At 66.6% G+C, this 55,958-nt stretch carries 50 protein-coding genes (1 of these 50 cut by a window edge); 32 read left to right on the forward strand and 18 right to left on the reverse strand.

The genetic code is table 11. From position 1 onward, the window contains the following. Positions 1-615, reverse strand: partial view of a bifunctional [glutamate--ammonia ligase]-adenylyl-L-tyrosine phosphorylase/[glutamate--ammonia-ligase] adenylyltransferase gene (gene glnE / locus OIN59_RS02695; protein WP_274106885.1) — the beginning only. Its footprint begins 2,142 nt before the window's first position; only the first 615 of its 2,757 coding nucleotides appear in the window; it begins with the start codon at positions 613-615; its stop codon lies beyond the left edge, outside the window. 143 nt (positions 616-758) lie between these two features. Here glnE and OIN59_RS02700 point away from each other — a divergent pair, with 143 nt between their 5' ends. The 4 genes from OIN59_RS02700 to OIN59_RS02715 all read left to right on the forward strand — a co-directional run bounded on the left by OIN59_RS02700 (position 759) and on the right by OIN59_RS02715 (position 8,507). Beyond that, positions 759-4,934: a YhdP family protein gene (locus OIN59_RS02700; RefSeq protein WP_274106887.1), complete on the forward strand. Its 4,176-nt coding sequence runs from the start codon at positions 759-761 to the stop codon at positions 4,932-4,934. Further along, positions 4,931-5,746, forward strand: a complete 816-nt coding sequence (locus OIN59_RS02705) for a carbon-nitrogen hydrolase family protein (RefSeq protein ID WP_274106889.1) — start codon at positions 4,931-4,933, stop codon at positions 5,744-5,746. The genes OIN59_RS02700 and OIN59_RS02705 overlap by 4 nt, the downstream gene beginning before the upstream one ends. Then, positions 5,743-7,791 (forward strand): two-component system sensor histidine kinase NtrB, encoded by a 2,049-nt coding sequence (locus OIN59_RS02710; RefSeq protein ID WP_274106891.1) that lies wholly within the window; start codon positions 5,743-5,745, stop codon positions 7,789-7,791. Before OIN59_RS02705 ends, OIN59_RS02710 begins: the two co-directional genes overlap by 4 nt. Before the next feature lie 86 nt (positions 7,792-7,877). Then, positions 7,878-8,507 (forward strand): response regulator transcription factor, encoded by a 630-nt coding sequence (locus OIN59_RS02715; RefSeq protein WP_274106893.1) that lies wholly within the window; start codon positions 7,878-7,880, stop codon positions 8,505-8,507. Positions 8,508-8,544: 37 nt separating this feature from the next. Here OIN59_RS02715 and OIN59_RS02720 read toward each other — a convergent pair whose 3' ends face one another. Further along, on the reverse strand, positions 8,545-9,195 hold the full coding sequence (locus tag OIN59_RS02720) for an OmpA family protein (protein ID WP_274106895.1): 651 nt from the start codon (positions 9,193-9,195) through the stop codon (positions 8,545-8,547). 196 nt (positions 9,196-9,391) lie between these two features. Next, the gene (locus tag OIN59_RS02725) at positions 9,392-9,535 is read right to left on the reverse strand and encodes a hypothetical protein (protein ID WP_192419165.1); all 144 of its coding nucleotides are present in this window, start codon (positions 9,533-9,535) and stop codon (positions 9,392-9,394) included. Between OIN59_RS02725 and mltA the strand changes: the two genes are divergently transcribed. Next, positions 9,468-10,691 (forward strand): murein transglycosylase A, encoded by a 1,224-nt coding sequence (gene mltA / locus OIN59_RS02730; protein WP_274106898.1) that lies wholly within the window; start codon positions 9,468-9,470, stop codon positions 10,689-10,691. The two genes, OIN59_RS02725 and mltA, sit on opposite strands and share 68 nt — an antisense overlap. A 68-nt stretch (positions 10,692-10,759) precedes the next feature. Here the strand turns inward: mltA and OIN59_RS02735 are convergent, their stop codons facing one another. Next, on the reverse strand, positions 10,760-11,245 hold the full coding sequence (locus OIN59_RS02735) for an Lrp/AsnC family transcriptional regulator (RefSeq protein WP_274106900.1): 486 nt from the start codon (positions 11,243-11,245) through the stop codon (positions 10,760-10,762). A 189-nt stretch (positions 11,246-11,434) separates the two neighbouring features. On the opposite strand from OIN59_RS02735, the gene OIN59_RS02740 reads away from it, so the two are divergent. The 5 genes from OIN59_RS02740 to OIN59_RS02760 all read left to right on the forward strand — a co-directional run bounded on the left by OIN59_RS02740 (position 11,435) and on the right by OIN59_RS02760 (position 21,005). Beyond that, positions 11,435-15,004: an indolepyruvate ferredoxin oxidoreductase family protein gene (locus OIN59_RS02740; RefSeq protein WP_274106902.1), complete on the forward strand. Its 3,570-nt coding sequence runs from the start codon at positions 11,435-11,437 to the stop codon at positions 15,002-15,004. 298 nt (positions 15,005-15,302) lie between these two features. After that, the gene (gene yajC, locus OIN59_RS02745) at positions 15,303-15,638 is read left to right on the forward strand and encodes a preprotein translocase subunit YajC (protein ID WP_015016243.1); all 336 of its coding nucleotides are present in this window, start codon (positions 15,303-15,305) and stop codon (positions 15,636-15,638) included. A 102-nt stretch (positions 15,639-15,740) separates the two neighbouring features. Next, the gene (secD, locus tag OIN59_RS02750; protein WP_274106906.1) at positions 15,741-17,627 is read left to right on the forward strand and encodes a protein translocase subunit SecD; all 1,887 of its coding nucleotides are present in this window, start codon (positions 15,741-15,743) and stop codon (positions 17,625-17,627) included. Positions 17,628-17,640: 13 nt separating this feature from the next. Continuing rightward, complete coding sequence (secF, locus tag OIN59_RS02755) at positions 17,641-18,591, forward strand: protein translocase subunit SecF (RefSeq protein WP_274106908.1); 951 nt, start codon at positions 17,641-17,643, stop codon at positions 18,589-18,591. A 17-nt stretch (positions 18,592-18,608) separates the two neighbouring features. Further along, the gene (locus tag OIN59_RS02760; RefSeq protein ID WP_274106910.1) at positions 18,609-21,005 is read left to right on the forward strand and encodes a DUF1631 domain-containing protein; all 2,397 of its coding nucleotides are present in this window, start codon (positions 18,609-18,611) and stop codon (positions 21,003-21,005) included. An 86-nt stretch (positions 21,006-21,091) separates the two neighbouring features. Here the strand turns inward: OIN59_RS02760 and dprA are convergent, their stop codons facing one another. Together dprA and OIN59_RS02770 are read right to left on the reverse strand one after the other, a co-directional pair. Then, a complete protein-coding gene (gene dprA, locus OIN59_RS02765; RefSeq protein WP_274106912.1) occupies positions 21,092-22,255 on the reverse strand; it encodes a DNA-processing protein DprA in 1,164 nt (387 codons plus the stop codon). An 82-nt stretch (positions 22,256-22,337) separates the two neighbouring features. Further along, positions 22,338-23,540: a LysM peptidoglycan-binding domain-containing protein gene (locus OIN59_RS02770; protein ID WP_274106914.1), complete on the reverse strand. Its 1,203-nt coding sequence runs from the start codon at positions 23,538-23,540 to the stop codon at positions 22,338-22,340. A 199-nt stretch (positions 23,541-23,739) separates the two neighbouring features. Between OIN59_RS02770 and def the strand changes: the two genes are divergently transcribed. The 12 genes from def to OIN59_RS02830 all read left to right on the forward strand — a co-directional run bounded on the left by def (position 23,740) and on the right by OIN59_RS02830 (position 33,833). Further along, on the forward strand, positions 23,740-24,249 hold the full coding sequence (gene def / locus OIN59_RS02775; protein WP_274106916.1) for a peptide deformylase: 510 nt from the start codon (positions 23,740-23,742) through the stop codon (positions 24,247-24,249). A gap of 35 nt (positions 24,250-24,284) precedes the next feature. Continuing rightward, positions 24,285-24,755, forward strand: coding sequence for a hypothetical protein (locus OIN59_RS02780; protein WP_274106918.1), 471 nt, complete (start codon positions 24,285-24,287; stop codon positions 24,753-24,755). A gap of 68 nt (positions 24,756-24,823) precedes the next feature. Next, entirely contained in the window at positions 24,824-25,798 is a 975-nt protein-coding gene (gene fmt, locus OIN59_RS02785) for a methionyl-tRNA formyltransferase (RefSeq protein WP_274106920.1), read from the forward strand. 47 nt (positions 25,799-25,845) lie between these two features. After that, positions 25,846-26,619 (forward strand): AzlC family ABC transporter permease, encoded by a 774-nt coding sequence (locus tag OIN59_RS02790; protein ID WP_369817443.1) that lies wholly within the window; start codon positions 25,846-25,848, stop codon positions 26,617-26,619. Further along, positions 26,616-26,951, forward strand: a complete 336-nt coding sequence (locus OIN59_RS02795; protein WP_056742894.1) for an AzlD domain-containing protein — start codon at positions 26,616-26,618, stop codon at positions 26,949-26,951. The genes OIN59_RS02790 and OIN59_RS02795 overlap by 4 nt, the downstream gene beginning before the upstream one ends. Before the next feature lie 83 nt (positions 26,952-27,034). Next, positions 27,035-28,234 carry a phosphoglycerate kinase gene (locus OIN59_RS02800; RefSeq protein WP_274106924.1) on the forward strand — a complete coding sequence of 400 codons (1,200 nt, stop codon included), beginning with the start codon at positions 27,035-27,037 and terminating at the stop codon, positions 28,232-28,234. A gap of 216 nt (positions 28,235-28,450) precedes the next feature. Next, positions 28,451-29,137 carry a hypothetical protein gene (locus OIN59_RS02805; protein WP_274106926.1) on the forward strand — a complete coding sequence of 229 codons (687 nt, stop codon included), beginning with the start codon at positions 28,451-28,453 and terminating at the stop codon, positions 29,135-29,137. Then, entirely contained in the window at positions 29,134-29,691 is a 558-nt protein-coding gene (locus OIN59_RS02810; RefSeq protein ID WP_274106928.1) for a FlgO family outer membrane protein, read from the forward strand. The genes OIN59_RS02805 and OIN59_RS02810 overlap by 4 nt, the downstream gene beginning before the upstream one ends. A 185-nt stretch (positions 29,692-29,876) precedes the next feature. Next, positions 29,877-30,701 (forward strand): orotidine-5'-phosphate decarboxylase, encoded by an 825-nt coding sequence (pyrF, locus tag OIN59_RS02815; RefSeq protein WP_274106930.1) that lies wholly within the window; start codon positions 29,877-29,879, stop codon positions 30,699-30,701. Between the two features lie 97 nt (positions 30,702-30,798). Beyond that, positions 30,799-31,698, forward strand: coding sequence for a LysR family transcriptional regulator (locus OIN59_RS02820; protein ID WP_274106932.1), 900 nt, complete (start codon positions 30,799-30,801; stop codon positions 31,696-31,698). 171 nt (positions 31,699-31,869) lie between these two features. Beyond that, on the forward strand, positions 31,870-32,844 hold the full coding sequence (locus OIN59_RS02825; protein ID WP_274106934.1) for a Bug family tripartite tricarboxylate transporter substrate binding protein: 975 nt from the start codon (positions 31,870-31,872) through the stop codon (positions 32,842-32,844). After that, positions 32,841-33,833 (forward strand): M14 family metallopeptidase, encoded by a 993-nt coding sequence (locus OIN59_RS02830; protein ID WP_274106936.1) that lies wholly within the window; start codon positions 32,841-32,843, stop codon positions 33,831-33,833. Before OIN59_RS02825 ends, OIN59_RS02830 begins: the two co-directional genes overlap by 4 nt. Positions 33,834-33,905: 72 nt before the next feature. Here OIN59_RS02830 and OIN59_RS02835 read toward each other — a convergent pair whose 3' ends face one another. Then, on the reverse strand, positions 33,906-34,877 hold the full coding sequence (locus OIN59_RS02835) for an EamA family transporter (protein ID WP_274106938.1): 972 nt from the start codon (positions 34,875-34,877) through the stop codon (positions 33,906-33,908). Then, positions 34,874-35,314 carry an acyl-CoA thioesterase gene (locus OIN59_RS02840; RefSeq protein WP_274106940.1) on the reverse strand — a complete coding sequence of 147 codons (441 nt, stop codon included), beginning with the start codon at positions 35,312-35,314 and terminating at the stop codon, positions 34,874-34,876. The genes OIN59_RS02835 and OIN59_RS02840 overlap by 4 nt, the downstream gene beginning before the upstream one ends. Before the next feature lie 279 nt (positions 35,315-35,593). Between OIN59_RS02840 and OIN59_RS02845 the strand changes: the two genes are divergently transcribed. After that, a complete protein-coding gene (locus OIN59_RS02845) occupies positions 35,594-37,555 on the forward strand; it encodes a methyl-accepting chemotaxis protein (RefSeq protein WP_274106942.1) in 1,962 nt (653 codons plus the stop codon). Positions 37,556-37,633: 78 nt separating this feature from the next. On the opposite strand, the gene OIN59_RS02850 is transcribed toward OIN59_RS02845, so the two are convergent. Beyond that, positions 37,634-38,008, reverse strand: a complete 375-nt coding sequence (locus tag OIN59_RS02850) for a DUF779 domain-containing protein (RefSeq protein WP_274106944.1) — start codon at positions 38,006-38,008, stop codon at positions 37,634-37,636. 181 nt (positions 38,009-38,189) lie between these two features. After that, positions 38,190-39,713: an acetaldehyde dehydrogenase ExaC gene (exaC, locus tag OIN59_RS02855; protein WP_274106945.1), complete on the reverse strand. Its 1,524-nt coding sequence runs from the start codon at positions 39,711-39,713 to the stop codon at positions 38,190-38,192. Positions 39,714-40,025: 312 nt separating this feature from the next. On the opposite strand from exaC, the gene OIN59_RS02860 reads away from it, so the two are divergent. Further along, positions 40,026-41,984, forward strand: a complete 1,959-nt coding sequence (locus tag OIN59_RS02860; RefSeq protein WP_274106946.1) for a sigma-54-dependent Fis family transcriptional regulator — start codon at positions 40,026-40,028, stop codon at positions 41,982-41,984. A gap of 132 nt (positions 41,985-42,116) precedes the next feature. On the opposite strand, the gene OIN59_RS02865 is transcribed toward OIN59_RS02860, so the two are convergent. Together OIN59_RS02865 and ompR are read right to left on the reverse strand one after the other, a co-directional pair. After that, complete coding sequence (locus OIN59_RS02865) at positions 42,117-43,493, reverse strand: ATP-binding protein (RefSeq protein ID WP_274106947.1); 1,377 nt, start codon at positions 43,491-43,493, stop codon at positions 42,117-42,119. Beyond that, a complete protein-coding gene (gene ompR / locus OIN59_RS02870) occupies positions 43,490-44,254 on the reverse strand; it encodes an osmolarity response regulator transcription factor OmpR (RefSeq protein ID WP_274106948.1) in 765 nt (254 codons plus the stop codon). The genes OIN59_RS02865 and ompR overlap by 4 nt, the downstream gene beginning before the upstream one ends. Before the next feature lie 258 nt (positions 44,255-44,512). Between ompR and OIN59_RS02875 the strand changes: the two genes are divergently transcribed. Together OIN59_RS02875 and OIN59_RS02880 are read left to right on the forward strand one after the other, a co-directional pair. Then, positions 44,513-44,992 carry a hypothetical protein gene (locus OIN59_RS02875; RefSeq protein WP_274106949.1) on the forward strand — a complete coding sequence of 160 codons (480 nt, stop codon included), beginning with the start codon at positions 44,513-44,515 and terminating at the stop codon, positions 44,990-44,992. A gap of 37 nt (positions 44,993-45,029) precedes the next feature. Continuing rightward, on the forward strand, positions 45,030-46,010 hold the full coding sequence (locus OIN59_RS02880; protein ID WP_274106950.1) for an alpha/beta hydrolase: 981 nt from the start codon (positions 45,030-45,032) through the stop codon (positions 46,008-46,010). Between the two features lie 20 nt (positions 46,011-46,030). Here OIN59_RS02880 and OIN59_RS02885 read toward each other — a convergent pair whose 3' ends face one another. Next, complete coding sequence (locus OIN59_RS02885; RefSeq protein ID WP_274106951.1) at positions 46,031-46,957, reverse strand: LysR family transcriptional regulator; 927 nt, start codon at positions 46,955-46,957, stop codon at positions 46,031-46,033. A gap of 152 nt (positions 46,958-47,109) precedes the next feature. On the opposite strand from OIN59_RS02885, the gene OIN59_RS02890 reads away from it, so the two are divergent. Continuing rightward, the gene (locus tag OIN59_RS02890; protein ID WP_274106952.1) at positions 47,110-47,901 is read left to right on the forward strand and encodes an SDR family oxidoreductase; all 792 of its coding nucleotides are present in this window, start codon (positions 47,110-47,112) and stop codon (positions 47,899-47,901) included. Positions 47,902-47,916: 15 nt separating this feature from the next. Here the strand turns inward: OIN59_RS02890 and OIN59_RS02895 are convergent, their stop codons facing one another. Next, on the reverse strand, positions 47,917-48,660 hold the full coding sequence (locus OIN59_RS02895; protein ID WP_274107165.1) for an SDR family oxidoreductase: 744 nt from the start codon (positions 48,658-48,660) through the stop codon (positions 47,917-47,919). 282 nt (positions 48,661-48,942) lie between these two features. Between OIN59_RS02895 and OIN59_RS02900 the strand changes: the two genes are divergently transcribed. Next, positions 48,943-49,839 carry a LysR family transcriptional regulator gene (locus OIN59_RS02900; protein WP_274106953.1) on the forward strand — a complete coding sequence of 299 codons (897 nt, stop codon included), beginning with the start codon at positions 48,943-48,945 and terminating at the stop codon, positions 49,837-49,839. A gap of 14 nt (positions 49,840-49,853) precedes the next feature. Here the strand turns inward: OIN59_RS02900 and OIN59_RS02905 are convergent, their stop codons facing one another. The 3 genes from OIN59_RS02905 to OIN59_RS02915 are packed head-to-tail and all read right to left on the reverse strand — an operon-like array spanning position 49,854 to position 51,796. Beyond that, on the reverse strand, positions 49,854-50,381 hold the full coding sequence (locus OIN59_RS02905) for a hypothetical protein (protein ID WP_274106954.1): 528 nt from the start codon (positions 50,379-50,381) through the stop codon (positions 49,854-49,856). A 37-nt stretch (positions 50,382-50,418) separates the two neighbouring features. Beyond that, complete coding sequence (locus OIN59_RS02910; RefSeq protein ID WP_274106955.1) at positions 50,419-51,048, reverse strand: glutathione S-transferase family protein; 630 nt, start codon at positions 51,046-51,048, stop codon at positions 50,419-50,421. Positions 51,049-51,067: 19 nt separating this feature from the next. Beyond that, positions 51,068-51,796 (reverse strand): NIPSNAP family protein, encoded by a 729-nt coding sequence (locus tag OIN59_RS02915; protein WP_274106957.1) that lies wholly within the window; start codon positions 51,794-51,796, stop codon positions 51,068-51,070. Positions 51,797-51,945: 149 nt separating this feature from the next. Between OIN59_RS02915 and OIN59_RS02920 the strand changes: the two genes are divergently transcribed. Then, positions 51,946-52,932 (forward strand): helix-turn-helix transcriptional regulator, encoded by a 987-nt coding sequence (locus OIN59_RS02920; RefSeq protein ID WP_274106958.1) that lies wholly within the window; start codon positions 51,946-51,948, stop codon positions 52,930-52,932. A gap of 503 nt (positions 52,933-53,435) precedes the next feature. On the opposite strand, the gene OIN59_RS02925 is transcribed toward OIN59_RS02920, so the two are convergent. Beyond that, positions 53,436-54,101, reverse strand: coding sequence for a TetR/AcrR family transcriptional regulator (locus tag OIN59_RS02925; protein WP_274106959.1), 666 nt, complete (start codon positions 54,099-54,101; stop codon positions 53,436-53,438). A 112-nt stretch (positions 54,102-54,213) separates the two neighbouring features. Between OIN59_RS02925 and OIN59_RS02930 the strand changes: the two genes are divergently transcribed. The 3 genes from OIN59_RS02930 to OIN59_RS02940 all read left to right on the forward strand — a co-directional run bounded on the left by OIN59_RS02930 (position 54,214) and on the right by OIN59_RS02940 (position 55,896). Further along, the gene (locus OIN59_RS02930; protein WP_274106960.1) at positions 54,214-54,642 is read left to right on the forward strand and encodes a VOC family protein; all 429 of its coding nucleotides are present in this window, start codon (positions 54,214-54,216) and stop codon (positions 54,640-54,642) included. Next, positions 54,639-55,340: a glutathione S-transferase family protein gene (locus tag OIN59_RS02935; protein ID WP_274106961.1), complete on the forward strand. Its 702-nt coding sequence runs from the start codon at positions 54,639-54,641 to the stop codon at positions 55,338-55,340. The genes OIN59_RS02930 and OIN59_RS02935 overlap by 4 nt, the downstream gene beginning before the upstream one ends. 67 nt (positions 55,341-55,407) lie before the next feature. Continuing rightward, positions 55,408-55,896, forward strand: coding sequence for a DUF1579 domain-containing protein (locus OIN59_RS02940; RefSeq protein ID WP_274106962.1), 489 nt, complete (start codon positions 55,408-55,410; stop codon positions 55,894-55,896). The last annotated feature ends 62 nt before the right edge of the window (positions 55,897-55,958 follow it).

Here is a 55,958-nt window from a genome sequence, read left to right on the forward strand (position 1 = left end):
AAGGTCCACCCGGAAGACAAAGCCATGCTCGGTGGTGTCGCCCACCAGGCTGTAGATTGCCTTGACGGCGCGTGCAAAGTATTCGTGGTTGGAGATGCGGCCCCGGCCATCGGGCATGCCCGCGGTTTCGCCATCGTGCTCATAGACATAGATGAGGTCGATGTCGCTGGAGACATTGAGCTCGCGGGCCCCAAGCTTGCCCATGCCGATGATCCACAGCTGCACGGGCTGGCCCTGAGGGCCGCACGGGGCACCATGGCGCTCGTCCAATTCGCGGCGCGCCTGGTGGCAGGCACGGTCCAGGGCCAGCTCGGCCAGTTCGGTCACTGCCCGGGTGATGTCGGCCAGTGGTGTCTGCGCTTCGCAGTCGAGCTGGATGAGTCGCTCCATGACCAGCTGGCGCAGCACACGCAGCGCGGTGCCCGTGTCGCAGCCGCGCGCGCGCAGTGCGTCGTAGGCCTGCTCCATGGTGGCCAGCACCGGCACGCCCGGTGGCAGCAGGGGCAGGTCGTTGGCATAGCGGCGGTGCAGGCGCTGGTAAAAACGGGAGTGTTCCGCCAGGGGCCCCTCGGGCAGGGGCTGGTGGCAGCGGGGGTCAGACAAAGAAGGGTGCATGGCAGCCACAGCCGGATGTTGGACGGGAAGCGGGGGGCTGGGCCGGGTGCCCTGCCGTGTACAAAAGGTCACTGGGCGCGCGGGTCGCGAGTGAACCCACGCCAGGACTGCGGGTCATAATTCCTGCCACTTTCCATCTCACCATGATCGATCCCACTTCGCACCCCTCACGCCTGCTGAAAATAGTCGCAGGTTTTGCGCGGTGGTCGCTGGGCTTGTTGCTCGCCTTCTGGCTGTTGCTGACCATCGCATGGGGGGCTCTTCATGGCTGGATTGTGCCGCGAATCGGTGATTTCCGCCCACAGTTGCAGGCGCAGGCCGCACGGGTATTGGGGGTTCCCGTGCAGATCGGCGCCATCGTGGCCCGCACCGAGGGGTTGATCCCATCCATTGAACTCTCCGATGTGGCGCTGCTGGATGCTTCGGGCCGCACTGCGTTGCACCTGCCCCGGGTGGTGGTGGCGCTGTCGCCCCGCTCGCTGCTGCAGTGGGGCTTTGAGCAGCTTTACATCGAAGGCCCCGACCTGGATGTGCGCCGGGCGAGCGACGGGCGCATCTATGTGGCGGGCCTGGAGTTTGCCCAGAACCAGGGCGACAGCAGTGCGGCGGCCGACTGGTTGTTCTCGCAGGGCGAGGTGTACATCAAGGATGGGACGGTGCGCTGGACCGATGAGCAGCGCGGCGCCCCCGAGCTGGCGCTGGAAAAGGTGGACCTGGTTTTGCGCAACGGCAACTGGCGCCACAACCTTCGGGTGGATGCCACCCCGCCGCCGGAATGGGGTGACCGCTTCACCCTGGTGGGCCTGTTTCGCGCGCCGCTGCTGCGCGCCCGCGATGGCAACTGGAAGCACTGGAGCGGCCAGGTGTTTGCCGATTTCTCGCGGGTGGATGTCTCGCACCTGCGGCACCACGCCGACGTGGGCATCGAAGTGGCGCGGGGCCGGGGCGCGCTGCGGGCCTGGGCCGATGTGCGCAGCGGGCAGGTGGTGGGTGGCACTGCCGACCTAGCGCTGGCTGATGTCAATACCACCCTGGCCTCTGATTTGCGTCCGCTGGTGTTGCCCTCCATCCAGGGCCGCCTGGGAGGGCGCCGTTTGAGTGGTGGCTTTGAGTTTTCGACGCAGGCGCTGCAGTTCCAGACCGATGATGGCCTGACCTGGCCGGGCGGCAACCTGCGGCTGGTGCATACCGATGCCAACGGCAAGGCCCCGGCGCAGGGCGAGCTGCGTGCCGACCGGCTGGACTTGGCGGCCCTGGCACAAGTGGCCAGCCGTCTGCCGCTGGGGCCGGTCGCCCATGATGCCTTGCGCACCTACACGCCCCAGGGCCTGGTGGACGAGATCCAGGCCAACTGGAAAGGTCCACTGGACGCGTTGCAGCAGTACCAGGTCAAAGGGCGCATCCAGGGGCTGGCGCTGGCAGGTGCTACCGATGGCGAGGCCCCCGCCCACCTGGGCTTGCGCGGCGCCAATCTGAACATCGACATGACCCAGGCGGGTGGCAAGGCGGCGCTGACCATGGCGTCGGGCGCGCTGGTGCTGCCGGGGGTGTTCGAGGAGCCCGTCCTGCCGCTGGACCGGCTCAGCGCCGATGTGCGCTGGCAGCTGGACGGCGGCCGCATCGCCGTGCAGGCCAATGACGTGCAGTTTGCCAACGCAGATGCCCAGGGCGAGGCCCGCGCCACCTGGCACACCAGCGATGCAGCCAAGGTGCCCCACCGGTCACGCTTTCCGGGTGTGCTGGACCTCACGGGCACGCTGCACCGCGCTGACGGCACCCAGGTGCACCGCTACCTTCCGCTGTCCATCCCCGCCGATTCGCGCCACTATGTGCGTGATGCGGTGGTGGCCGGTAGCGCCAGCAATGTGCAGTTCCGCGTCAAGGGTGATCTGAACGACCTGCCCTTCAACGACCCCAAGCAAGGCGAATTCCGGATTGCTGCGCGTGTCAAGGATGTCACCTATGCCTACGTACCCACCGCGCTACAGCCTGCGGGTACCCTGCCCTGGCCTGCGCTGACCGACCTGGGGGGCGAACTGATCTTTGAGCGCTCCTCCATGCAGGTGCGCGGCGCTAGCGGTGGCTTTGCGGGCAGCAAGGGCCTGCGGCTGTCCAAGGTCGAAGCGCGTATTCCAGACCTGGCGCACACCGTGGTCGGTGTCAGCGCCGACGCGCGCGGCCCGCTGGCAGAGCTGCTCACGCTCATGGCCACCTCGCCACTCGGGCGCATGACGGGCAACGCACTGGAGCAGGCCAGCGGCACGGGCAACGCTGACTTCCAGCTGCGGCTGAGTCTGCCCATCAGCGACATCAACAAATCCAAGGTGCAGGGTAGCGTCACGCTGGCAGGCAATGAGCTGCGCATCACGCCTGACACCCCCGCGCTCACGCGTGTGCGGGGCGCCGTCCAGTTCAGCGAGACCGGTTTTTCGCTGTCCAACGTGCAGGCCCAGGCGCTGGGCGGCCCGGTCCGGCTGGAGGGGGGCATGCGCGCGCTGGCGGCCAATGCCCCGGCCACCGAGTCGGCAGTGCAGATCCGTGCACAGGGCACCGCCACGGCCGAAGGGCTGCAGCAAACCCCGCAGCTGGGCATGTTGTCGCAACTGGCGCACCGGGCTACAGGCAGCGCACCGTACACGCTGGCCCTGTCCTTCCGCCGGGGGGTGCCCGAGTTGCAGGTCAACACCAGCCTGCAGGGCCTGGCATTGGCCTTGCCGCCCCCGCTGGGCAAGGCTGCGGACAGCAGTCTGGCCCTGCGTTTCGACAATCAGGTGGCGCGCGAATCGCTGGTGGGCCTGGCGAGCAACAGCGGCGGTGGGAACGGCAACACCAACGGCACTAATGCCCCTCCGCTGCGGGACCAGATCACGCTGGACCTGGGCCCACTCGGCTCGGCCACTTACCTGCGCGACCTGAGCGGCCCCCAGCCCCTTGTGTTGCGGGGCGCGATCGGGGTAGGCCTGAGCAATGGCGAGTCGGCCCCCATGCCTGCGCAGGGCGTGGCCGCCAACATCAACCAGGGCAAGCTGGATGTGGACGCCTGGGATGAGGTGCTGACGCGGGCCACGGCGGTCGAGCCCGCCGCCCGCAGCCCCGCAGCGGCGACGGCGCCTGCCGGGCAGGCCGTGGCCCAGAACTATCTGCCCACCACGCTGGCGCTGCGCGCGCGTGAACTCACTTTGCAAGGGCGCACCCTGCACAACGTGGTGGCGGGGGCCCTGCGCGACGGCACGACCTGGCGCGCCAACCTTGACGCCACCGAACTCAACGGGTACCTCGAATACCGCCAGCCCGGATCAACCGAGTTCAGCGACGGCCGCTTGTATGCCCGCCTGTCGCGTGTGAACATGCCGCAAAGCGACGTGACTCAGGTCGAACAACTGCTCAACGAGCAACCGGGCAACCTGCCCGCGCTGGACATCGTGGTGGAAGATTTCGAGCTGCGGGGCAAGCGGCTGGGGCGGGTGGAGGTGGAGGCCCAGAACCGGGGCGGCGAGGGGCCGCAGCGCGAATGGCGCCTGTCCAAGTTCAATATCACCGCGCCCGAGGCCACGTTGACCGCCAGCGGCAACTGGGCGGTGCTCAATGCCGCAGCCGCGGACCCCCGCTCTACCGAGCGGCGCACCGTGCTCAGCTTCAAGCTCGATATCCGCGACTCGGGCGACCTGCTGGCCCGCTTGGGCACGGCCAACGTGGTGCGGCGCGGCAAAGGCCGCATGGAAGGGCAGGTGGGCTGGATTGGCGCACCGTTCAGTCCTGACTACCGCAGCATGACCGGGCAGATCAACCTGAATGTCGAATCCGGCCAGTTTCTGAAGGCCGACCCCGGCCTGGCCAAACTGCTGGGCGTGCTCAGTCTGCAATCGCTGCCGCGCCGCCTGACGTTGGATTTTCGCGATGTGTTCAGCGAAGGTTTTGCGTTTGATTTTGTGCGGGGTGATGTGCGTATTGAGCGTGGCGTGGCCACCACCAACAACCTGCAGATGAAGGGCGTCAATGCGGCCGTGTTGATGGAAGGCAGCGCCAACGTTGACCAGGAGACACAGGACTTGCGTGTGGTGGTGGTGCCAGAGATCAATGCCATGACCGCCTCGCTCGTGGCCACGGCCATCAACCCTGTGATTGGCCTGGGCAGCTTTTTGGCCCAGGTGTTTTTGCGTGGCCCGCTCATCGAGGCTGCCACCCAGGAGTTCCGCATCGATGGCACCTGGGCCGACCCGCGGGTGGTGCGCGTGGCCCGCCGGGGGCGCGAATCGAGCCCCGCCACCGAGGCGACGCCGCGCGCCAGTCCGTCCACCAAGACCGGAGAACCCTCATGAAAGTTGCCGCCATCCAGATGGTGTCTGGCACCGCGCTGGACGATAACCTGCGCGCCGCACGCGAGCTGCTGGAGCAAGCTGCGCAGGGCGGCGCCGAGCTGGCCGTGCTGCCCGAGTATTTTTGCCTGATGGGGCACAAGGACACCGATAAGCTGGCGCTGCGTGAGACCGCCGGTTCCGGCGTGATCCAGCAATTTCTGGCCGACACCGCACGCGCGCTGCAGATGTGGATCGTGGGCGGCACGCTGCCGATGGCTACTGATGCGCCGGACCGGGTGCGCAACACCACGCTGGTCTTCGACCCGAAGGGGGCCTGCGTTGCGCGCTACGACAAGATCCACCTCTTTCGCTTTCACAACGGCGCAGAGCAGTACGACGAAGGCCGGATCATCGATGCCGGTGACACCCTCGTGCACTTTGATCTGCAAGCGCGGGACGGACGGCGCTGGCGTGTGGGGCTGTCTGTGTGCTACGACTTGCGCTTTCCGGAGCTGTACCGTGCGCATGCCCGCGCGGGGGCGGACCTGATGCTGGTGCCCAGCGCCTTCACCTACACCACAGGCCAGGCGCACTGGGAGGTGCTGCTGCGTGCCCGCGCGGTGGAAAATCTGGCCTACGTGCTGGCCCCTGCCCAAGGCGGTGTGCACGCCAACGGCCGCCACACCTGGGGCCACAGCATGCTGGTAGACCCCTGGGGCAGCATCGTCGCGCAGCGTGACCAGGGCGCTGGCGTGGTCATCGGCGAGCTGGACGCGCAACGCTTGGGAGCCGTGCGTGCCCAGCTGCCCGCATTGACCCACCGCGTACTGTGACGGCCACCCCCGCCAAACGCACCCTGTTGCAGCGCTGGCGCGGCGCCTGGCGGCGCTGGTCGTTGTGGACTGCGCTGGTGCTGCTGGTGGTATCCATGCTGGCCACCATGGTGTGGCTGGCCGGACGCTACGAGGCCAGCCAGGTGCAGAGCCGCCTGGAGCGCGACACCGCCGATGCAGTCTCTGACATCCGCACGGCGCTGACACACAACCTGCAGAGCTTGCAGGCACTGCCCAGCGACAACCCGAGCCAGCTGGCCTGGGAGGTCGATGCCTCCGACCTGCTGCGCAACCGGCGCGAGCTGGTACGCATTGAGCTGCGCGACGCCAACCTGCGCATGCGCACCCATGTGCAGTCGCCCTACCGCCCGGTGGCCTGGGACATGCGGGCACGCGACAGCGGCCAGTCGGACCTCACCATCGCCTGCGCCAACGCGCGCCGCCTGGGCGGGCCTGCGTACTCCAGCAGCTACTTCCAGCCCCATGGGGATGGACTGGGCTCAGAGATGATGGAGCTGTGTGTTCCGCTGTCTGCCAGTGGGCGCACCATTGGGTACCTGGTAGCTACGTATGCGTTGCAGGACATCCTGGTTAATCTGGTGGGGCACAGCCTCACGCGCAGCCAGGAGGCCTCATTCACCGAGGCCGATGGCACACGGCTGGCCGTGCTGGGCGCGGCGCGGCGAGGTTCGCGCATGTTCTCAGCGCAGCATTTGCTGGACCTGCCGGGAAGCACTTTGGTGCTGCGCATGGACAGCTGGCACAGCGCGCCCAGCCTGTTTCCCAATGTGCTGACGGCCCTTGTGACGGCCATGTCGATTGCGCTGGTGACGGTGATGGTGGTGCTGGTGCGCGACAACCGCCGCCGCCTGCGCGCCGAGCGCGACCTGGCCGATGCGCTGGCCTTTCGCAAGGCCATGGAGGACTCGCTGGTCACCGGCTTGCGCGCGCGCGACCTGGAAGGGCGCATCACCTACGTGAACCCCGCCTTCTGCGAGATGGTGGGCTTTAACCCTCAGGAGCTGCTGGGCCTGAGCATGTCGGCCCCCTATTGGCCGCCCGAGCGTGTGGAGGAATACCAGCAGCGCCAGGCCATTCGCTTTGCAGGCACCATGCCGCCGCGCGAGGGGTTCGAGTCCGAGTTCATGCGCAAGGACGGCACGCGGTTTCCGGTGCTGATCATTGAGGCGCCGCTCATCAACGCCCAGGGCCAGCACACAGGCTGGATGAGCGCGTTCCTGGACATCAGCGAGCAGCGCCGGGTCGAGGAGCTGTCGCGCGCCTCGCAGGAGCGGCTGCAGGCCACTGCGCGGCTGGCCACTGTGGGCGAGATGGCGTCTTTGCTCAGCCACGAACTCAATCAGCCGCTGGCCGCTATCTCCAGCTATGCCAACGGCTCCATCAACTTGCTGGAACATGTCACACCTGTCAGTGCGTCTGCACCCGAGCCTGATGCGCTGGAGGATGTGCGCATGGCCATGCGCCAGATCGCCCGCCAAGCCGAGCGCGCGGGCCGCGTGATCAAGAGCGTGCATGACTTTGTGCGGCGCCGCGATCAGGCCCGTGAGGCCGTGCACGCGCAGCAATTGCTGGATGCCATCTTGCCGCTGGTGAGCCTGCAGGCCCGCAAGCTGGGTGTGCGCGTCAACACATCGGTGGAGCCGGGCCTGGCGCCCGTGCTGTGCGACCGCACGATGGTGGAGCAGGTCTTGTTGAACCTGGCGCGCAATGCCATGCAGGCCATGGATGACTCCAGCGTGCGCACGCGTGTGCTCGATATCCGGGTGCAGCGTGCGGCCTCGAACCAGCACAACGGCTGGATTGAATTTGCAGTGACTGATGTAGGAACCGGGATTCCCCCCGAAGTCGCAGAAAGGCTGTTCACCCCGTTCTTCACCACCCGCCCGGAGGGCATGGGGCTGGGGCTGAGCATGTGCCGCACGGTCATCGAACAGCACGGCGGTTATCTCGGATTTGCGCCGAATGAGCCACGTGGTACGGTATTCACCTTCACGCTGCCCGTGAACAATGGAACCACCCCCTGAGGCGCGTTGTGGCAGCCCTCGCTGGGGCCGTGGTGGTTTCATCATCTGCGCGTGACAGACATTGCAATGGACAACTGAACGGATCTATGGAGCCAATCACCAACGCCACCGTGTACATCGTGGACGATGACGCCAGCGTGCGCGAGGCGCTGGCCTGGCTGCTGCGCTCGCGCCGACTGCCCAGCGAATCCTTTGATTCGGCCGAAGCCTTTGACGCCATGCTGCAAAAGCGGCCTCCCCAGCGCCAGCCCTGCTGCCTGCTGCTGGATGTGCGCATGCCAGGCATGAGTGGGCTGGCACTGTTTGACGTACTGGCCGCGCGTGGCGATCTGGCCACCATGCCCGTGATCTTTCTCACGGGCCACGCCGACGTGCCCACTGCGGTGGACACCGTCAAGCGTGGCGCTTTTGATTTTTGCGAGAAGCCATTTTCCGACAACGCGCTGGTGGACCGCATTGAGCAGGCACTCGCCCAATCGGCCGAGCGGCTGGCTCAGGTGCGCGAACGCAGCGACTTGCAGGTGCGCCTGAGCGAACTGACTGAGCGGGAGCGTGATGTGATGGACCTGGTGGTGGCCGGTCTTCCCAACAAGCTCATCGCTGACCAGCTCGACATCAGCGTGCGCACGGTCGAGGTTCACCGCTCACGGGTGTTCGACAAGATGCAGGTCAAGTCCGCCGTGGAATTGGCCAACCTGCTGCGCACGGGGCACTGAGCCCGCCTGTCTGGCCTGGCGTTCGCAGCCTGGGCGATCAGCCCCGTGGTCGCTCACCCACAAAAATCTCGACCCGCCGGTTGCGCGCACGGCCTTCGACGGTGTCGTTTGTGGCAATGGGGTAACGCTCGCCCAGGCCTTCGATCACGATGCGGCGGCCATCCACGCCGCGCGCTGCCAGGTAGCTGCGGGTGCTGGCGGCGCGGTCCATCGACAAAGGGTTGTTGACGGTATCGCTACCCGTGCTGTCGGTGTGTCCCACGATGCGTACGTCGGTGTTCGGGTTGTTGCGCAGGCCTGCGGCAAACTGGTCCAGCACGGGGGCGAAATTGGGCTGAATGTCTGAACGGCCTACAGCAAACGAGATGTCGCTGGGGATATTGAGTTTGAGCTGATTGTCGGCCGTCTGCGTCACGGCGATACCGGTGCCCTGGGTGGCCTGTTCCATCTCGCGCTTTTGGCGCTCCATGTTTTGCGACCAGATGTAGGTGCCCAGTGCCCCGACACCGGCCCCCACCACGGCGCCGGTCCCGGCGCTGCCGCCGGTCGCGGAGCCGATGACCGCGCCTGCCAGCGCCCCAATGCCAGCTCCGGTGGCCGTACGGCGCTGTGTGTCATCCATGCTGGCGCATCCGGTGACCAGAACGATGGCGGCGGCAGCGCCGAGAATTTGAACGTGTGTGCGCATGTGTGTGCTCCTTGAAAAGCGGTGGCGCTGGGTGGCGGGCCTTGCACCCGCCGCGCTGTCGGAGCGTTATCGCGTCCCGTGCAGTGGCATCACCCAGCTCACGCCATCGTGGGGCCGGTGATGAAGCTGTGCCATCGGCGCGCTGGCCCATCGGTTGTAGGACAGGGCCGTCCCTGGGGCGCAACTCACTGTCCGTTCAAGGCGATGGCGGATGCTTGTCGCTGTCGGCGGGCGGTGGGGACTTCAGTTCCCCTCCCTTGCGGCCCGAGAACATGGTCCACCACACGATAGCCACCAGTACCACCAGCGCCAGCAGCGCTTCAAGCAAAATCAGCCCCATGAAATTGACACTCCTGCGCGTTGCGTTGACCGCGCTGATTGTAGGAACGCTGGCCGCCTGCTCCACGCCACCTGCCCCTGTCCCCGCACGCCCTGGGGGCTCCCCCGCGCCGCTGCCGCCGAGCGCCGTGGTGCTGCCGGGTGACACCGGCCCGCTGCCACCCCCCATGGCGCAGCCCAAAAGCCGCTGGATTCCCGTGCGCTGGGCAGAGCTGCCGGGCTTTGCCGACGATGCACTGCACGAAGCCTGGAACGCGTGGATCAAGAGCTGCGAGCGGCCCCAGCCGCCCTTTAGTGCCCTGTGCAGCGAAGTGCGCCAGCTGAGCATTGCCACGGCCGATGAGCAGCGCGCCTGGCTCATCGCACGCCTGCAGCCCTACCGTGTCGAGGCCACCGACGGCAATCCCGATGGTCTGCTCACGGCGTACTACGAGCCCATGATGGACGCGGCACGCCAGCCCGGCAATGGCTTCACGGTGCCCATTTACCGTGTGCCCGCCAGCCTGGGGGCCCGCAAGCCCTGGTACACGCGCCAGCAGATCGACACCCTGCCGGAGGCCCAGGCCGCGCTGGCGGGCCGGGCCATTGCGTGGCTGCGCGACCCCATCGAGTCGATGGTGCTGCACATCCAGGGGTCTGGTCGTTTGCGCATTTCCGAGCCCGATGGCTCTATCTCGCTGGTGCGGGTGGCTTACGCAGGTACCAATGACCAGCCCTACCAGAGCGTGGGCCGCTGGTTGCTGGACCAAGGCCTCACGCGCGATGCGACCTGGCCAGGCATCCGCGCCTGGGTAGCAGCCAACCCTCAGCGCACCAATGAGCTGCTGTGGAGTAATCCGCGCTATGTGTTCTTCCGCGAAGAGCCCTTGAGCCCGCTGGATGCTGGTTTTGGCCCGCGCGGCGCACAGGGTGTGCCTTTGACGCCGGGGCGATCGATTGCGGTGGACCGGCAGAGCATTCCCTACGGCACCCCCGTGTGGCTGGCGTCGTCCGGCCCGCAGGTGCAGCTCAACCGCCTGGTGCTCGCACAGGACACGGGCAGCGCCATCCTCGGTGCGGTGCGTGCGGACTATTTCACGGGTTGGGGGGCCGAGGCCGGTGACGTCGCGGGCCGACTCAAGCAGAACCTGCGCCTGTGGGCGCTGTGGCCGCGCTGACGCGACACGGTTGCGGGCGCGGCCTTGATCCGTCAGCCCCGCTGGAGTGGGGTGATGGCGATGGGCCCTCAAGAACGTGTGCGTGTGAGGTGTGTCAACGGCAGCGCCCCGCTGGCCTTCACCTCGCCCAGCGAGAAGCTGGTGTGCATGTCTTTCACGTTGGGCAGGTTCAGCAGCACATCGCGCGCAAATTGCGAGAAGCTGTCCAGGTCGCGCGCCACCACCTGCAGTTCGAAGGTACCGGTGCCGCTGATGTAGTGGCAGGACACGACCTCCGGGATTTGGCGAATGGCCTCTTCCATCTTGCGCGTGAGGTTGCCCGTGCTGCGGTCCGCATCCAGCCGCACAAAGGCCAGCACACCGAGGCCGATCTTGTGGCGGTCGATCTCGGCGCGGTAGCCCTTGATGAAACCCTGTTCCTCCAGCGCCCGCACGCGGCGCCAGCAGGGCGCGGCCGACAGGCCCACGCGCTGGGCCAGCTCGGCGTTCGTCAGACGAGCGTCAGCCTGCAACTCGTTGAGGATGGCGATATCGAATTTGTCGAGAGTGTTCACAAAATGGCGGTAAAGAGAAAGATCCTTTCTCAGAATAGCCTAAACACGGCACAGAAAGCAAAGACATATCAACGACGCAGACATACACTTACCCGCACACTAGTGCCGCAGCCCTAAACGGGCCGCATGGTGCTGCCCCAGCGTGCCCACAAGGCGCGGACCCACAAAAAAGCCATTGGAGACATAGCCATGAACGCCCCTCTTCCCGAGTCCATCCGCAAAGCCCTGGAGACTGTCTCCCTGGATGACAAATACACCTTGGGCGAGGGCCGCGCCTTCATGAGCGGCGTGCAGGCCCTCGTGCGCCTGCCCATGCTGCAGCGCCAGCGCGATGCGGCGGCCGGGCTCAACACAGCGGGCTTCATCAGCGGCTACCGGGGATCGCCCCTGGGCACATACGACCAGGCGCTCTGGGCGGCCAAGAAACACCTGGCGGCCAACAACATCGTCTTTCAGCCCGGGGTGAATGAAGAGCTGGGCGCTACTGCCGTGTGGGGCACGCAGCAGCTGGACCTGTATCCCCAGTCCAAGAAGTTCGATGGCGTGTTTGGTATCTGGTACGGCAAGGGCCCAGGCGTGGACCGCTGCTCGGACGTTTTCAAGCACGCCAACATGGCGGGCACCGCCAAGCACGGCGGCGTGATCGCTATTGCAGGCGATGACCACATCAGCAAGAGCAGCACGGCCGCGCACCAGAGCGACCATATCTTCAAGGCTTGCGGCACACCGGTGTTCTTCCCGAGCAGCGTGCAAGAGATCCTGGACATGGGCTTGCACGCGTTTGCCATGAGCCGTTTCTCGGGCGTGTGGTCGGGCATGAAGACCATCCAGGAAGTGGTGGAGTCGTCCAGCAGCATCAACATCGACCCCGACCGCGTGAAGATCGTGATGCCCGAAGACTTCGCGATGCCGCCCGGCGGCCTGCACATCCGCTGGCCCGATGCGCCACTGGAGCAGGAGGCGCGCCTGATGGACTACAAGTGGTACGCGGCCCTGGCGTACATCCGCGCCAACAAGCTCAACTACAACGTCATCGAAGGCCAGCACGACCGCTTCGGCATCATCGCCAGCGGCAAGGCCTACAACGACACGCGCCAGGCCCTGGTGGACCTGGGCCTCGATGACGACACCTGCCGCAGCCTGGGCATCCGCGTGCACAAGGTCAACGTGGTGTGGCCGCTCGAAGCCACCATCACCCGCGACTTTGCGCAGGGCCTGCAAGAGATCCTGGTGGTGGAGGAAAAACGCCAGGTCATCGAATACCAGCTGAAAGAAGAGCTGTACAACTGGCGCGCCGACGTGCGTCCCAATGTGCTGGGCAAGTTCGATGAGCCCGAGGGCGACGCCACCGGTGGTGAATGGAGCATGCCCAACCCCAGCCAGAACTGGCTGTTGCGCGCCAAGGCCGACCTCACGCCGGCCATCATCGCCAAGGCCATTGCCAAGCGCCTCAAGAAGCTGGGCGTGCCCGCCGACATCGTGGCCCGCATGGAGGCACGCCTGGTCATCATCGAGGCCAGCGAACGCGCCATGACGGAGCTGAAGGTAGACACGGGCGAGCGCGCCCCGTGGTTCTGCAGCGGCTGCCCGCACAACACCAGCACCCGCGTGCCCGAAGGCTCGCGCGCTGTGGCGGGCATTGGCTGCCACTACATGGCCAACTGGATGCCCGACCGCAACACCTCCACCTTCACGCAGATGGGTGGCGAGGGCGTGACCTGGGTGGGCCAGGCGCCGTTCACTACCGACCAGCATGTGTTTGCCAACCTGGGCGACGGCACGTACTTCCACAGTGGCCTGCTGGCCATTCGCCAGAGCATCGCGGCGGGCACCACCATCACCTACAAGGTGCTCTACAACGACGCTGTGGCCATGACTGGCGGCCAGCAGGTGGGCGAGCGGCCTGAAGGCCATTCGGTGCTGCAGATCATGAACAGCCTCAAGTCCGAAGGCGTGGTCAAGCTGATCATCGTGACCGACGAGCCGCAGAAGTACGACGGCGTGCCGCTGGCCGAGGGCGTGACAGTGCACCACCGAGACGAGCTCGACACGCTGCAGCGCCAGTTCCGCGAGATCAAGGGCACCACGGCCATCATCTACGACCAGACCTGCGCCACCGAAAAGCGCCGCCGCCGCAAGCGCGGCACCCTGGCAACCCCCGACAAGACCGTGGTCATCAACGACCTGGTGTGCGAGGGCTGCGGCGATTGCTCCACCAAGTCCAACTGCCTGAGCGTAGAGCCTGTGGAGACGGAATTCGGCCGCAAGCGCCGCATCAATCAGAGCACCTGTAACAAGGACTACTCCTGCGTGAACGGCTTCTGCCCCAGCTTTGTGACGGTGGAAGGCGGCCAGCTCAAGAAGCCCAAGAAGGAGAAGAAGGGCGACCTGTCGGCGCTGCCCTCTATTCCTGAACCTGTGCTGCCCGTGGCCGAAACCGCCTGGGGCATTGTGGTGGGCGGCGTGGGGGGCACAGGGGTCATCACCATCGGCTCGCTGCTAGGCATGGCAGCGCACCTCGATGGCAAGGGCGTCATCACCCAGGACGCCGGTGGCCTGGCCCAAAAGGGCGGCGCCACTTGGAGCCATATCCAGATCGCCAACCGGCCTGACGCCATCTACACCACCAAGGTCGATACGGCCAAGGCCGACCTGGTGATCGGCTGCGACTCCATCGTGGCGGCCCACAAGTACACCCTGGCTGTCATGCAGCCGGGCCGCACTTTTGTGGCGCTCAACACCCACGGCACGCCCACGGCGGCGTTTGTGAACAACCCCGACTGGCAGTTCCCCGGCGGCAACTGCGACGCCGCCATTGCGTCTGCCGTGGGCGTGGGCGGCGTGGGCAGCTTTGATGCCGAGCAGGTGGCCACGCAACTGTTGGGCGACAGCATCTACACCAACCCGCTGATGCTGGGCTACGCCTGGCAAAAGGGCCGCGTGCCGCTTACCTACGCGTCGCTGATGCGCGCCATGGAGCTCAACGGCGTGCAGGTCGAGAACAACAAGGCCGCGTTTGAATGGGGCCGCCGCTGCGCGCATGACCTGGCGGCTGTGCAGGCGCTATTCCAGGCCGCGCAGGTGATCCAGTTCGTCAAGAAGCCGTCGCTGGTCGAGATGGTGGCCAAGCGCGTGGAGTTCCTGACTGGCTACCAGAATGCCGCGTACGCCTCCGAGTACCAGGCCTTTGTCGAGAAAGTGAAGGCGGTGGAAGCGAAGCTGGGCAGCGGCACCCGCCTGTCTGAGGCTGTGGCCCGCTACCTGTTCAAGCTCATGGCCTACAAGGACGAGTACGAAGTGGCGCGGCTGCACACCGACAAGGCCTTCACGGACAAGATCGCGAACATGTTTGAAGGCGACTACAAGCTGGTGCACCACCTGGCTCCGCCCCTGACCGCCAAAAAGAACGACAAGGGCGAGCTGGTCAAGCAGCCGTTTGGTCCCTGGATGCGCAGCGCGTTTGGCGTGCTGGCCAAGATGAAAGGCCTGCGCGGCACGGCGCTGGACATCTTTGGCAAGACCGAGGAGCGCCGCATGGAGCGTGCTCTGATTGTCGAATACCGCGCCTGCATCGACGAGCTGCTGGCCCGCCTGAGCGCCGACAACCTGGCGCTGGCCGTGGAGATTGCCCGCATCCCCGAAGAGATCCGCGGGTATGGCCACGTGAAAGAGCGGCACCTGAAGGCTGCTCGCCCCAAGTGGGATGGTCTGATGGCCCAGTGGCGTACGGGCGCTTCGGCCCAGCGCCAGGCGGCTTGAGCGGTCCTTTCGCGGTCGCTTCCCTTACAAAAGCCCGCATCTGAGCGGGTTTTTGCTATTAATAGTGTAGCTATTCGGGCATGTATCACTAGCGCATCGGCCGTTTTTGACCCGTATTTCTGCGTGGAGACACTGGTGGGCCCTGTGGGTGGCAAACACCCGCTGCGGGCTTGGGTCTTACCCCTTGGGCGGTGCACAGGGCGCCGCATACAATGCCCTGTTCTGCCCCGGCGAGCGCTTCGGCGCTTGGTGTGGGCGGGTTGTGTGAATTTTGACCATCCGTTGTGGAGTCCAGTCCGTGTTTATTTCTTCCGCTTTCGCCCAAACCGCACCTGCCGCAGCCGCTGGCGGCGGTGACATCATGTCCTCTCTGACCGGCATGCTGCCCCTGGTGCTCATGTTTGTGGTGTTGTACTTCGTCATGATCCGCCCCCAGATGAAGCGTCAGAAAGAACACCGCGCCATGATCGACGCCATCGCCAAGGGCGATGAAGTGGCCACCGCCGGTGGCATCGTCGGCAAGGTCACGCGCCTGTCCGAAGGTTTCCTGCACATCGAGATCGCCAGCGGCGTGGAAGTGCAGATGCAGCGCAGCGCCGTGGTGCAGGTGCTGCCCAAGGGCTCCGTCAAGTAATCCATGAACCATCCCCCTGAGGCGCTGCGCGGCCCGGCCGGGCGCGGGGTCAGGGGGCGCTGGCGCGCAGGGCGCCTGCACAACTGAGGTGAGAGCGCGATCATGAACCGTTATCCGGTCTGGAAGTACGCGATCCTGGTGATCGTGTTGCTGGTGGGGGCCTTGTACACCCTGCCCAATTTCTTTGGCGAGGCGCCTGCCGTGCAGGTGTCGTCGGCCAAGGCCACCATCAAGGTGGACACCGCCGTGCAGCAGCGGGTGGAAGAGGCGCTCAAGGCCGCAGGCGTGACGCCCGACTTTGTGGCGCTGGAGGGCAACTCGGTGCGAGCGCGTTTTGACACGCCCGACACCCAGCTCAAGGCCAAGGACGCCATCCAGAAGGCGCTGGTGCCCGACGCCAACGATCCTTCTTACATCGTGGCCCTCAACCTAGTGTCGCGTTCCCCGCTGTGGCTCAAGGCCCTGCACGCCAATCCGATGTACCTGGGGCTGGACCTGCGCGGTGGCGTGCACTTCATGCTGCAGGTGGACATGCAGGCGGCACTGACCAAGAAGGCCGAATCCTATGCGGGTGACATCCGCACGGCACTGCGCGACAAGAACATCCGCCATGGTGGCATCAGCCGCGACGGCCAGTCCATCGACATCAAGGTGCGCGATGAAGCCACGGCCACGGCCGCGCGCAACCTGATCGCCGACCAGTTCGCCGATCTGCAGGTCACCACCGCGCCAGAAGGCACTGAGTTCAAGCTGCGCGCATCGATCAAGCCCGAGGCCACGCGCCGCGTGCAGGAGCAGGCGCTCAAGCAGAACATGGTCACGCTGCACAACCGGATCAACGAGCTGGGCGTGGCCGAGCCCGTGATCCAGCAGCAGGGCCTGGACCGCATCGTGGTGCAGTTGCCCGGCGTGCAGGACACCGCCAAGGCCAAGGACATTCTGGGCCGCACGGCCACGCTGGAAGTGCGCATGGTGGACGAGGGCACAGAAGCCCGTTCGGCAGAGACAGGCCGTGGCCCCGTGCCGTTCGGCTCCGAGCGCTACCTGGAACGCAACGGCCAGCCCGTCATCGTCAAGAAGCAGGTCATCCTGACCGGCGAAAACCTGACCGACGCGCAGCCGGGCTTTGATGGCCAGACGCAGGAACCGACCGTCAACCTCACGCTGGACGCCAAGGGCTCCCGCATCTTCAAGGACATCACGCGCGAGAACGTGGGCAAGCGCATGGCCATCGTGCTGTTCGAAAAGGGCAAGGGCGAAGTCGTCACGGCCCCGGTGATCCGTTCTGAAATCGGCGGCGGCCGCGTGCAGATCTCGGGCCGCATGACCACGGCTGAGGCCAATGACACTGCTCTGCTGCTGCGCGCCGGCTCGCTGGCCGCGCCCATGGAGATCATCGAGGAATACACCATTGGCCCCAGCCTGGGCGCCGACAATATCGAGCGCGGCATCCACAGCGTGGTGTGGGGCATGGTGGCCATTGCGGTGTTCATGTGCATCTACTACGCACTGTTCGGCATTTTCTCCACCGTCTCGCTGGCGGTGAACGTGCTGCTGCTGCTGGCCATCTTGTCCATGCTGCAGGCCACGCTCACGCTGCCCGGCATTGCTGCGATGGCGCTGGCGCTGGGCGTGGCGATTGACTCCAACGTGCTGATCAACGAGCGCATCCGCGAGGAGTTGCGCGAAGGTGTGTCGCCTCAGGCGGCCATCCATGCGGGGTATGAACGAGCCTGGGCCACCATCCTGGACTCGAACGTGACCACGCTGATTGCGGGCCTGGCGCTGTTGGCGTTTGGCTCTGGTCCGGTGCGCGGCTTTGCCGTGGTGCACTGCATCGGCATTCTCACCAGCATGTTCTCGGCCGTGTTCTTCTCACGCGGCCTGGTGAACCTGTGGTACGGCCGCAAGAAGAAGCTCAAGAGCGTGGCCATTGGCCAGGTCTGGAAGCCCGAGGCCGACACCACGACCGTGGCCAAATCGCAATAAAAGGAGGAAGACCATGGAATTCTTCCGTATCCGCAAAGACATCCCTTTCATGAAGCACGCGTTGGTTTTCAACGCGATCTCCTTCATCACCTTCGCCCTGGCGGTGTTCTTTCTGTTCTCGCGTGGGCTGCACCTGTCGGTGGAGTTCACAGGTGGCACCGTGATGGAAGTGGCCTACAGCCAGCCTGCCGAGCTCGCCAAGGTTCGCGACACCGTGGCGGCGCTGGGCTACCCCGATGTGCAGGTGCAGAACTTCGGCACCTCGCGTGACGTGATGATTCGCCTGCCAGTGCAAAAGGGCGTGACGTCTGCGCAGCAGAGCGAGCAGGTGCTGGGCGCCCTCAAGGCGGCAGACCCTGCGGTGACCCTGCGCCGCACCGAGTTTGTGGGCCCGCAGGTGGGCGAGGAGTTGGTGCACGGTGGCCTGATGGCGCTGGCCATGGTGGTGGTGGGTATCGTGATCTACCTGGCCTTTCGCTTCGAGTGGAAGTTCGGTGTCGCGGCCATCATTGCCAATCTGCACGACGTGGTGATCATCCTGGGCTTTTTTGCGTTCTTCCAGTGGGAGTTTTCGCTGTCGGTGCTTGCGGGGGTGCTGGCAGTGCTGGGGTACTCGGTGAACGAATCGGTGGTGATCTTCGACCGGATCCGTGAAGCCTTTCGCAAGTACCGCAAGATGACTACGCACGAGGTCATCGACCACGCTATCACCAGCACGATGAGCCGCACCATCATCACCCACGCCTCCACCGAGGCCATGGTGCTGTCGATGTTCTTCTTTGGTGGCCCCAGCCTGCACTACTTTGCCTTGGCGCTGACCATCGGTATTTTGTTCGGTATCTATTCCTCGGTGTTCGTGGCGGCGGCCATTGCCATGTGGCTGGGGGTCAAGCGCGAGGACCTTGTCAAGCCCGCCAAAAAGGATGGGGATCCCAACGATCCCCATGCTGGAGCTACCGTTTGACCCGCTAATATCTGTTCATGCACACCACGCCCCCTTCTGTTCCGCAACGCCGCCTGGCCCGCCAGGCGCGCCAGCGGTTCGTAGAGGGGATCTGTGGAGGGTTGGCGGACCTGGACAAAACCGTTCAGGACTTCCTCACCGCGTTGATGAACCAGACGGGCACGGCCCGCGAAATGCAGTCGCGTCGGGATGCGTGGCTGCTGTATCAGCAAAAACATTCTGCGTGGACGGAACGCACCGGCAAGGCGTGGCAAGAGGCACTGGCGCCCCACGTCAGTTCGACGCGCGGCCAACTGGCGGCGGGCGGCGGCGGTGGACTCAGCCAGTTCGAGCTGCTCAGCGACGATGTGGTTGAGAACAAGATCCTGGCCTCGCGCATGGCGCTGACCGTGAATGAGCAGGTCAGCCACCAGTTTGACACCTTGCGCCAGCGCACCCAGTCGCTGGAGGGCCAGGAGCTGGACAGCAGCGACATCCTGCGGCCTGACACCGTTTGTCTGTTGTTGGTGGAGCAATGGGTGGATGCCGGTCTGCCTCGCACGGACCTGCAAGTCGTGGTGGACCCCCTGCAGCGCGAGCTGGCCAACCTGCTGCAAAAGCACTACCAGACGGTCAACGTGTTCTACGTGGAGCAAGGCATCACTCCGCAGGTTGATCTCAAATCCAAAGTGCGCCGTACGCAGGGCGGCGTGGCAACGGGCAGTGGTGGTGGCGATTCGGGCTCTGGGGGCTTGGCTTCGCAAGCCCTGGCGCAGACCCGTCAAGCCATGGCTGCAGCGCGTGCAGGGATGCAGCCTCCCGGCATGCCTGCCGGAGGCCGGCCCATGGGGCCGCCGGGTACGCAGATGCCGCCACCTGGGCATGGCGGCTACCCGCGTCCGCACGGCATGCCCGCAGCCTTTCCCACTGGCATGACGCCCCTGGCCAGAGCGCGCCAGCGTGCGCAGGGTGTGATGGGGCAACTGCGGCGCCTGCTCACGCAGCCCGCCACAGGGTTCGACATGGTCAATGCGCCTCCCGCATCGGCCGCCTTGGCCCATGCCCTGACCGCGCACCGCGTGCATGCAGATACCTACTACAGCGGTGTAGCCACGCTGATGGAAGATTACAGCCCCGCTGCGGTGGTGCAACTGGTGGGGGCCGTGCGCGAGCGCTCCACCGAGCTCAAGAAGAAGGCGACCACCACGGGCGAGAAGGCGATCATCGAAGTGGTGGCCTTGATGTTCCAGAGCATCCTAGCCGAAGACCGTATCCCGCCCGCCGTGCGGGTGTGGTTTGCCCGGCTGCAGGTGCCTGTGCTGCGCGTGGCCCTGGCTGAGCCCGAATTCTTTAGCAATCTAGACCATCCCGCGCGCAAGCTGATCGATCGCATGGGCGCCTGTGTGCTGGGTTTTGACGCAACCAGCATCAACGGCAGCGCACTGGAAGCCGAAATTCGCCGTGTGGTGCAGGTGATTGAGCAGTACCCCGAGACCGGACGCCGTGTCTTCCAGCTGGTCTATGACGAGTTCGAAAAATTCCTGGCCAAGTTCCTGACCGAAAAACAGGTCACCTCGCGGTTGGTCAGCGTCGCCCAGCAGGTCGAGCAACGGGAAACCTTGGCCATCCAGTACACCATCGAGTTGCGCACCATGTTGCGCGACATGCCGGTGCGCGACGAGATCCGCGAGTTCCTGTTCAAGACCTGGGCCGAGGTGTTGGCGCTATCGGCCGTGCGCGACGGCCCGCAGCATGCCGATACGGTGGCGTTCAAGCGCACCGCAGCCGACTTGGTGTGGGCGGCCAGCGCCAAGCCCAACCGCAGCGACCGGGCTCAGGTCATCCAGAGCCTGCCAGCGCTGCTGCAGCACCTGCGCCAGGGGCTGACCCTGCTGGGCGTGAATGGGGCTGCGCAGGACGCACAGGTGAAGGTGTTGACGGACACCCTGGCTGACGCCTTTTTGTCCAAGACCGCGTCCATCCCGCAGGCCCACATCGACGCCATGGCCAAGCGCCTGGCCAATCTGGAAGACTTCATCAGTGATGCCACGCTGGGCGACATGCCGCTCAATGCGGACAACATCGAGATGATGCTGGGCATCGATGCCTCGTCCATCCATGTGGTCGCCGATAACGGCGCCCCGGTGGACGATGCCATGGTGGTGTGGGCGCAGGAGTTGCAACCAGGCACTTGGTACACGTTGGACCACAACGGTGCATCGGCCCAGGTGCAGTACGCCTGGCAAAGCCAGCGCAAGCAGTTGCACCTTTTTGCGGCCGTGGATGGCAGCAGCTACCTGATCCAGTTGCGCCGCCTGGCTGCGTACCTGCAGGCTGGTTTGCTGGTGGCCCAGGACGAAGAAGGCCTGACGCTGCGCGCCACACGGGATGCCTTGGCCAAGCTGGACGCCAACCCAGAACGCCTGTTGGACTGAGCGGGTTTTCAAAGATGCCGTGTGCTACTCCGCGTATGGGGCTGGCACAAAGTCTGTGAGTCCGTACGCTATCAGAGGCCGACCGACTAGCCTCTGCCGATCCTCTGAAACAAGCCCCCCGGCAACCGCGCAATGCTGCCGTCAAGTTCCAGCTCCAGCAAGGCCACCTGCAGGGCCGATGCGTCCATGCCCGTGCGTGCGACCAGGGCGTCCAGGCCCATGGGGTCGTAACCCAGTGCCGCCAGCACGGGGCCCTCGGTTTCGGCGGGCGAGGCCACTTCCTCCATATCGGCACCCTGGGGCAGGCCGGGCATGGTGGTGGCAGGGATTTTGAGTTCTTCCAGCACATCCTGGGCCGACTCGACCAGCTTGGCACCCTGGCGGATCAGTGCATGGCAGCCACGTGACTGCGGTGCGTGGATGGAGCCCGGGATGGCAAACACTTCGCGGCCCTGCTCGGCGGCCATTCGAGCGGTGATCAATGACCCGGATGCCAGTGCCGCCTCCACGACCAGGGTGCCTTGTGAGAGACCCGAAATGATGCGATTGCGTTTGGGGAAGTTGGCTGGCAGCGGTGGTGTGCCCAACGGGTACTCGCTGACGATCAGCCCGTGCGCGGCAATGCGATGGGCGAGGCCAAGGTTTTTGCGCGGGTAGACGCGGTCCAGCCCTGTCCCTACTACGGCAATGGTGGCGGCCACGGAGGAGTGGTCCGTTGCCGTGTCGAGCGCGCCTTCGTGCGCTGCAGCGTCTACGCCCAGAGCGAGGCCCGACACAATGGTCAAGCCTGCGCCGCATAACGCCCGGGCAAACTGGCGCGCGTTTTCTGTGCCCTGGGCGGTGGGGTTGCGACTGCCGACCACTGCCAGGCAGCGATCAGTGGGAAAAGGCTGGTGCTCCAGCAGTGATGCCGGGCCCATGAGGTAGAGCAGCAGCGGTGGGTCTTCGGTGCCCAGCAGGGCCTGCGGATAGCGCAGGTCGCCCAGGCTCACGATGGCACGTGCCGGGCCTTGCGGCGTGGCGCTGGCAAGCCATTGGGCCGTGGTTTGCCACAGGGCTTCCCATCCTTGCGGTATCTCGCACAAGGCCCGTGCATGCGCAGCGGGCACACAGTGCTGCAGTGCCGCTTCGGTCTGCCGGAAGATGGATTGCGGCAGACCGAAGCGTGCCAGCAGTCGCCGCGCGGCGCCGTTGCCCACGCCCGGCGTCAAGGTCAGTCTCAGCCAGGCGCCAAGCTCGTCGTGGTCCATGGGTACCGATGAAGCGCGCCGGTACTGTCGCCGCAGTGCGAAACCATCGCACTGCCACGTGTGCCACCGGCCCGTGGAGCGTTTACTTGGGGTTGATCAGGCGGTCGCCGACGCGCACGCCGTTGCGGATTTCGAGCAGCAGCACATACGACACGCGCTCAAAAGTGCGGAACACCATGGCCGTGCCATTGACTTCACTGGGCAACTTGACCATCGCCTTGTTGCTGTCGGTCATGTCCTTGATGCGGTCACCCTTGGTAAGCAGGTTGAGCACATGGCCTGGCTCTAGGCCGTCTTGCGAGCCCATATTGATGGCTACCACTTGATTTTGACCAGCATAGGCCACCGCAGAGCTGCCATAGATGGACACCACGCGCGCATCGACTTCGATCTGGGGCGCTCGCGGGGTAAAGCTCATGAAGGGTCGGGCCGGGGCTGGCAGGAGGCGGTCCCCCGCGCGCACGTCCTCTTTGGTGGCGGAGAGATCCACGGTGGCGGGAATGTATTCCGCCGTGTATCCACCCTTGCCATTCGGGATCTCCTCAAACGACTCGCCGCGCACCAGTTCCGCCTTGCCCAGGTACTGGGCCTCGTATCCCAGCACCTCGCCTGAGATGGGGTCCTTGAGGGCTACGGCATTGCGAAACACGCGGTAGTAGCGGGGCTCGCCCGCTTCGGCCAGCATGGGAGCCGAAGCATCTCCACGCACATAGGCGCGGTCACCGGCCGCCATCAATACGCGCTCGTCGGTCGTTGCGATCACGCGCGGGGCGCGCAACAGCACTTGCTCGTCCACCACCAGGGGTTCGACCAGGAAGGGCTCAATCAGGTGTTGCTTGAGCGTGGGCAGCGCCGAATCAGCGAGGCTATCGCTGCGCGTGCGCGGAGAGATGCGCACGGTTTCGGGCTCGCTGGAGCGGCTGGTGCTCAGGCGGGCGTAGTCGCCTTCCTTGATCAGGTACAGGGTCTGACCCGGGAAGATCAGGTGCGGATTGGGGATGGTTTTGAGGTTCATGCCCCAGAGCTCGGGCCAGCGCCAGGGGCGCTTGAGGTACATGCCCGAAATGCCCCAGAGCGTGTCGCCGCGCTTGACGGTGTAGGTGTCGGGGGCGTTAGGGGCCAGCTCTTCCAGTGGTACACCACGCTCAGACACCTGCTGTGCCGTGGCGCGCTGGCTGCTGGAGATGGGGTAGTTCTGCGCCTGAGCCGGCATGACCAGCAGGGCGCCAGCAATGATGGTGAGCGCGCCCAGGGCGGTCCGCCGCACGCTGGTGAATGCCGTCATGTTGTTCCTTTTCTCATGCATTGGGAAACGCCCCCTCGCTGGCACCTCGGCACACAAAGCAGGCGTGCAGCCGGGCAAATACGTTACAAAGCTTCTCAGATTCTCTGCTCAAGCCCTTGATTCGGCAACGATTATTGGCTCGCAAGGCGGCAGTGGGCCGCAAAAGTGGCGAAAATAGCGACATCTCTTACCTGCAGCCATGGCAATCCTTCCCATTCTCTGTTACCCGGACCCCCGGCTTCACAAGGTCGCCCGCCCTGTCCAGGCGGTGGACGACCGCATTCGCACGCTGGTTGCCGACATGCTGGCCACCATGTACGACGCCCACGGCATTGGCTTGGCCGCAACCCAGGTGGATGTGCATGAGCGGCTGGTGGTCATCGACGTGTCAGAGGAGCGCGACCAGCCCCTGGTGCTGATCAACCCCGAGCTGGTCTGGACCAGCGCCGAAAAACACCTGAACGAAGAAGGCTGCCTCTCGGTGCCCGGCATTTACGACGGGGTGGAGCGGTTTGACGCGGTGCATGTACGGGCGCTGGACGCCCAGGGCCAGTCCCGCGTGATCGAGGCGGATGGCTTGCTGGCGGTCTGCATCCAGCACGAGATGGACCACCTCATGGGCAAGGTGTTTGTGGAATACCTCTCGCCGCTCAAGCGCAACCGCATCAAGACCAAGATGGTCAAGCAGCAGCGGGAGGCTCGCGAGTGATGCGCGCAGCGCTCTGCGTCCGTCGGGGCGTCGGAGTGCTGGCGCTTGTTGCGCTGGTGTGCCAGCTGGCGGGCTGCGTACTGCCGGCCCGCGAACAGCCTGGCGCTTTGCGGGGCGAGGTGATCGCCCGCCTGGGACCGCCCACGGCCACGGTTGCGCTGGCCTCGGGTGAACGCCTTCTGTATTCCGAACTGCCAGCCGGGTTTGCGGCCTACAACCTCGACTTTGATGCCAGCGGCCGATTGGTGCGCAACGAGCAGGTGCTGACGCAGCAACGGTTTGAGAGCCTGGCCGTCGGCCGTTGGACCCGTACCGACCTGCAAAACACTTTCGGAATGCCCCTGCGTGTCGAGCAGGTGGCCCGTTTCGACGGCGACATCTGGACCTACCGCTTCCGGCAGAACGCGGACCTGCGGCAGGCCCATGTTCACCTGGACCGCCAAGGTGTGGTGCGCCAAGTGTTGTTCACCGACGAACTCCCGAATTTTGACAACGCGCGCGACTGATAGATGGACCGGCTGAGTCACCATGAGTCACTGAGTCCTGCGTCCCACCTGAGCCGAGATCCGTTTTCATGAGAGTCATTTTTGCCGGTACGCCCGAATTTGCCCGTGTGGCGCTGGAGCGGCTGCTGTCCGCAGGCTTCACCGTCCCGCTGGTCCTGACGCAACCTGACCGCCCCGCAGGCCGTGGCATGAAACTGCAGGCCTCGCCCGTCAAGCAATGCGCGCTGGAGCACGGCATCACCGTTGCCCAGCCCCGCAGCCTGCGCCTGGACGGCAAATATCCCGACGATGCCGCCGCAGCTCGCGAGGCCCTGCTGGCCGCCCAGGCCGATGTGATGGTCGTGGCCGCCTATGGGCTGATCCTGCCGCAGTGGACCTTGGATCTGCCGCGCCTGGGCTGCCTGAACATCCACGCGAGCCTGCTGCCGCGCTGGCGCGGCGCCGCCCCCATTCACCGCGCCATCGAGGCAGGCGATGCCGAAACCGGCGTCACCATCATGCAGATGGATGCAGGGCTGGACACGGGCGACATGCTGCTGACCGAGCGCCTGCCCATCGCCCCGGGCGATACGACAGCTACCCTGCACGACCGCCTGGCCGCGTTGGGCGGTCGCATGCTCGTCGAGGCGCTGGAGCTGGCCGCCTGCGGTGGCCTCACTGCCGTGCCGCAACCGGCAGACGGCATCACCTACGCCCACAAGATCGAAAAGGCCGAGAGCACGATCGACTGGACACTGCCTGCCGCAGTCATTGGCCAGCGCATTCGCGCGTTCGATCCCTTCCCGGGGGCCAGCACCGAGTGCAACGGCGAGACGATCAAGATCTGGAACTATGCAATTGATAGCGTTCAAGGCATATCCGATCAGCGCTCCGGGCAGATTTTGGCTGCGGATGGCGCGGGAGTGACCGTCGCGTGCGGTAGCGGCACGGCGTTGCGCCTGACCACGCTGCAGCGGGCGGGTGGCAAGCGGCTGGCGGCGGCAGATTTTTTGCGTGGTTTTGACCTGCAGCCGGGCATGGTGCTGGGCGCAAACCCTACATGAGCGTGTCTGCTGCGCTGGGCAGGACACTGCGCCACCCCTCCTTCCGGATGGCCGCCATCGACATGGCGGGCACCTCCTTGGGCATTGCAGCCTGGGGGCTGGTCACCGGGGTGGCCATGGTCAAAAGTGGCATGTCGGTCGGCATGGCCGTGTTCATGTCGCTGCTGGTGTATGCCGGCAGCGCCCAGCTCGCCGTCATTCCGCTGCTGTCCGTGGGCGCGCCGCTGTGGGTGGTGTGGCTCACGGCCGCCTGCGTCAACCTGCGGTTTGTGATTTTCAGCAGCATGTGGCGCAGCTACTTTGCGCACCTGCCGCTGCGCCAGCGCTTGGCCGTGGGGTATTTCAGCGGGGACGTGATCTATGTGGCGTTCATGAAGCGCTTTCCGGAACCCCGGCCGGCCCCGGAGCAGGTGCCGTATTTCTGGGGCGCGGCCTCCACCAACTGGTTGGCTTGGCAGGTGCCGTCCATCGCCGGCATCCTGCTGGCCAACGCGGTGCCCCTGTCCTGGGGGCTGGGTTTTGCGGGGGTGCTGGCCTTGCTGGGCGTGCTGCTGTCTCTGCTGTTCGACCGGGCCACCTGGCTCGCCACGGGCGTTGCAGCGACTGCGGCGATTGCTGCGTTTGCCTTGCCGCTCAAGCTCAACATCCTGGTGGCGTTGGCGGCCGCCGTGGCCGCGGGACTGCTGATGGAGGCCGTGGACCGCCGCCGTCGCCAACCCGAGTTGCTGCTGGTGCCCGCTGACAGCGTCATGCCGCCCGAGGAGCGTGAGCATGTCGAGGCGGGCGATGTGGTGCCGCTGCGCGAGGAACGCCACCCATGAGCTGGTCCTGGATCTATCCCTTGCTGGCCACTGTGGGCCTGGCGGTGATCACGGTGGTGTCGCGCTCCTTCTTCATGATCCCGGAGCGTGAGCTGCCCCTGCCCGACTGGCTCAAGCGTGGCCTCAAATATGCCCCGCTGGCCGCGCTCACCGCCGTCATTGCACCCGAGATCCTCATGGTGCAGGGCGAGCTGATCGACACCTTCATGGACGCACGCCTGCCGGCCGTGCTGTTCGCCAGCGTGTATTACTTCTGGCGCCGGGGCATCCTGGGCACCATTCTGGTGGGTATGGCGGTGTATCTGCCACTGCACATCGGCTGGGGCTGGTAGGTGCTGGCGGAGGCCGGCCGCGTCAGCAGGGCCGCCTAAAATGGCGCCCCTGATCCACCGGCCCCTCCAGGAAACCTTCCCCCATGAACATCCTTCGCTTTTCCGATCTGTGCGCCCAGGGCAAGGCCCGCAACCAGCGCGTCTTCATCCGCGCCGACCTGAACGTGCCGCAAGACGATGCCGGCAACATCACTGAAGACACCCGCATCCGTGCCTCCATTCCCGCGATCCGCATGGCGCTGGACGCTGGTGCCGCCGTCATGGTCACCAGCCACCTGGGCCGCCCGACTGAAGGCGAATTCAAACCCGAAGACTCCCTGGCCCCCGTGGCCCAGCGTATGGCCGAACTGCTGGGCCGTGAAGTGCCGCTGGTCGCCAACTGGGTGGACGGTGTGCAAGTGGCGCCCGGCCAGATCGTGCTGCTGGAAAACTGCCGCCTGAACGTGGGCGAGAAGAAAAACAAAGAGGAGCTGGCACGCAAGATGGCCGCGCTGTGCGACATCTTCGTGAACGACGCGTTTGGCACCGCCCACCGCGCCGAGGGCACGACCTACGGTATCGCCCAGTACGCCCCCATCGCCTGCGCCGGCCCGCTGCTGTCGGCCGAGATCGATGCCCTGACCAAGGCCCTGGCCCATCCTCAGCGCCCGCTGGCGGCCATCGTGGCGGGCTCCAAGGTGTCCACCAAGCTCACCATCCTGCAAAGCCTGGCCGACAAGGTGGACCAGCTCATCGTGGGCGGCGGCATTGCCAATACCTTCATGTTGGCGGCCGGCCTACCCATCGGCAAGAGCCTGGCCGAGCCCGATCTGCTGGACGCCGCCAAGTCCGTGATGGCTGCCATGAAGGCGCGTGGCGCCGAGGTGCCGATTCCTACCGACGTGGTCGTGGCCAAGACCTTTGCCGCCGATGCGCCCGCCACCGTGAAGGCGGCTACCGATGTGGCGGCTGACGACATGATCCTGGACATCGGCCCCGAGACGGCCGCCCGCCTCGCGGCCCAGCTCAAGTCAGCTGGCACCATCGTCTGGAATGGTCCCGTGGGCGTGTTCGAGTTTGCCGCTTTTGAGAACGGTACCAAGCAACTCGCCAAGGCGATTGCCGAATCCTCAGCCTTCAGCATCGCGGGCGGTGGCGACACGCTGGCCGCCATTGCCAAGTACGGCATCGACAAACAGGTGGGTTACATCTCCACCGGTGGCGGCGCTTTCCTGGAAGTGCTGGAAGGCAAAAAGCTGCCCGCTTTCGACATCCTGGAGCAGCGCGCAGCCGCTTCCGTGTAAGCAAATGCAAGGCGGGCCACCGCAAAGGTGGCTCTGCCTGCTTACACGCCTTGCATCGGCACACAACTGTGACCAAAAACAACGAACTGTGTACGCCGGAGCGTAGTTAGCGTAATTTTTTCTTGTTTTTGTTGAGGATACCGCCCAGAATTATTTTTCAATCGTGCGGGTCGCATCTGTTCGGGTCCTCGCAAATTCAGTCCGTAGGAGGGAATCATGTCGTTTTCAAAGGCAATCAGCTTGGCCGTGCTGGCTGGCGCTGTGGCAACTTTGGTGGGGTGCGCACAGAGGGCGCCTATTCCCGTCGCGGAAAATTTTGAGTACACCTCGCAGCCCAAGGTTCGCTCCGCCGGCCATTGGGACCTGGTCTCGCGCGATGTGGTCAACCAGACGCTGAGCACCCTGGACAAGGCTGGTGTGGCCCCCAACACCCCCCTGCATGTGTCCCTGCCTGCCAACGCCACGCAGTTCGAAACCGGCTTCCGCGAGTTCCTGATCACCAAGCTGGTCCAGAACGGCGCCGTGGTGCAGCAGAACCTGGGCCAAGCCCTGGAAGTCTCCTACGGTATCCAGGTGGTGCGCCACAACAGCGACCGCCCGCACTTCATTCCTGGCCAGTTCACCATGCTTGCTGCGGGGCTGTTTGCAGCATACGGCTTGCGTAACCAGCACATCGATGCCCAATTGGCTGCAGGGCTGGGTCTGACGGCTGCCGCCGACTATGCCAACAGCATCAATTCGGGTGGCCCGACCAACACCGAGCTGATTTTGACCACCACCGTCACGCGCGGTGGCCAGTACCTGGCCCGCAAGACAGACGTGTACTACCTGGAAAACGCTGACACCCCGTTGTTCACGCGCCCCTCGTACAAGAACGTCAACATGAAGGTTGTCTCGCAATGAAAACCCCCGCACTTCTTCTGACGGTGCTGGCCGGCGTGGTGCTGGCCGGTTGCGCCAACAACCCCGCCCCGGTGCGCGTCGAGCCCACCTACCAGGAAGCCGCCAGCAGCCAGTTCATTCAGAGCAGCCGCGACGCAGTGACCAAGCTGACCACGGGTTTCGACATGAACTCCCTGGGCGGCGGGCCTGTGCTGGTGGCCACCGTGGTCAACGTCAACGACCTGAGCCGCGCTGCCCCTCTGGGCCGCACGTTGTCTGAGCAATACGCCACCAGCATGGCGGCCAGCGGCTTCAACGTGAAGGAAATCAAGCTGCGTGGTGACGTGTTCGTGCGCGAAGGTCAGGGCGAGCTGCTGCTGTCGCGCGAAATCAAGGACATTGCCCGCAACCACAACGCCTCGCTGGTGCTGGTGGGCACCTACTCTGCGGCCGCCAACTACACCTACGTGAGCCTGAAGCTGGTGCGCACCGAAGACAGCCGCATCGTGCGTGGCTACGACTACGCGCTGCCCAACGACCGCGACGTGCAACGCCTGCTGGCCGTTCCCCGCTGATCTCTCGTTTTCACCAGGGGTTTGCAGCCTCTGTGTGTCCGCAAAAAAGGCCGCTTCGACGGCCTTTTTTGTTGCCTGTTGGCACGTTGCCGGATCGCACGCATGCAGCGCTTCACGTTGCCTCCACCGGTCGATCGCGACCCCGGTAGGGGCACCTTGTGCCCACCCACCTAAAATCACGCCCCATGAACTTCACCGACATGCTGCGCGACGCCACGGCGCAGAACAACTCCCTGCTGTGCGTGGGCCTGGACCCAGAACCCACGCGGTTCCCCGCCGCGATGCAGGGCGACCCGCGCAAGATCTATGACTTTTGCGCGGCCATCGTGGACTCCACTGCTGACCTGGTGTGTGCCTTCAAGCCGCAGATCGCCTACTTTGCTGCGCATGGTGCCGAAGACCAGCTCGAACGCCTGATGCAGCACATGCGTGCCAATGCACCGCAGGTGCCGGTGATCCTGGACGCCAAGCGCGGCGACATCGGCTCCACGGCCGAGCAGTACGCCAAGGAAGCCTTCGAGCGCTACGGCGCCGACGCGGTCACGCTGTCCCCCTTCATGGGGTTTGACTCCATCGAGCCCTACCTCGCTTACCACGGCAAGGGTGCATTTCTGCTCTGCCGCACGTCCAACCCGGGCGGTGACGATCTGCAGACCCAGCGCCTGGCCAGCGTCGAGGGCCAGCCGCTGATGTATGAGCATGTGGCGCGTCTGGCGCAAGGCCCCTGGAACAAGAACGGCCAACTGGGCCTGGTGGTGGGCGCCACCTACCCGCAGGAAATCGAGCGCGTGCGCGCCATTGCGCCCACGCTGCCGCTGCTGATCCCGGGTGTGGGTGCTCAGGGCGGTGACGCCGCCGCCACTGTGCGCGCCGGGCTGCGCAGTGACGGGCCGATCATCGTGAACTCGTCGCGGGCCATTCTTTACGCGTCCAAAGGCGAGGACTTTGCTGCGGCCGCGCGTGCAGAAGCCATGCGCACACGCGGCGTTCTGGAAGCCGCGCGGGGCTGAGCGTCCAATTCAGACCGCAGTGCGTAGCCCTGAGGGGCTGGCACGGCCCCCAGCACCTGCCAAACCCGCCTGACAGCCGCCCCTCCAGGAGCCGACGATGCAGTTGAAATGGCTGGAAGACTTCATCGTGCTGGCGCAGGAGCGCAGCTTCACCCGCGCTGCCGAGCTGCGGCATGTCACCCACCCCGCATTTGGCCGCCGCATCCGCGCGCTGGAGGCCTGGGCCGGCACGCCGCTGGTGGAGCGCGGCAATGGTGGCCCCGTCACCCTGACGCCTGCGGGGCAAAGTTTTTTGGAGACCGCAGGCCATCTGGCCCGCAGCCTCACGCAGTCGCACGAAGAGCTGCAAAGCCTGGCCGGGCGGCAGGCCCGCACCGTGACGCTGGCCACGGGCCGCACGCTGGCGCGCACCGTGGTGGCAGATTGGCTGGTGCGCCTGCAGCCCATCTTGCAAGGCGGCGAGCTGTGCATTCGCACCCGGGCGCTGGCCGACACCGTGGGCATGCTGGAGCGCAACGAGGCTGACTTCTCGCTCGTGTACCACCACCCGGCCCTGGCCATCCGGCTTGATGCGCGCCAGTTCACGCACCTCACGGTGGCTTCCGACCGCCTGGTGCCCGTGTCGCGCGCCACGGCACAAGGCCAGGCGCTGCACCGGTTCGGGCCCGATGCCACGCTGGTGCCCTACCTGGCCTACGCGCCCCAACTGGCCCTGGGGCGGCTGGTAGAAGACCACCTGGCGAACAACCCCCATGCGCCCCGGCTACAGCGCGTGGTGGAGTGCGACTCGGCCGATGCCCATTACGAATACGTGCAAAAAGGCCTGGGCGTTGCCTGGCTGCCCTGGTCCATGGTGTTTGCCGACTGCAAGGCGCAGCGCCTCGCGTTGGCGGGTGACGCCCGCATGGAGGTGCGGTTTGACGTGCGCCTGTACCGCCCCAAGCGCCGCCTGGGGCCGCTGGCCGAGGCGCTGTGGAAGGCCCTGGCGCAGCGCTGATGTGCCTCAGCCCACCGTGGGCGCTCTGCGGGTTTCTCCCTGCCAGGAATCCTGAATCGGCACGACCTGGTGCCGTTTTGGCAACAACGGCCAAGGGCCAGCTTTTCACAATTGAGTCCATACCCCACCCACTCCATCTAGCCACCCCCGTCTTTGCCAAGGAGTTCCGCCATGACCACTGTCCATCCCCTGCGCCGCGTTGCACTGTTGTGCGGCCTGGCCATTCTCGCTGCCCCTGCCATCGCGCAAGACGCCTACCCCAGCAAGCCCATCACCATCGTGGTTGGCTACCCACCGGGCGGCAGCACCGACCTGACCGCACGCACGGTGGCCACCGAGCTGGGCAACAAGCTCGGCGTGCCGGTGGTGATCGAGAACCTGGGCGGTGCGGGTGGCGCCATCGGCGCGCAGAAGGTGGCCAACGCGGCACCGGACGGCTACACCCTGCTGGTCGGTGCCAACAACGAGATCGCCATCAACAAACTCGTGACCAAGAAGGTCAAGTACGACATCAAGGACTTCACCGCCATCGGCCTCATTGCCTCGCAGCCGTTGGTGCTGGTGGCCTCCACCGGGGCGGGCGTCAAGAACATGGCGGAGTTCACGCAGAAGGTGTCCAAGAACCCCGGCAAGTTCAGCTACGGCAGCTCGGGCGTGGGCACGGCACTGCACCTGGCGGGCGAGGCCGTCAAGGAACAAGGCAAGCTGTTCATGACGCACATCCCCTACCGGGGCGTGGCGCCGCTCACCAGCGACCTCATGGGCAACAACCTGGAGTACGGCGTGTTCGTGCTCTCCAGCGGCCTGCCGCACATCAAGAGCGGCAAGGTGATTGCACTGGGCACCACCGAGGCCAAGCGCTCCGCCATCACACCCGACATCCCGGCGCTGGCCGAGTCGCCGCAGTACAAGAACGTGGACATCAGTGTGTGGTTTGCGCTCATGGCGCCTGCCAACCTGCCCAAGCCGGTGACCGACAAGCTCAAGAAGGCACTGGCCGATAGCCTGCAATCGCCGGACTTCCGCAAGAAGATGGAAGCCAGCGGGTCCACCGTGGCCTCGCCCACCGTGAACATCGACCAGTTCCTGACCACGGAAGTGGCCAAGTACAAGAAGATCGTTGAATTCGCCAAGATCGAAGAATGAGCAGCAGCCCCCTCTCTCCCACGTCCGTGCAACCCCTCGTCTTTGCACTGCCCGCACCCGACATCAGCGCCTGGCGCGCGGGCAACACCGGCACCGAAGGCGTGTGGCACTTCGACTCGGGCCAGCCTGGGCGCCACGTGATGATCAGCGCCCTGGTGCATGGCAACGAGCTGTGCGGTGCCTGGGCGCTCAAAGGGCTGCTTGACGCCGGGGTGCGCCCGCAGCAGGGCACGCTCACGCTCGCGTTCTGCAACCTCGACGCCTTCGACCGGTTTGACCCCGGCAACCACGACGCCTCGCGTTTCACCGACGAAGACCTCAACCGCCAGTGGCTGGACGAGCGCATCGATGCAGCCGACACCAACGAGCGCCGCCGCGCCGCCGCGCTGCGCCCGTGGGTGGCGCAAGCCGACTGGCTGCTCGACATCCACTCGATGCACGAGCCCTCGGCGCCGTTGCTGCTCACTGGCATCCAGCCGCGCAACCTGGCACTGGCGCGTGCCATGCGCTCGCCCGAGCACATCGTGGTGGACGCAGGCCACAAGGACGGCGTGCGCATGCGCGACTACGGCCGGTTTGGTGCCCTGGACGACAACGGCACCCGCTCGCTGCTCATCGAATGTGGCTTCCATGGCGACCCGGCGAGCCGCGCCGTGGCGCAGGACCAGTGCGTGCGTTTCATCGAGCAGTCCGGTGCCCTGAGCGCCGAGGCGCTGGCGCAGCAACTGCCCGGCTGGCGCCTGCCCGATGCGCCCCGCCAGTGGGCGCTGGAGGTGACCGGCCCCGTGGTGGCCACCAGCAGCGCCTTCCGGTTCGTGGCGCCCTATACGGGGCTGGAGGTGTTCGAGAAAGCAGGCACGGTGATGGGTGACAACGACGGCGTGCCTGTCACCACCCCCTACGACGACTGCGTGCTGGTCATGCCCTCGGTGCGCCAGGCGCGTGCCGGGGTGACCGTGGTGCGCTTTGCGCGGCGCAGGTTGCTGTAGCCGGTGTTGTGGCCGGTGTTGTGGCCGGTGCTGCGGCTGTTTGCTATCTAATTGATAGCTGTCACGGCATATTCAGTCAGCGCTATCGGCCATTTTGGCTTGTAGTCTGGGCCCCAGCACCACGCAGGCCAGTGCCGCCACCACCAGCGCAATGCCCGCCCACTGCCAGGGGGCTACCCCTTCGTCCAGCAGCAGCCAGCCCGCCGTCAGCCCCACCACAGGCACCGCCAGGCTGAACGGCGCCACGCGGTTGGCGGGGTAGCGCTGCAGCAGGTTGGTCCACAGCGCATAGCCGACGATGGTGGCGGCCCAGCCCAGGTAGGCCACGGCGGCCCACGACAGCAGCGGCACGCTGGCCAGGGTCTGCCACTGCAGCCACCGCGCGGCGTCGGGGTCGAACACGGCCGACAGCGCCATGAACGGCAGCACGGGCACCAGGCTGCTCCAGATCACGAACGCCAGCGGGTCGAACCCCGGGCTGTGTTGCTGCGCCAGCCGCGCCACGATGTTGGACGACGCCCACATGGCGGCACCACACAGCGTCAGCAGCAGGCCGACCAGCGTGGTGGCCGCCGCCACGCCCACACCGGCCCCAGGGCCCACGTAGTTCATCGCAAAACACACCAGCCCCAGCGCGGCCAGCCCCATGCCCACGCGCAAGGGCAAACCCGGCCGCTCGCGCAACAGCGCAAAACCAAACAGCGCCGTGAAGAACACCTGCGTCTGCAGCAGCACGCTGGCCAGCCCGGCCGTCATGCCCACCTTGAGGCCCATGAACAAAAAGCCGAACTGCCCCACGCCCTGGAACAGCCCAAACAGCAGCACCCAGCGCCAGTGCATGCGCGGCGGGCGTACCAGCAGCACCAGTGGCAGGGCGGCACACAGGTAGCGGGCAGCGCCCAGCTGAAACGGGCTGAAGCTGCGCAGCCCCCACTTCATGGCGACAAAGTTCACGCCCCACAGGACCACCACCACCAGCGCGGCGAGCAGGTCGCGCGCACGCAGGGGCCCAGCCGACGGCGCTGTCTGCGCTGCGGCAGTCATTGCGCCGCGCGTGCCGCGTCGATGTGTGCCTTGACGCGCTGGGCCAGCGCAATGTCGCCCGGAGTCTCGGGGCTCCATTTGTCCACGGTGCGCGGCTGGTCGTTCGCATCCACGGCGGCGTACACCGCCACGCAGTGCATCACGTCCTCCAGCGGCGCGCCGTGCACGGCGCCACTGCGCACCTCCACCGCCAGGCACATGCTGGTGTCGGTGGTGTAGGCCAGGCGCGCATGCACCTCGACCATATTGCCCGGCCGGATGCCGCGCACAAAGTGGGCGCCGCCCACAAACTCGGTCACGCAGTCCCCCTGGGCCCAGGCGCTGGCGCAGGCAAAACCTGCCTCGTCCACCCAGCGCAGCACCGTGCCACCGGGCACGCGGCCTGCCTGGGGCAGGGTGGCCTGGTACGCCAGGAAACGCAGGGTCGTCGAGTGCATACCAGGGGCTCCAAAGGATGGGGAAGCGTTCATTATTCTCCAGCGCCCCGGCGGCCGCAGCGTCCGAGCGCCAATGGGCCCTCCCCCTGTGCCCGGCCATGGACCGCAGGGCGAAGCTCTGTCAGACTTGACCTGGGTCAAAACCATGCCGGAAACACACCCCTATATTGAGAACCATTCCGCATTGCCCGAAGAAGGGCTACCTTCCAGTCGGCGGTGCCGACACCCGCCCCTGGGGCCTATTCCATTGCGCAGGCCGTGTTGCCTGCGCCCATTGCCATGTCATTGCTTCACCGGTTGAACCTGCTCGAAAAATTCCTCATCCTGGGGACCATCGGGCTCCTGATGAGCGCCTTGCCCACCTACCTGGTGGTGCGCGACTCCCTCCACGCCATCGACCACGCGCGCCTGGAGGCCCAGGGCGTGGCCCCCGCCCAGGCACTCACGCTCCTGGTGCAACACATGCAGGTGCACCGGGGGCTGTCGGTGGGCATGCTGGGCGGCGATGAGTCCCTGGCTGCGCGGCGCCCCGCCGCGCGCGATGCGGTCAACGCGGCGCTGGACGATGTGAGCGCCCGCTTTGCCGCCGCCAAGGTGCCCGCCCCGCAGATGGCGGCGTGGACCCAGGCGCAGCAGACCTGGCGCGCGCTGGAGCAGGCCGTGGCCGCACGCAGCATCGAGCAGGCGCAGAGCACCGCGCAGCACACCCAGCTCATCGCGGCGCTGCTGCAGCTCAATGAGGCCCTGGTGCACGCCTATGGCCTGCAGATCGACCCCGAGGCAGACACCCACGCGCTGGTGCAGGCCTCGCTGGCGCAGGCGCCCATGCTGGGCGAAAAGCTGGGCATGCTGCGCGCCCAAGGCGCCAGTGCACTGGGCAAGCACGAGCTCACGCCCCAGGGCAAGGGCCAACTGCTGGTGCTGCAACAGCGCGTGGCCGAACTGCAGGCAGATACCTTCCGGGGCCTGGACCGCGCCTTGCAGGCCAACACCGAACTGCAACGCACGCTGGGCAGCAGTGCGCAGGCGGTGCAGGGGCAGATCCAGCAGTCGCTGCAGATGGTCGAGCGTGACGTGATCAACGCCACCGAGCTGCAGCTGCCTTCCAAGGACTACTTCGACGGGTTCACCCGCACCATCGAAGCGCTGAACGCGCTCAACAAACTCTCCATGGTCAGCCTGGACCAGGCCCTGCAGGCCCGCGTGGCTGCATTGCAGCGGAGCCTGCTGTGGGTGGCGCTGGCCTTGGTCGCCACGCTGTCGGCCACCAGTGCGATGGCGCTGGTGTTCGTGCGCTCCATGACCGGGCCGCTGTCGCAGGCCGTAGCGCTGTCGCGCGCCGTGGCACAGGGCGACCTGAGCGGTGCCCCTATTGCCCATGGCACCAACGAGGTGGGCCAGCTGCTGCAGGCGCTGCAGCAGATGCGCGTGCAACTCACGCAGGTGGTGCGCAACGTGCGCGGCGGGTCGGAGAGCGTGGCCACCGCCAGCGTGCAGATCGCGCAGGGCAACATCGACCTGTCGGCCCGCACCGAGAGTCAGGCCAGCGCGCTAGAGCAAACCGCCGCGTCGATGGAGCAGCTCAACGCCACCGTGCGCCAGAACGCCGACAGTGCCCAGCAGGCCAGCCAGCTGGCCGCCAGCGCCAGCACCGTGGCTGTGCAGGGCGGCGAGGTGGTGGCGCAGGTGGTGGACACCATGCATGGCATCAACACCTCGTCGCAGAAGATCTCCGACATCATCGGCGTGATCGATTCCATCGCGTTCCAGACCAACATCCTCGCGCTCAACGCCGCTGTGGAAGCGGCCCGTGCGGGCGAGCAGGGCCGGGGCTTTGCCGTGGTGGCCAGCGAGGTGCGCAGCCTGGCCGGGCGCAGCGCCGAGGCCGCGCGCGAGATCAAGACGCTCATCAGCGCCAGCGTGGAGCGCGTGGCCCAGGGCAGCGCCCTGGTGGACCGCGCAGGTGCCACGATGAGCGAGGTGGTGGGCGCCATCCGCCGCGTGACCGACATCGTGGGCGAGATCAGCGCCGCCAGCCACGAGCAATCCCTGGGCGTGGCCCAGGTGGGCGAGGCCGTGACGCAGATGGACCAGGTCACCCAGCAGAACGCCGCCTTGGTCGAAGAGATGGCCGCCGCCGCCAGCAGCCTCAAGAGCCAGGCCGAAGACCTGGTGCAAGTGGTGTCGGTGTTCCGCCTGGGCGATGAGCGCAGTCACAACGGAATGCTATCAATTAAATAGCATTTGGCGCTTATGAATAAAGCGCTACAAGCCATTTTTGCTTGAAAATGCCCCACCGTTCCTGGTGGGGCGTTGCCATCAGCCCAGAGGGCGCTCCATACCCAGCGCGGCCAGCTCCGCATCGGTGAAGACGCGAGAACGGGTGTGGAAGGCCTTGCCCTCGGGTCCCTCCAGCGAGAAGGTGCCGCCCGTGCCCTCGATCACGTCAATGATGAGCTGCGTGTGTTTCCAGGTCTCGTACTGCGCGCGCCCGATGTAGAACGGGCAGCCGCCGATGTCCCCCAAGTACACGTCGCCCGCACCCATGGTGATCTCACCCGGCAGGTAGCAGTTGGCCGCGCTGTTGTCGCAGCAGCCGCCCGATTGGTGGAACATCAGATCGGGCCCGTGTTTGGCTTGCAGAAAGGCCACCAGCTCCAGCGCGGCGGGGGTGGCGATGACTTTGTCTACCATGGGTGTCTCCAGCGTGCGATGCAAAAAACGCGGCAAGTTGGAACAACGAGCCGCGTCAGCAGAAACGTTTCCAGCGGTCCACAAACCGTCCCTGGCTAGGCGTCTTCGTCGCAGACAGTAGCAACGCTACGGCAAGACGAAGCAACAACGCCAGGGGCGGTTTTTGGACCGCTACCCAAGATCAGAAGAAGCCGAGCTTGTTTTCGCTATAGCTGACCAGCAGGTTTTTCGTCTGCTGGTAATGGTCCAGCATCATCTTGTGCGTTTCGCGCCCGATGCCCGACTCCTTGTAGCCGCCAAACGCTGCGTGCGCCGGGTAGGCGTGGTAGCAGTTGGTCCACACCCGCCCGGCCTTGATGGCGCGGCCCATGCGGTAGGCCACGTTGCCGTTGCGGCTCCATACGCCTGCGCCCAGACCGTACAGCGTGTCATTGGCAATGGCCAGGGCTTCGGCCTCGTCCTTGAAGGTGGTCACGGCCAGCACGGGGCCGAAGATTTCTTCTTGGAAGATGCGCATCTTGTTGTGGCCCTTGAACAGCGTGGGCTGCACGTAGTAGCCGCCTTCCAAGTCACCGCCCAGGTGCGCCTGGCCACCACCGGCCAACACCTCGGCGCCTTCTTGCTTGCCCAGGTCCAGATAGCTCAGGATCTTGGTGAGCTGCTCTTTGCTGGCCTGTGCGCCCATCATGCTGTCGGTATCCAGCGGGTTCTGGTGCTTGATGGCGGCCACGCGCTTCAAGACACGTTCCATGAACTTGTCGTAGATCGATTCTTGGATGATGGCGCGCGATGGGCAGGTGCAGACCTCGCCCTGGTTGAAGGCAAACAGCACCAGACCTTCGATCGCCTTGTCCAGGAAGGCATCGTCCTTGTCCATCACATCGGCAAAGAAGATGTTGGGGCTCTTGCCGCCCAGCTCCAGCGTGGCAGGGATCAGGTTGTTAGCGGCGGCCTGCGCAATCACGCGGCCCGTGCTGGTAGAGCCGGTGAACGCGATCTTGGCGATGCGCTTGGATGTCGCCAGCGGCATGCCCGCCTCGCGGCCGTAGCCGTTGACGATGTTCAGCACGCCGGGTGGCAGCAGGTCGGCAATCAGCTCGGCCAGGATCAGGATGGAGATGGGGGTGGACTCTGCGGGCTTGAGCACCACGCAGTTGCCTGCGCCCAGCGCGGGGGCCAGCTTCCAGGCCGCCATCAGGATCGGGAAGTTCCACGGAATGATCTGGCCCACCACGCCCAGCGGTTCCTGGATGTGGTACGCCACGGTGTTCTCGTCGATGTTCGACAGCGCGCCCTCTTGCGCCCGCACGCAGCCCGCAAAGTAGCGGAAGTGGTCGACGGTGAGCGGGATGTCGGCATTCAGCGTCTCGCGGATGGCCTTGCCGTTGTCCACCGTCTCGGCGTAGGCCAGCAGCTCCAGGTTCTGCTCAATGCGGTCGGCAATTTTGAGCAGGATGTTGCCGCGTGTGGCGGCGTCGGTCTTGCCCCAGGCGTCGGCAGCGGCGTGTGCGGCATCCAGCGCCAGTTCGATGTCTTCGGCGGTGGAGCGGGCGGCCTGGGTGTAGACCTTGCCGTTGACCGGCGAGATCACATCAAAGTATTGACCCTTGACCGGGGGCACGAATTTGCCGCCGATGAAGTTGTTGTACTGGGGCTTGTAGGCGATCTTGGCGCCAGCGGCGCCGGGGGCTGCGTAAACGGTCATGGTGTTGTCTCCTGCGATGGTTGTGTGCATCGGGCGGGCCCCAGGGGCCTGTCCGATACCAACCCCCTACTCAAAACGCATGCCAGCAGGCCGAGGCACTCGGAGTGTTGATTTCATTGGACTTTTGGGATTGCCCAGGTGGTGCACCTGTCGCAGCGGGCCCCGCCGCGCTGTGCCGTGCCGCGACACCTGTCACGAAATGGAACAGTTGGCGCAGACCTTGCGCCCGCGCCCTTGCCCCCAGCGTTGCCGACCGCCATACTCGTCCCAAACCCACAAGCAGGCCGTCCTGAGCCTGCACGGAGACAAAGCGTGCGCCCCAACACTTCTCCCGTCGCCCTGCGACAGGCCCGCCAGCACCTGCTGGACTCTGGCCAGTGCCCCAGCGGCCTGGTGGACGAGCGCCTGTCGCGCTCCTGGTCGCGCAGCATGGCGGCTGGCCTGGTTCCCACCGGGCGGCCCCAGGCCATCGATCACCCCAGCAGCGGCACGCTGCGCCATGTGCTGGCTAGCAACCCCGAGCTGCTCGCACATTCGCGCCCCGTGATGGAGTACCTGTTCGAGCAGGTGCGCCACAGCCAAAGTGTGGTGGTGCTGGCCGACCGGCGCGGCATGCTCATGCACACGCTGGGCGACCCCTACTTTGTGGACAAGGCCGAGCGCGTGGCGCTGACCAGTGGTGCATCGTGGCACGAGGCCCATCGGGGCACCAACGCCATCGGCACGGCCCTGGCCGAGGCCTGCGCGGTGGAGGTGCATGGCGGCGAGCATTTTCTGGAGCGCAACAGCTTTCTCACCTGCGCGGCCTCGCCCATCCTGTCGGCCACCGGCGAGTTGCTGGGCATCCTCGACATCTCGGGCGACTACCGCAACGGCCACGCCCACACGCTGGGCCTGGTCAGTACCGCAGCACGCATGATCGAAAACCGCCTGCTGGCCGCCACCTGCAAACGCAACATCCGCCTGCACCTGCACAGCGCGCCCGAGGGCATTGGCAGCGTGGCCGAGGGCATCGTGGCGGTGTCTGCCGACGGCTGGATCGTGGGCGCCAACCGCGTGGGCCTGGCGCAGCTGGGCCTGCACGCGGGCGACGTGGGCGCCACCTTGCTGGAGCGTGTGCTGGATGTGCGGCTGGACGACCTGCTCTCGCACCACAAGCGCCGTCCCCAGCAGCCGCAGGCGTTGCGCACACCCCAAGGCAGCCTGCTGTTTGCCCAGGTGCAGATGGATGCCGCCGCGTGGGTCACCCCGTCGCAGCCCGCCACGGCGGCCCGCGTTGCACCCGCGCAGGACGCACTGGCGCTGCTGGACACCGGCGACGCCCGCTGGCGCGCGGCCGCCGACAAGGCCCGCCGCGTGGTGGGCAAGCCGATTGCGGTGCTGGTGCAAGGCGAATCGGGTGTGGGCAAGGAGGTGTTCGCACGTGCCCTGCACGCCAGCGGCCCGCGCTGCGACGCGCCCTTTGTGGCCATCAACTGCGCGGCCATCCCCGAGCACCTCATTGAATCCGAACTGTTCGGCCATGTGGCTGGCGCCTTCACCGGCGCACGCAAAGAGGGCCACCTGGGCCGCCTGCGCGAGGCCCACGGCGGCACGCTGTTCCTCGACGAAATTGGCGACATGCCGCTGGCCCTGCAAACCCGCCTGCTGCGCGTGCTGCAAGAGCGCAGCGTAACGCCCGTGGGCGCCAGCAAGGCCGTGCCGGTAGACTTTGCACTGGTCTGCGCCACGCACAACCAGCTCATGCAGGCCGCAGAGCAGGGGCGCTTTCGGCAGGACCTGTACTACCGTATCAACGGCCTCACGGTGCAGCTGCCCGCGCTGCGCGAGCGCAGCGACTTTGTGGCGCTGCTGCAGCGCCTGCTGGCCGACCTGGCCACAGAACAGGGCCTGGGTTTTGACGTGCTGGTGGCCCCCGACCTGCTGGCCCGCCTGGCCGCCTACCCCTGGCCCGGCAACCTGCGCCAGCTGGCCAACGTGCTGCGCACGGCCTGCGCCATGCTGGCCGAGGGCGAAGACACCTTGGGCTGGGAACACATGCCCGACGACCTGGTGCAGGCGCTCACGGTGGCGCCCACCAGCCCGCGCAGCGAAGCCGCAGCGGGCCCTGGCGCGGAGGGGCTGCCCGCCAGCCTGAGCCTGCAGCAACTGTCCCACGCCGCCATCGACCAGGCGCTGCAAGCCGCGCGCGGCAACATGTCGCAGGCGGCGCGCCAGCTGGGCATCAGCCGCCAGACGCTGTACCGCAAGCTGAAGATGCCCGCGCCCTGACGGCGGAGGGCTTGCTGCTGTCAATAAAATTTGCTATGCATTTGAGAGCTGATGGCGCATATGCCACTTGCGCTGACGGCACTTTTGCTCCAATTGCACTGACAAGCAATGCTCAGGGCCCGGTCCACGCCATCAGACACCTTCACCCAGCGGCAGCACCAGTCGCGCCCGCAGCCCAGCGCCCGGCGCGCTGTGCAGCTCCAACCGACCGCCGTGGCTGCGCGCCACGCGCTCCACGATGGCCAGGCCCAGGCCTGCGCCCGGTGCGCCGGTGCGCGCCTGGCCGCCCCCGCGTGCAAAGGGCTGGCGCATGCGGTCGATCTCGTCGGCGGTGATGCCGGGGCCCTGGTCCTGCACCTCCAGCCACACGCTGTCTGCATCGACCCCCGTGCGCAGCAGCACGGGCGGCGTGCCGTGGCGCCAGGCGTTTTCCACCAGGTTGTCCAGCGCGCGGCGCAGGGCCTGGGGGCGCACGGGTGCCTCGGGCAAAGCGCCCAGCTCCAGTCGTACCGTGCGGCCGTGGTCGGCCTGCGCCTCGGCCACGGCCTGGGCCAGGTCGTTGAGCGATGCGTTGGTGGGCGCCTCGGCCTCGCCGCTGCGCGCGAACTGAAGGAACTGGCCCACGATGGCGTCCATCTCGTCGATGCTGCGCGCCATGCTCGCGGCCAGGGGGGGGGCCACCTGCGGCCCGGCAATCTCCACGCCCAGGCGCAGCTTGGTCAGCGGTGTGCGCAGGTCGTGCGACACACCGGCCAGCATCAACGTGCGTTCCTGGTCGGCAGCGGCCAGGCTCTGCGCCATGTGGTTGAAGCTGCGGCCCACCGTGGCAATTTCTTCGGGGCCGTCTTCGGGCAGCGGCGCAGGGGGCTGGCCATCCGCCAGCTGCCGGGCCGCTGTTACCACCTGGGCCAGCGGGCGGTTGATGTGGCGCTGCAGCCACCAGGCCCCCAGCAGCGCCAGCAGCATGCTGGCCAGCGTGGCGGCCAGCCAGGCGCCGGTGAACTCGCGCGTGGGGAACACGCTGGGCAGGTTGAGCCAATAGGTCTCCGCTCCCTCCGGGCCTGGGTGCACCACACGCAGGGCCAGCACGCCGGTACTGTCGCGGCGCCATACGGGTTGCGGGGTGTGTGTTGCCGTTTCGTCTGCACCCAGGCGGCGCGACACTGCCTGCACGAACTGCCGCTCCATGGGCGACAGCAGCGCACGCCGCGCGGCGCTCTCCGCTGCCACGGGCGGAGCCGACCGCATGGCCTGCTGGTTGAACGCATCGACAAACGCGGCCCGCTGTGCGGGGGGCAGCGCCTGAAGCCCTGCGCGCAGTGCGGCCACATTGCGCGCCACGCCATCGGCCACCTGCGCCACGCGGGGTTTGAGGATCATCTGCCGCACCAACACAGCCGCCACCAGTTGCCCCAGCACGATGAGCGCGGCCATCAGCAGCAGGTTGCGGCCCAGCAGGCTGCGCGGCCACCAGCCCTGGGTGCTGTGGGGCGTGGTGGGGGCCGTCATGGCTTGCTGCCCCCGCTCGGCGCTGCGCCGTCGGGCACAAACACATAACCCACGCCCCACACGGTGCGGATGTGGCGCGGCTGAGCGGGGTCGGCCTCGATGAGTTTGCGCAGGCGCATCACCTGCACGTCAATGCTGCGGTCTGTGGCGGTGTGGTCGGGGCCATAGGCCAGTGCGATGAGCCGGTCGCGCCCCAGGGGCCGGTGCGGCTGTTGCGCCAGCGCCTGCAGCAGCGCGAATTCGCCCGTGGTCAGGGGCACATCTTGCGCACCTTGGCCGTCGTTGCTGTCGTTGCGCTCCAGCCGGCGCTCGTCCAGCCACAGCGTGAACGCGCCAAACGTTATGCGCCCGCCCGCCTGGCGCGGCCCGGCGTGGGCGCCCAGCAGGCGCTGGCGGCGCACCATGGCCTGGATGCGCGCCAGTAGCTCGCGCGGGTTGAAGGGCTTGGGCAGGTAGTCGTCGGCGCCCATCTCCAGGCCCACGATACGGTCCACCGGGTCGCCGCGCGCGGTGAGCATCAGGATGGGAATGGTCTCGCCCTGCGCACGCAGGCGGCGGCAAATGGCCAGGCCGTCCTCGCCCGGCATCATCACGTCGAGCACCAGCACGTCAAAGCGCTCGCGCTGCAGCAGCACGTCAAGCGGGCCTGCGCCATCGACCGTGCGCACGGTGTAGCCCTGGTCGCTCAGGTAGCGCTGCAGCAGCGCGCGCAGGTCGGGCTCGTCATCGGCGACCAGGATCTTGGCCAGGGCTTCCGTCATGGGGCAGTGGGGGTGGATGGCAGCGGGGGGGGATGCAGCCAAGGCTGCGTGCCAATGGTAGGGCCGAAAACGCGGTGCGCCCCGGGCGCCCACCCATCTGGGGCATGACAAGGCATGACACGCCCCGGTGGTTTTGTCATGCTTTGTCATACATGGCGCTGCGGGCGCCACAACTGGCTCACACCTGGCGGCCACAGTTCAGAGCAGTGCAGCACCCTGCTGCTCTGACCCCTTTTCATGTTCAAGGAGTTGACCGCCATGTTCCATTCTGTTCACCGCCCTCAGGCCCTTGCGACCCCGCGCGCTGCGCTGCTGATGGCCGTTGCCGTGGCGGTGCCGTTGCTTTTCACATCCGCTGACGCCAACGCCCGCACCCGCCGCGTGGTGGAGCACGGCGCCGATGGCAGCACTACCGCCCGCACCGGCGCGGCCGTGGTGGGCCCCCACGGTACTGCCGCCGTGCGCCAGGGCCAGAGCACCCGCAACGCTGATGGCACGGCCAGCCACCGCAGCGCCATCGCCGCTCAGGGTGACCGGGGCACCTTGCAAAGCTCGGGCACCGCCACGCGCAGCGCCGATGGCAGCGTGACACAAAACCGCACCACCACAGCCACCAGCGCGGCCACCGGCAACAGCGTGCAGACCAGCAGCTCGTACAACGCAGACACCGGCCGCACCCGCAGCGCCAGCTGCTTTGACGCCAGCGGCGCCCTGATGGCCTGCCCTGCGCGGCCCTGATTCATCACCTTCCATTCATTGAGCCAGGAGATCGCGCATGTCCCGTCCTTCAATCCCACACTTCGCATTGGCCCCCCTGCGCACAGGCTTGGGCGCGGCGCTGTGTGCGCTGGCCGCCGTGTTGACCACGCCAGCCCACGCCCAACTGCGGGGTCTGGGGCCTTTCGCCCAGTTGCGCGACACCGCTGCCGCCCTGCCCGCTGGCGTGCAGCGCATGGCCGATGTGCCCTATGGCGCGGACCCGCTGCAGCGCATGGATGTCTACCTGCAGGCCGCAGGCAGCACCGCCAGCAGCGCCGCCGTGGCCAGCGGCACCCGCGCGCCGGTGATCTTCATGGTGCATGGGGGCGCCTGGCGCACGGGCGACAAAGCCATGTCCCGTGTGGTGCAGGAAAAGGTGGCACGCTGGGTGCCCAAGGGCTTTGTGTTCATCTCGGTGAACTACCGCCTGTACCCGGCGGTGAACGTGCTACAGGAGGCGCAGGACGTGGCCACCGCGCTGGCCGCTGCGCAAAGCCGTGCTGCCAGCTGGGGCGGCGATGCGTCGCGGTTCATCCTCATGGGGCACTCGGCGGGTGCGCACCTGGTGTCGCTCATCAATGCCTCGCCCACCCTGGCCCAGCGCGAGGGGGCCTGGCCGTGGCTCGGCACCGTGTCGCTGGACAGCGCGGCGCTCAATGTGCCTGCCGTGATGACCGCACCGCACTATCCGTTTTACGACGAGGTGATGGGCAGCAACCCGGTGTTCTGGACGGCTGTGTCGCCCTACCACGCGCTGTCGGGGCCGGTGCCGCCGTTCCAGTTCGTCTGCTCCACCGAGCGCCCCGACCACCCTTGCCTGCAGGCCCAGGGCATGGCCCGCCGCGTGCGCGACCTGGGTGGGCGTGCCGAGGTGCTGCCGCAGGAGTTGACCCATGGCGAGATCAATGCCCAGCTGGGCCTGGAGAGCGCCTACACACGGGCCGTGGAGGCCTTCATGGCCTCGCTGGACGCCGTGGTGGCGCAGCGGCTGAAATAGCGGCGCCCCGGCGGAGCTTGTCAGTCCCCTCGCACCCGTTGTGCAAAGCCGCGCGCGCTGAACTGCTCCAGCACAAAGTCCACAAACACCCGGGTGCGTGCGGGCAGCAGCTTTTTGCTGGGGTAGTACAGCGAGGTCGGGCCTGCGTCGGCCCACCAGCCGGGCAGCACGCGCACCAGGTCGCCGCGCGCCAGCCAGGGGTGCGCAAACGGCATGGGCAGCACGGCCAGGCCCAGGCCCATCAGCGCGGCCTGGCACATGGCCTCGGGGTCATCGAACACGACGCGTGTGCGCATCTCCACCGGCGCTGCGTCGCCCGCCTTGTTGCGCAGCGTGGTGACGTTGATGCGCCCCGTGCGGATGTTGCGCCGTGCAATGCCATCCCACTGCGCCAGGTCTGCCGGGTGGCGCGGCGCCTTCTTGTGACCCTGCAGTAGCGTCGGGGCAGCCACCACCACCAGGTGGATGGGGCCCAGCGTGCGCGCCACCATGTCGGGGTTCAGGTTCAGGCCACCGCCAATGCCGGCGTCAAAGCCCTCGCCGATGAGGTCCACCTGCCGGTTCTCAAAGCGCCAGTCGGGCTGGATGGCTGGGTAGCGCTGCAAAAAGTCGGTGAGCAGCGGCACCAGGTACGCACGGCCAAAGGCCTGCCCCATGCTGACCTTGAGCGTGCCCGCAGGCTGTTGCTCGGCCTCGGCCGCGTGGTCCACGGCATCGGCCAGGGCGCTGAGCGCCGGGCCCACTTGCGCCAGCAGCCGCTGCCCGCCTTCGGTCAGCGTAAGGCGCCGCGTGCTGCGCTGGAACAGCCGCACGCCCAGGTTGGCCTCCAGCCGTGCCACGTTTTTGCTCACGGCGGCGGGCGTCAGGCCCATGAGCCGCGCGGCGGCCGAGAAGCTGCCGGACTCGGCAGATTTGACGAAGGATTCGAGGTGGCTCAGGGGCTGCATGGTGGGTCTCGCTTGGTTTTCTATTTTCAACCATGGGTTGAAATAAATGTGGCTGATTCATGGCTACCGCCCATGCAATGGTTTGCCGACACTGCAGATGTTCGCAGTGTCTACCCCATCCTTTTTCATCCACTGGTTTTCTGGAGAACACCATGACTCACACCTCCGTGTCTTCTTCGTCCCCCTCATCCACCGCTGGCGTCCTGGCTGGCAAAGTGGCGTTTGTCACCGGCGGTTCGCGCGGCATTGGCGCGGCCATCGTGCGGCGCCTGGCGCGCGATGGCGCTGCGGTAGCCTTTACCTACAGCAGCTCCGAAGCGCCGGCCCAGTCCGTTGCAGCGGCTGTCGAAGCCGCCGGTGGGCGTGCGCTGGCTTTGCGGGCCGACAGCACCGATGCCGCCGCCCTCACCCAGGCCATCGACACAGCCGCCAGCACGCTGGGCCGCATCGACATTCTGGTCAACAGCGCGGGTGTGGCGGTGGCGGGCGAGATCGACAGCTTCTCGCTGGCGGACTTCGACCACACGGTGAACGTCAACGTGCGCGCCGTGTTCGTCGCCACGCAAGCCGCCGTGCGCCACATGGGCCAGGGCGGCGCGTACGGCCGCGTCATCACCATCGGCAGTACCAACTCCGACCGCGTGCCATGGGCCGGCTTCAGCGTGTACGGCATGAGCAAGGCCGCCATCGTGGGGCTGACCAAGGGTCTGGCGCGCGACCTGGGCCCGCGCGGCATCACCGTGAACAACGTGCAGCCCGGCCCGGTCGATACCGACATGAACCCGGCCGACGGCCCCATGGCCAGCAACATGCACGGCCTGATGGCGCTGGACCGCCACGCGCACCCGGACGAGATCGCCGGCATGGTGGCCTACCTGGCCGGGCCCGAGTCGGGCATGGTGACGGGGGCCAGCCTGCTGATCGATGGCGGCTTTGCGGCCTGAGAAGACGCGGCCCGGTCACACCATCCCGCCATTGGCTCGCAGGGTTTGCCCGTTGATCCAGGCACCGTCTGGCCCCGCCAGAAACGCCACGGCGCTGGCGATGTCCTGTGGCGTGCCCAGGCGCTGCAGCGGGTTGGCCTGGGCCAGGCGATCGATGAGTTCGGGCGTCTTGCCGTCCAGGAACAGCTCTGTGGCCGTGGGTCCGGGCGCGATGGCGTTGACGGTGATGTTGCGTCCGCGCAGTTCCTTCGCCAGGATCAGCGTCATGGTCTCAACCGCGCTCTTGGTGGCGGCATAGACCGCGTAGCCTGGCAGCGCAGTGCCCACCAAGCTGGTCGAGAAGTTGATGATGCGACCGCCCGGTTGCAACCGGTGCACGGCCTCGCGCAGGGTGTGGAAGCTGCCTTTGAGGTTGATGGCGACCAGCCGGTCAAAGGTGGCGTCGTCCGTGTCGGCCAAATGAGGCGTGGTGGAGGGCATGACACCCGCGTTGTTCACCAGCACGTCGATGCGGCCAAAGGCTTGCACCGCGCTGTCGAACAGCCGCCGTACGGCCTGGCTGTCGGCCACGTCGGCCTGCACCGCCACGGCGTGCCCGCCTTCGGCTGCAATGGACTGGACCACGGCCTGCGCGTCAGCGGCGCGCCCGGCGTAGTTGACGACCACGCGCAGCCCGTCGCGTGCCAGGCGGTGGGCAATGGCGGCGCCAATGCCGCGCGATGCGCCGGTGACGATGGCAACCCTGGCGCTTGAGGACATCGTGGTGGCGGTGGCGGTGGATGGCGAAGGGGTGGCAGTGCTGTGGGTGGTGGGCATGGCAAATCTCCTGGAAAAGGTGATGGGCCCAGGGCCCGCTGCGGGTGCGGGCTCTGGCGTGTTTTCAGGCCGTGGGGCCATAGCGGCATTGTTCTGTTGTTGTTTGTCTGGATAAATACATAAAATTGCCTTCACTATTCATCCAGTAATAACAATGGTCCTTGCGATGGCCGCCATGTCCGGTGGCGCTCCGCAGTGGGTCACAGGGCAAAGGAGGCCTTGCCCATGGACCGGTTCCAATCCATGCAGCTGTTCACCCGCATCGTCGAGCTGGGCAGCTTCACGCGTGCGGCCGAAGACCTGCAGCTGCCGCGCGCCAGCGTCACGCTGGCCGTGCAGGACCTGGAAAAACGCCTGGGCACGCGCCTGCTGCAGCGCACCACGCGTCACGTCAGCACCACGCCTGATGGGCAGGCGTATTACGACCGCTGCCAGCGCCTGTTGGCTGACCTGGAGGAGACCGAGTCCGCCTTCGGCAGCGCCATGCTCAATCCCCGAGGCAAGCTGCGCGTGGACCTGCAGGGCACGCTCGCCCGGCACTTTGTGCTGCCGCGCATCGGCGAGTTCTGTGAGCGCTACCCCGATGTGGAACTGGAAATTGGCCTGGGGGACCGTTTGGTGGATCTGGTGCGCGAAGGCGTGGACTGCGTGCTGCGTGGTGGCGAGCTGAGTGATTCCACCATGGTGGCGCGGCGCGTGGCAGTGCTGCAGCAGGTGACCTGCGCCAGCCGCGAGTATCTGCGGCGCAACGGCACGCCCACCACCGTGGACGCGCTGCGTGGGCACCGCGCCGTCAACTTCCTGTCGCAGCGCACGGGCAAGCCGCTGCCGTTCGACTTCATCGTGGAGGGCGTGGCGCGCAGCGTGCAGCTCAAGGGCCTGGTGGCCGTGAGCGATGCCGATGCGTACCACGCCTGCTGCGCTGCGCATCTGGGGCTCATCCAGGTGCCGCGCTATCACATCGCGCCCCGGTTGGCCGATGGCAGCCTGTGCGAGGTGTTGGCCGATTGCCGCCCCGCGCCCATGCCCGTATCGGTGCTGTACCCACACAGCCGCCAGCTCTCGCCGCGCGTGCGCGTGTTTGTGGACTGGCTGGCCCAGGTAATGCAGGACGCCCGCTGACGCCCGCACGCCCGCTACACGGGCCGCGCGAACTCCATCACCCAGTTCACCTCCCAGGTGACCCCGCCGTCTGCCGAAAACGCCTGCTGCCAGCGTGGCGCGGCGGTGTGCATGCCGGACCACTCAAACCGCACGCGCACCGGGAGGCCCTCGAATAGCTCCTCGCCTTCAAACAGGCCCACGCCGCCCTGAAAGCCGCCCACCACGGGCGGCAGCAGCATGCCGGTGGCAGGGTCCACGCCGCCGGTGGCGTTGTCCAGCCAGTAGATGCTCCAGCGCTGTGACGCGGGGCTGAACACGCGCAGCGACATGCCCACAAAGCCGGGCTTCCAGGTGGCGGGGAGAAAGTCGTCGTAGTTGCCAATGCCGCCAGGCAGCGGGCGCGCGGTGCCGGTGGCGTCAAAGCTCTCCCAGTCGGTGCAGCCCGCCAGGCGCTGCACCAGGCGGGTGTTGCGGATGCGCCAGGGGCCCATCAGGAAGTCGAAATCGTGTGCGGCGTGGGGGCCGATGGCCGGGGTTGTACCGGTGGCGGTGTCTTGCATGGTGTTCGGTGATGGGGATGGTGGTGGTGAGAGGTTCTCAGGCCGATGCCATGGCCTCGTTGGGATGAACCCAGCCGGGCAGTGCGCGCAGTGAGTTCAGCCAGCGCGCCACGTGGGGGAAGTCTTCGGCGGCGAGGCCCGCCTCGGGCAGCCAGAAGAGATATGCCGAGCAGGCGAGGTCTGCGATGGTGGGGCCGGAGGGAACCAGGAACTCCGAGCTTGCAAATGCTTCGTTCAACGTGGCCAGGTCTGCCATGGCACGTTCGCGCAGGTAGGCCAGAACCTCGGCGGGCTGTGGCGCCCACCGCAGCGCAAAGCGCAGGTTGGGCACGCTGAAGCCGATGCGGTTGGTCTCCCAGAAAAGCCATTCCAGGATGGCGCTCTGCTCCGAGGGCGCGCCGCAGAAGGCGCTGGTGCGTTGCGCCAGATGGACCAGGATGGCGTCGGATTGGCAATAGGCGGTGCCGTCATCGACAAGCACCGGCACTTCGCCGAATTGGCTGGCGGCCACGAAGTCTGCCGGGCGTTGGGCCCGGGGCGTATCCAGCGCGATAGGCTGGTAGCGGTGCGGGGTTTCCGTCAGCAAAAGCAGCGACCGAACCTTGTACGAATGGCCGGAACCTGCGCTGCCATACAGCAGCAGGGAGGGGTATGGGGTTGTCGGCATGGAGTGTCTTGCGCTCTGGTCAGGCATGCAGCGCGGAGCGCGCCGTGGGCTGCAGCCGGTGGGTCTCGGGTGCGCGGGCCAGCCAGTGCGCGAGTGCCGGGGCTACCTCCCGCGCCCAGGCACCACTGTCGGCAAAAGCCTGCAGCGCTGCCGCATCGCCAAACAGCGCCAGCCCCAGCAGCACATGCTCGCCGGTGCGCACGGGCAGGCGGGGAAAGGTGTTGGCGCTGGCTTCGGTGCAGTACCACGCCGTGGCGTGCGCGCCGCCACGCTGCAGCGTGGGCGCCATGCGGTGGCGGCAAAAGTCCAGCAGCGCCGGGGTGGCGGGCTCATGCAGATAGAAGACGGTGGCATCCAGCACACCTCCAACGGTGTCTGTGGCGCCGGGTTCTGGCCGCGCGTGATGCGGCAGTGCGGACGCCGCACCGGGCCACGCAGGGCGCAGCAGCAGCACGTTGTCGGAATCGATCATCGTGGCGTTGGCTGCATGGTGGTGTGCGGCCCACACGGGCCCGCCGTAGAAGGCTTCGAGCGCGCGGCGGCGCGAGTCCATGTCGGCAAAGCCGCGCAGCCAGACGAACAGATCGGGCTGGTCCAGGTCTCGGAACTGGCCCAGCACGCGCATGCCGTGCGCTTCCTGGGGCTCGATGAACTCGCTGTCGAACAGGTCGATGAGCACGTCGCGCTGCTGCGGGTGCAGGGTGTACTGGCGCAGTTCGACGATGGGGCTGAGGTCAGTGGCGGGCATGCGGGCTCCTGAAAAGGTGTGATGGCAACAAGGCAAAGACAAGCCCGCAGTGTGTGCGGCTATACCTGCCAACCCATGGCAGGTATTTGCGCTATCTTTCGCTTTCTGCCCCTTCTGTCCATCTCTTTCCCCCACCTTTGCCAGATCCCATGCGCGCCAGCCGCTTGTTGTCCCTCCAGATGCTGCTGGAAACGCGCGGCCGCATGAGTGCGCAGGCGCTGGCCGAGGCGCTGGAGGTGTCGGTGCGCACGCTTTACCGCGACGTGGACCAGCTCAGCGCGGCCGGTGTGCCCATCTATGCCGAGCGGGGGCGCAACGGCGGCTTTGCGTTGCTGCCGGGCTGGAAGACCACGCTCACGGGCCTCACGCCGTCGGAGGCGCAGGCCGTGTTCCTCAGCGGCCTGCCGGGCCCTGCGCAGGACCTGGGCCTGGGCAGCGACGTGGAGGGCGCGCGCCTGAAGCTGCTGGCCGCGCTGCCCGCCGCCTGGCGTGAGGACGCGCAGCGCGTGAGTGCCCGCCTGCACCTGGACCCGGTGGACTGGTACCGCGAGAGCGACCCCACGCCACACCTGACCACGGTGGCCGCAGCGGTGTGGAGCGGCCACCAGATCGCGATGCGTTACGCCAGCTGGACGGACACCGTGGAGCGCACCGTGAGCCCGTTGGGCCTGGTACTGAAGGCGGGCGTGTGGTACCTGGTGGCCCTGCCCACGGGCGCGGACGAGCGCGGGCCACGCACCTACCGGGTCTCGAACATCCTGGCGGCCGCCGTGCTGGGCAAGTCGGCCAGGCGCCCCGCGCGCTTTGACCTGCCCGCCTATTGGGCCGCGTCGATCCTGCGTTTTGAGTCGGGCCTGTACACGGGTGAGGCCGCGCTGCTGGCCACGCCCGCTGGCCTGCGGGGCCTGCGTGCCCTGAGCAGCGCCGTGGCGCGCGCAGTGGCCGCCGCGCCACCGTCCCGCCGCAAGGATGGCCGCACAGCCGTGACGATTCCCATCGAGTCGGTGGAGCATGCCTGCGGGCAGCTGATGCGGCTGTCGCCCCAGGTGGAAGTGCTGCGGCCCGTGGCATTGCGCCGCGCACTGGTGGAGCGGGTGCAGGCCACGGCGCGGCTGTATGGGCTGCTTGGGGGATGAGGGTGTGTGAGTTTTGCTATTAAATAAATAGCTGCATCGGCATGATGGATAAGCGCTACCGGCCCATAACGTCATAAACGCCCGTTCCAAGTCTTTTTGGGGCCGCACAAGTACCTTGCGTCCCTTCCCCTGGCCGGGCGCTCGCAAAGACCGCTGCGCGACCCCTGGGAGATCGTCAACAGGCTCCTGGACTTGGCCCAGCGCGTGCGCGGGGGCTCAGAACCTGTTCAAAGTCTTTTTGGAGTTGCACAAGCGCCTTGCCGGGCGCCCGGCTAGGGGATGGGCTGCTAGGCGCAGCGCGCGCCCAATAGCCCGTGCTATTGGCAAGCGTTGCAACAACGCAGACCGCCCGGCAAGGCACTTGCCCGAAGGGTTGGAGTGAAATCGGGCGACAAGGCCGCCTCGGCTGCTTGCATGGGCACGAGCCCATGCGGCGCACCCGAAGCATCCACTCATCCCGATTGCACTCCAATGCAATCTCCAAAAAGACTTTGAACAGGTTCTCAGAGCCCCCGTTCCACCATGTCCAGCAGCCGCTGGCTCAGCAGGTCCAGCATCTGCTGGGGCGTGCCACGCAGCGGCCCGTCGATGGCGAGCAGCGCCATGCCATGCACCGTGGACCAGGCCAGGTATTCGGCGCCGGGGCGGCGTGCGGGCGGCAGGGCGCCAGCGGCCACCAGGTCGTCCAGCGCGGCGCTCAAGTGCTGGAAGGGGTTGAGCCCCGTGGCCCCGCCCATGGCGGGGTCTGGGTTTTGCTGCACCGTGAAGCGGCCACCGAAGGCGGTGCGAAAGAGCCCCGTCTCTGCGTGCGCAAACCGCAGGTAGCCCGCGCCCACGGCGCGCACCTTGGCATGGGCCTGCTCGGTGGGCGTGCCGGTGGTGGGCACCTGGGTCAGCTCGGCCTCCATGGACCGCGCGGCGGCGGCCACGGCAGCAGCGCGCACGGCACCCAGCAAGTCGTCCCGGTTGGCGAAATGGCGGTACGCCGCATTGGGCGCCACGCCCGCGCGGCGTGTGGCCTCGCGCAGCACCACCGCATCCGGGCCGCCCTGGCGCGCCAGTTCGATGCCTGCGTCCAGCAGCGCACGGTGCAGGTCGCCGTGGCGGTAGGTGGTGCGTGCGGTGGGTGCGCTGGAGCTGGCGGCTTTGTTGCGGGTGGTTACTGTCATGGACAACTTGGATGTGGACACTGTCCATTATCTTTGCTATGGTTTGTGGACGGTGTTCACAATTGTGCGCCGAAACCCCTCCCGTTCCGTCACCGTTCCCCAGGAGACCCTCATGAAAGTCGAGCCCTACCTGATGTTTGAAGGCCGCTGCGATGAAGCGCTGGACTTCTACCGCCGCGCGCTTGGCGCCGAAGTCACCATGCTCATGCGCTACAAGGACAATCCCGAGCCCGCCGCAGGCGAGGGCTGCGCCGACGGCAGTGGCCCGGGCCCCAAGCCCGACATGGTCATGCACGCAGCCTTCACCGTGGGGGAGACGCAGCTCATGGCGTCTGACGGCATGGGCTCGGGCCACGCCAACTTTCAGGGCATCTCGATGGCGCTGAGCCCTGCGAACGCGGCCGATGCGAAACGCTATTTCGATGCGCTGGCCGATGGCGGCAAGGTGCAGATGCCGCTGGGTAAGACGTTCTTCTCGCAGGCCTTTGGCATGGTGGCCGACCGCTTCGGCGTGCCATGGATGGTGGTGGCCCCCGAATGAGCGCGACGGCTCCCACCACCACTGATGCGGGCGCTGCGATGCTCGCCCTCTACGGCCACCCTTTTTCGTCCTATACCCAGAAGGTGCTGACCGCGCTGTACGAGAACGGGACGCCGTTTGAGCTGCGCAATCTGGACCCCGCAGAGCCCGTCAGCCATGCTGCCGACTGGTTGCGACGCTGGCCGTTGGCCAAGTTTCCGGTGCTGGTGGATGGTGACCACACGGTGGTGGAAAGCAGCATCGTGATCGAGCGCCTGCAGCTTGCGCACCCGGGGCCTGTGCCACTGATCCCGCAGGACCCCATGGCGGCGCTGGAGGTGCGGTTCATGGACCGCTTCTTTGACCTGCACGTGATGGCCCCCATGCAGCACGCGGTGAACGCCGCGTTGACCGGCGACCCCGAGCGCCGTGCAGAAGGCGTGGCCTGGGCGGCCGACAAGCTGGAAAAAGCCTATGCCTGGCTGGAGGGCGCTTGGGCAGGGCGGACCTGGGCGGCAGGCGACCACTTTTCGCTGGCCGACTGCGCCGCTGCGCCCTCGTTGTTCTATGCCGACTGGACGCACCCCATCGCTGCCACCTACCCGCAGTTGCGGGCCTATCGCGCCCGGCTGCTCGCGCGCCCCTCGTTTGCACGCGCGGTGGAGGGGGGGCGCCCGTACCGCCACTACTTTCCGCTCGGGGCGCCCGACCGCGACTGAGCGCCCGAAGGGGCGGCGTGCCACAGCGCTGCCATCCATCCCCCACCCAGGACAAGGAGCCACTTCCATGATGAATCCTGAACCCCACGCCATGCACCGCTGGCTGCAGCAGCTGCTGGGCGACTGGACTTGCGAGTCCTCGGCCGACATGGGGCCCGGCGAGCCGCCCGCACAAAGCCAGGGCACCGAGCATGTGCGTGCGCTTGGCGCCCTCTGGGTGCTGTGTGAAGGGGCTGGCGCCATGCCCGGCGGCGGGGGCGAGGCCCGCATGCTGATGACGCTGGGCTACGACCCGGACAAGAACGTATTCGTTGGCACCTGGGTGGGTTCGATGATGACCCATATGTGGGTGTACCGTGGCACGCTCGATGCGAACCAGAAGGTACTGACGCTGGAGACCGAAGGCCCCAGCTTCAAGAACGACGGCGCCACCACACGCTACCGGGACGTGATCACCCTCGTCGGCGTCAACGAGCGCACGCTCACCTCATTCGGCCAGCAGCCGGACGGCAGCTGGAAGCAGTTCATGCAAGCCAAGTACACGAGAACCCCCTGAGCCGCTGCGCGGCTTCCCCCTGGAGGGGGACGCACGCGGTGGACTGGCGGAGCCCGCTCCAC

It is taken from the genome of Acidovorax benzenivorans (genome assembly GCF_028680575.1).
GTDB lineage: Bacteria > Pseudomonadota > Gammaproteobacteria > Burkholderiales > Burkholderiaceae_C > Acidovorax > Acidovorax benzenivorans.

Excerpts from the sequence above, each read along its gene's own strand:
- OIN59_RS02700 (WP_274106887.1), top strand. The coding sequence starts at position 759 with ATGATCGATCCCACTTCGCACCCCTCACGCCTGCTGAAAATAGTCGCA.
- OIN59_RS02705 (WP_274106889.1), top strand. The coding sequence starts at position 4,931 with ATGAAAGTTGCCGCCATCCAGATGGTGTCTGGCACCGCGCTGGACGAT.
- OIN59_RS02715 (WP_274106893.1), top strand. The coding sequence starts at position 7,878 with ATGGAGCCAATCACCAACGCCACCGTGTACATCGTGGACGATGACGCC.
- OIN59_RS02720 (WP_274106895.1), bottom strand. The coding sequence starts at position 9,195 with ATGCGCACACACGTTCAAATTCTCGGCGCTGCCGCCGCCATCGTTCTG.
- mltA (WP_274106898.1), top strand. The coding sequence starts at position 9,468 with ATGGTCCACCACACGATAGCCACCAGTACCACCAGCGCCAGCAGCGCT.
- OIN59_RS02725 (WP_192419165.1), bottom strand. The coding sequence starts at position 9,535 with ATGGGGCTGATTTTGCTTGAAGCGCTGCTGGCGCTGGTGGTACTGGTG.
- OIN59_RS02740 (WP_274106902.1), top strand. The coding sequence starts at position 11,435 with ATGAACGCCCCTCTTCCCGAGTCCATCCGCAAAGCCCTGGAGACTGTC.
- secD (WP_274106906.1), top strand. The coding sequence starts at position 15,741 with ATGAACCGTTATCCGGTCTGGAAGTACGCGATCCTGGTGATCGTGTTG.
- secF (WP_274106908.1), top strand. The coding sequence starts at position 17,641 with ATGGAATTCTTCCGTATCCGCAAAGACATCCCTTTCATGAAGCACGCG.
- OIN59_RS02760 (WP_274106910.1), top strand. The coding sequence starts at position 18,609 with ATGCACACCACGCCCCCTTCTGTTCCGCAACGCCGCCTGGCCCGCCAG.
- dprA (WP_274106912.1), bottom strand. The coding sequence starts at position 22,255 with ATGGACCACGACGAGCTTGGCGCCTGGCTGAGACTGACCTTGACGCCG.
- OIN59_RS02770 (WP_274106914.1), bottom strand. The coding sequence starts at position 23,540 with ATGACGGCATTCACCAGCGTGCGGCGGACCGCCCTGGGCGCGCTCACC.
- def (WP_274106916.1), top strand. The coding sequence starts at position 23,740 with ATGGCAATCCTTCCCATTCTCTGTTACCCGGACCCCCGGCTTCACAAG.
- fmt (WP_274106920.1), top strand. The coding sequence starts at position 24,824 with ATGAGAGTCATTTTTGCCGGTACGCCCGAATTTGCCCGTGTGGCGCTG.
- OIN59_RS02790 (WP_369817443.1), top strand. The coding sequence starts at position 25,846 with ATGGCCGCCATCGACATGGCGGGCACCTCCTTGGGCATTGCAGCCTGG.
- OIN59_RS02795 (WP_056742894.1), top strand. The coding sequence starts at position 26,616 with ATGAGCTGGTCCTGGATCTATCCCTTGCTGGCCACTGTGGGCCTGGCG.
- OIN59_RS02800 (WP_274106924.1), top strand. The coding sequence starts at position 27,035 with ATGAACATCCTTCGCTTTTCCGATCTGTGCGCCCAGGGCAAGGCCCGC.
- OIN59_RS02805 (WP_274106926.1), top strand. The coding sequence starts at position 28,451 with ATGTCGTTTTCAAAGGCAATCAGCTTGGCCGTGCTGGCTGGCGCTGTG.
- OIN59_RS02810 (WP_274106928.1), top strand. The coding sequence starts at position 29,134 with ATGAAAACCCCCGCACTTCTTCTGACGGTGCTGGCCGGCGTGGTGCTG.
- pyrF (WP_274106930.1), top strand. The coding sequence starts at position 29,877 with ATGAACTTCACCGACATGCTGCGCGACGCCACGGCGCAGAACAACTCC.
- OIN59_RS02820 (WP_274106932.1), top strand. The coding sequence starts at position 30,799 with ATGCAGTTGAAATGGCTGGAAGACTTCATCGTGCTGGCGCAGGAGCGC.
- OIN59_RS02825 (WP_274106934.1), top strand. The coding sequence starts at position 31,870 with ATGACCACTGTCCATCCCCTGCGCCGCGTTGCACTGTTGTGCGGCCTG.
- OIN59_RS02830 (WP_274106936.1), top strand. The coding sequence starts at position 32,841 with ATGAGCAGCAGCCCCCTCTCTCCCACGTCCGTGCAACCCCTCGTCTTT.
- OIN59_RS02835 (WP_274106938.1), bottom strand. The coding sequence starts at position 34,877 with ATGACTGCCGCAGCGCAGACAGCGCCGTCGGCTGGGCCCCTGCGTGCG.
- OIN59_RS02840 (WP_274106940.1), bottom strand. The coding sequence starts at position 35,314 with ATGCACTCGACGACCCTGCGTTTCCTGGCGTACCAGGCCACCCTGCCC.
- OIN59_RS02845 (WP_274106942.1), top strand. The coding sequence starts at position 35,594 with ATGTCATTGCTTCACCGGTTGAACCTGCTCGAAAAATTCCTCATCCTG.
- OIN59_RS02850 (WP_274106944.1), bottom strand. The coding sequence starts at position 38,008 with ATGGTAGACAAAGTCATCGCCACCCCCGCCGCGCTGGAGCTGGTGGCC.
- exaC (WP_274106945.1), bottom strand. The coding sequence starts at position 39,713 with ATGACCGTTTACGCAGCCCCCGGCGCCGCTGGCGCCAAGATCGCCTAC.
- OIN59_RS02865 (WP_274106947.1), bottom strand. The coding sequence starts at position 43,493 with ATGACGGCCCCCACCACGCCCCACAGCACCCAGGGCTGGTGGCCGCGC.
- ompR (WP_274106948.1), bottom strand. The coding sequence starts at position 44,254 with ATGACGGAAGCCCTGGCCAAGATCCTGGTCGCCGATGACGAGCCCGAC.
- OIN59_RS02875 (WP_274106949.1), top strand. The coding sequence starts at position 44,513 with ATGTTCCATTCTGTTCACCGCCCTCAGGCCCTTGCGACCCCGCGCGCT.
- OIN59_RS02880 (WP_274106950.1), top strand. The coding sequence starts at position 45,030 with ATGTCCCGTCCTTCAATCCCACACTTCGCATTGGCCCCCCTGCGCACA.
- OIN59_RS02885 (WP_274106951.1), bottom strand. The coding sequence starts at position 46,957 with ATGCAGCCCCTGAGCCACCTCGAATCCTTCGTCAAATCTGCCGAGTCC.
- OIN59_RS02890 (WP_274106952.1), top strand. The coding sequence starts at position 47,110 with ATGACTCACACCTCCGTGTCTTCTTCGTCCCCCTCATCCACCGCTGGC.
- OIN59_RS02895 (WP_274107165.1), bottom strand. The coding sequence starts at position 48,660 with ATGTCCTCAAGCGCCAGGGTTGCCATCGTCACCGGCGCATCGCGCGGC.
- OIN59_RS02900 (WP_274106953.1), top strand. The coding sequence starts at position 48,943 with ATGGACCGGTTCCAATCCATGCAGCTGTTCACCCGCATCGTCGAGCTG.
- OIN59_RS02905 (WP_274106954.1), bottom strand. The coding sequence starts at position 50,381 with ATGCAAGACACCGCCACCGGTACAACCCCGGCCATCGGCCCCCACGCC.
- OIN59_RS02910 (WP_274106955.1), bottom strand. The coding sequence starts at position 51,048 with ATGCCGACAACCCCATACCCCTCCCTGCTGCTGTATGGCAGCGCAGGT.
- OIN59_RS02915 (WP_274106957.1), bottom strand. The coding sequence starts at position 51,796 with ATGCCCGCCACTGACCTCAGCCCCATCGTCGAACTGCGCCAGTACACC.
- OIN59_RS02920 (WP_274106958.1), top strand. The coding sequence starts at position 51,946 with ATGCGCGCCAGCCGCTTGTTGTCCCTCCAGATGCTGCTGGAAACGCGC.
- OIN59_RS02925 (WP_274106959.1), bottom strand. The coding sequence starts at position 54,101 with ATGACAGTAACCACCCGCAACAAAGCCGCCAGCTCCAGCGCACCCACC.
- OIN59_RS02930 (WP_274106960.1), top strand. The coding sequence starts at position 54,214 with ATGAAAGTCGAGCCCTACCTGATGTTTGAAGGCCGCTGCGATGAAGCG.
- OIN59_RS02935 (WP_274106961.1), top strand. The coding sequence starts at position 54,639 with ATGAGCGCGACGGCTCCCACCACCACTGATGCGGGCGCTGCGATGCTC.
- OIN59_RS02940 (WP_274106962.1), top strand. The coding sequence starts at position 55,408 with ATGATGAATCCTGAACCCCACGCCATGCACCGCTGGCTGCAGCAGCTG.